This window comes from Rhodobacter maritimus, assembly GCF_058747975.1.
In genome coordinates, this window is sequence record NZ_CM179095.1 from 744,732 (window position 1) to 798,768 (window position 54,037).

Sequence of the window (54,037 nt, forward strand, 5' to 3'; positions counted from 1 at the left end):
GCTGGGTGCTGTAGCGTTCGTTGCGGATGCGCACCTCGGCGCGGGTGGCGCCAAGCGACATCGCCTCAAGCTGCTGGCCTTCCTTCGCAAGGCTTTCGGCCAGCACCTTCTGCACGCCCGGATGCACTTCGGGATCGGCGGTCCAGGCCCCGGACCAGCCCTCCGGATCGGCCTTGGGCGAGGGGCGCGGACGCACCGGCAGGGGCGCCTTTTCCACGCCCGAAGGGTAGGGCGATTTGTGCGGGTCCAGCGCAAGGCTGAACTGCACGCCCATCTCCGAGCCGTAAAGGTAATAGGCCGACACGCTCGCCATCGGGCTCAGGGCGTATTCCGCCCCGATATTGACCGAGGATTTGCGGTCCAGTTCGCCCGCGGCAACCTCGCGCACATATCCGTCCGAGGAATATTCGGCCTTCAGCGTCAGCTTGTCCGTGGCGCGCCAGGACAGGCCAAAGAACGGGGCCACCTCGCCGCGGAACCACTGGTTCGTGTTGGTCTTGCCGCCCTCGCCGTAATCCAGCGCGGGGCGGTCGGCGAAAGGCGTGCCGATGCCGCCCTTGCTGCCCAGCCGGCCCCAGCCAAGGCCCGCTGTCGCGCGCAGCGTCGGCGTGATACTCTTGGTGGCGACGATATATTCCGACGAATAGATCCCCGTCCCGATGAAGTCGCGCAGGCCGATGGCGACGGCGGGCTGCAACTGGCCTTCGTCAAGCAGCTGGTAGTGGATGTCGAAGGACCGATCGTAAAGCGCGGGCCCCGCCGAGAACAGCCCCGGTACGCGCGAATAGCGAAACGCCCCCGTCAGTCGGGGCGCGATCTGGAACACCAGCGTGGTACGCCGCCCTGCCGGAAAATCGAAGACCGAAACCCCAAGCGTGCCGTCGGGCGCAACTTCCGCACTGGGCAGGTCGATCAGCCCGGGCATGCCGAAACTGTTGCGGCTTTCGCCGACCAGAGGTTCGGCCATGCCCGCAGGGGCCGCCGTCACGGCCGCCACGGCCAAGACGCCGAGTTTCATTGCTTTTCCGCGTTTGCCCGCCACCCGAACCTCCAGCGCGTATTTTTTCCCTTTATACCCGCTTTGGCGTCAGGTGCGAGTGTCAATGCCCTCACCGGGCGATTTCCCGGCAAGGGTTTGCCATTCTGCATCAGAGCCGCCCAATCCGCGCCCCTTTCATCTTCGCATAAATATCCCCGCCGGAGGCTTCCGCCGCGTGCCGGATCCGACCGGCGGGGCAGGGCCGCTACATGCAGGCCTGATACAGCGCGCGGGTATTCTCCTGCGTCATCCTGACAGGGTTACCCGCGCAGGAGGGATCTTCCAGCGCCATATCGGTCAATTCGTCCAGCCGTTCGGTCTCGACCCCCATCGCGCTCAGGGTTTCGGGGATCGACAGCTCGGCCCGCAAGGACATGATCCGCGCACGGAAACCGTCGAACCCGCCGGCGATGCCAAGATACCCGGCCGCCGCGGCGATCCGATCCTCGATCTCGGCGCGGTTGAAGTCCAGCACCATCGGCATCACCACCGCGTTCGTCGTGCCGTGATGGGTGTTGTAGACCGCGCCGATCGGGTGCGACAGGGAGTGGATCGCCCCAAGCCCCTTCTGGAAGGCCACCGCGCCCATGGCCGCGGCCGACATCATGTGGGCCCGCGCCTCCAGGTCGGAGGGGTTGGCATAGGCCCTGGGAAGGTTCTCGAATACCAGCCGCATGCCCTCAAGCGCGATGCCCTGGCTCATCGGGTGATAATAGGGGCTGCTATAGGCCTCAAGGCAGTGGGCAAGCGCATCCATCCCGGTGCCGGCGGTGATGAAGGCGGGCATGCCCACCGTCAGTTCCGGGTCGCAGATCGTGACCGCGGGCATCAGTCGGGGATGGAAGATGATCTTCTTCTTGTGCGTGACGCTGTTGGTCAGAACGCCCGCCCGGCCGACCTCGGAACCGGTTCCCGCCGTGGTCGGCACGGCGATGATCGGGGCGATCTTCGCGGCATCGGCCCGCGTCCACCAGTCGCCGACATCTTCCAGGTCCCACACGCTCAGCTCCGGCGCCTGACCGGCCATCAGCGCGATCATCTTGCCCAGATCCAGCGCCGAGCCGCCGCCGAAGCAGATCACCCCGTCATGGCCGCCCGCGCGATAGACCGCAAGGCCTTCGGCCATGTTGCCCTCGTTCGGGTTCGGGTCGACCTGCGAGAAGACCGCACGCCCCAGCCCCGCCGCGTCAAGGCTGTCAAGCGCCGCGGCGGTGATCGGAAGCGCGGCAAGCGCCTTGTCGGTCACCAGAAGCGGCTTTTTCACCCCCGCGGCAAGGCAATGCTCGGGCAGTTCAGAAATCCGGCCCGCGCCGAATTTCACCAGCGTGGGATAGGACCAGTTTCCCTTCAGTTTCATTTCGTCACCTTCTTGAGATGGTAGGATTTCGGTCGAGTGACCGCATAAAAGCCCAGAACCGACAGCGAACCGCCCCGCCCGGTATCCTTGCACCCTGTCCAGCACAGCGCGGGGTCAAGGTAATCGCAACGGTTCATGAAGACGGTGCCCGTCTCGACCTGTGCGCCGATGCGCGCCGCGCGTTCGGCATCTGCGGTCCAGAGCGAGCAGGTCAGGCCGTAGGGGCTGTCATTCATCACTGCCACAGCCTCGTCATCGCCCGAGACCGGCATGATCCCGACCACGGGGCCAAAGCTTTCCTCGCGCATCACGCGCATCTCGTGGTTCACATCCACAAGGATCTGGGGCGCCAGATAGGCGCCGCCGTCATCGGCGGGAAACAGCGCCGGGTCGATCAGCGCGCGGGCGCCTTCGGCCACCGCCTCGGCGATCTGGTCGCGCACGGTCTGGGCAAAGCGGACATTGGCCATCGGGCCAAGCGTGGTGTCGGCCTCGAACGGGTTGCCGAGCCTGAGGGTCTTCACCCAGGTCACGGCCTTTTCGACGAAGGCGTCGTAAAGGCTGTGATGGACATAGATCCGCTCGATCCCGCAGCAGCACTGGCCCGCGTTATACATCGCGCCGTCCATCAGACTGTCGACCGCGGCATCCAGGTCGGCATCGTCCATGACATAGGCCGGGTCCTTGCCGCCCAGTTCCAGCCCCAGCCCGGTGAAGGTGCCTGCCGCCGCGCGCTCCATCGCGGCGCCCCCGGCGACCGAGCCGGTGAAGTTGATGAAGTTGAAGGCACGGTTGCGGATCAGATGCTCGGTCACGTCATGGCTGAGCACGACATTCTGGAACACGTCCTCGGGCACACCCGCGGCATGGAACGCCTCGGCCAGCCGCTCGCCCACCATAAGGGTCTGGCTGGCATGTTTCAGCATCACCGTGTTGCCCGCGATCAGTGCGGGCGCCAGCGTGTTGATCGTGGTCAGGTAGGGGTAGTTCCAGGGCGCCACGATGAAGACCACGCCGACCGGCTCGCGCATGATGCGCCGCTCGAACCGGTCCGAGGTTTCGGCCACAAGCGGGGCAAGCGCCTCGGCCGCGATCGAGGACATGTAGTCGGTGCGGTCGTTCACACCGCCGAACTCGCCGCCATAGCGCGTGGGGCGGCCCATCTGCCAGGCGAGTTCTTCAACCAGAAGATCCTTCATGTCGTTCAGCTTCCGGACGCCCGCCTTGACCAGCGCGATGCGTTCCTCAAGCGGGCGGGCCGCCCATTCGTGCTGTGCCGCGCGGGCGCGCGCCGCCGCAGCCTCGGCATCGACCGCGCTGAGCGACTGGCGCTCGGCATAGACGCGCCCGTCCACGGGCGAGATGCATTGGATGATCTTGCTCATCTGATCCTTCCTTCGGGCCGTCCGGGCCCACAAGAGACGCCCTCAGGCGCGTTCAAAGCCACGCGCGCGGTCCCAGTTGGTGACGACGCGGTTGGTTTCCGAAATTTCCCAGCTTGCGGCATGGTGATAATGCGCGATGACATCCTCGCCGAAGGCGTGCAAGAGCATCTCGCTGCGGCGCATGGCCTCTGCGGCCTCGCCAAGGGTGGCGGGGATCGCCGCGGCGCCTTCGGCGTGATAGATGTCGCCCTTGACCGGGGCGCCCAGCTCCAGCCCCTTCTCGATCCCGGCAAGGCCCGCGGCCAGAAGCGCCGCGCAAGCCATGTAGGGGTTCAGATCCGCGCCGCCGATCCGGCATTCGACACGCACGGCCTTGGTATCCTCGCCGCAGACGCGGAAACCGGCGGTGCGGTTGTCAAGGCTCCAGACCGCCTTGGTGGGGGCGAACATGCCCACGCAGAAACGCTTGTAGCTGTTCACATAGGGCGCAAGAAAGGCCGTGATTTCAGAGGCATGCGCAAGCTGCCCGGCAAGGAAGTGACGCATCACCGACGACATGCCATGGGGTTCGGCCGCGTCGTGGAACACGTTGCGGCCCTCGCGCCAGAGCGACTGGTGCACATGGCTCGACGATCCGGCGCGGCGGTGGTCGTATTTCGCCATGAAGGTGACGGATGCGCCGTGCTGCTGCGCGATTTCCTTCACGCCCTGCTTGATGATGCAATGCATGTCGGCGGTATCGAGGGCGTCGGAATATTTGGCGTTCACCTCTTCCTGCCCGGCATCGGCCTCGCCCTTGGAGCATTCGATCGGAATTCCCGCATCCCACAGGTCATTGCGGATCGCGCGCATGATCGGTTCATCCCGCGCAGTGCCGAAAAGCGAATAATCCACGTTGTATCGGGCGATGGGCGTGGGGTCCGGATAGCCATTATCGAACAATTCGGGGAAGCTTTCCTCGAACAGGTAGAATTCCAGCTCGGTCGCCATCATCGGCTCGAACCCCATCGCGCGGGCGCGTTCCACCTGCCGCTTGAGCACCGAGCGCGGGGCGTGCGGCACCAGTTCGTGGCTGTGGTGGTCGAGCACGTCGCACATCACCATCGCCGTGCCCTCAAGCCAGGGCAGGCGGCGCAGCGTGGCCAGGTCGGGCTTCATGACATAATCGCCATAGCCCGCCGCCCACGAGGTGGCGCGATAGCCCTCGACGGTGTTCATCTCCATGTCGGTGGCCAGAAGATAGTTGCAGCAATGCGTCTCTTCCCAGGCGCTGTCGATGAAGTGGCGGGCATGGAAGCGCTTGCCCTGCATGCGGCCCTGCATGTCGACGATACAGGCGATCACGGTGTCGATCTCGCCGGCTTTGACGCTGGACTTGAGCTGATCGAAGGTCAGGTTCGCGGGCATTTCGTGCTGTCCTTTGCAAGGGGATGCCCCCGCAACTGCCGGGATGCGGGGGAGGGGGCGTCATTCCGGCGCCGGGGGCGCGCGGCATCCGGTCCGCGCGCCCCCGGCCGTGTGGCCTCAGGTATAGCGATAGGGCCGGCCGGCCTTCACCATCGTTTCGTTATAGCGCTTGATGATGTCGACGACCTTGGCCTTGACCTCGGATTCCGCCGCGATCTCGTCCCAGAAGACCTTGGCGGCCTCTTCGACCTGCGCCCATTCGGCATCGGGGATCGTGGTCAGCTGCATGTCCGCGCCTTCGACGCGCAGCTTCGCCTCGCCCGCCCAATACCAGTGCTGGCGATAATAGTGCGACTGCTCGAAGCAGACCTTGAGCAGTTCCTGAAGATGCTGCGGCACCGCGTTCCAGCGTTCCATATTGGCGAAGAAATGGCCGATCCACGCGCCCGAGATGTTGTTGGTCAGGAAGTAGGGGGCCACTTTCGACCAGCCGACGGTGTAATCCTCGGTGATGCCCGACCAGGCGATGCCGTCAAGCTCGCCCGTCTGCATCGCAACCTCGACATCCTCCCACGGGACGGTCACGGGAACCACGCCGAACTGCGCAAGGAAGCGCCCGGCGGTGGGGAAGGTGAAGACGCGCTTGCCCTGAAGGTCGGCCAAGGTGTTGACGGGCTCTTTCATGGCGAAGTGGCACGGATCCCACGAACCGGCCGAGATGTGCTTCACCCCGACCTTGGCGTATTCCTCGTCCCAGATCTCGTTCAGGCCCCATTCGTGAAACAGCGCCGGCACGTCGAGCGAATAGCGCAGCGCCATCGGGAAATAGCCGCCGAACACCGTCACCTCGGTCGGCGAGGCCATCGAGTCGTCGTCCGACTGCACCGCGTCGATCGTGCCCGACTGCATGGCGCGGAACAGCTCGGATGTGGGCACAAGCTGGTCGGCATAAAACAGCTCGATCTCCATCTGGCCGTTGGCGATGGTGTTGAACGCGTCGATCGCGGGTTTGGCGACATGCTCGGCCAGGGCGGGGCCGGCATAGGTCTGCATGCGCCATTTGATCGTTTCCTGCGCGCGCGCCGGTGCGGCCAGCGTCGCGGCCCCGGCCGCAAGCGCGCCCGATGTCATGAACTTCCGTCTGGTGGTGGTCATCGGTATCTCTCCTTGTTGGTGGTCCGGTCCCCATTCGGGGTTATGATTGTCATCCAAGCACCGCTTGCGGCAGCCACAGCGCGATCTGCGGGAACATCATCACCAGGATCAGCGTCAGCACCATCACCCCGACGAAGGGAAAGACAGAGCGGTAGATGACCGGCAGCGTGAAATCGTCGGGCGCCATCGCGCGCATCAGGAACAGGTTGTAGCCGAAGGGTGGCGTGAGGTAGGCGATCTGGCAAGTGATCGTGTAAAGCACGCCATACCAGATCAGGTCGAAGCCAAGCGCCTTGGCCAGCCCCACATAGACCGGCGCTACGATGACCAGCATCGCGGTATCGTCGAGGAACATCCCCATCACAAGGAAGCTCAACTGCATCAGGATCAGCACCTGCCAGGGGCCAAGGCCAAGATCCTTGAGAAAGAAGTTCTCGATCGCGCGGCCCGCGCCCAGCCCGTCGAAGACCGCCCCGAAGGACAGCGCGGCGGTGATGATCAGCATGAACATCACCGTGATCGCCAGGGTGTTGCGCGTCGCGGTCTCGAAGACCTTGCGGGTGAAGCGGCGCTTGACGGCGGCCGCCAGAACCGCCGAGACCGCGCCGATCACCGAGGCCTCGGTCAGGCTGGCCCAGCCGTTGAGGAAGGGGATCATCATCGCGGCAAAGATGAAAAGCGGCAGCAATCCCGCGCGCAGCAGTCGCAGCTTTTCCGGCCAGCTTATCCCGGCGCGCTCCTCGGGGGGCATCGGCGGGGCAAGGTCGGGGTTCAGGCGGCAGCGGATCCAGATATAGGCTACGAAAAGCGTGGCCATCACCATGCCCGGCACAAGCCCCGCCAGCCACAGGTTCGATACCGGCTGGCGCGCGATCAGCGAAAACAGCACCATCACCACCGAGGGCGGGATCAGGATCCCGAGGCTAGATCCCGCCTGGATCACGCCCGAGATCATCAGCTTGTCATAGCCGCGCCGCACCAGCTCGGGCAGGGCGATCGTCGCGCCGATGGCCATGCCCGCAACCGAAAGCCCGTTCATCACCGAGATCAGCACCATGAGCATGATCGTCCCGATCGCAAGCCCGCCCGGCATCGGCCCGAACCAGACATGGAACATGCGATAGAGATCCTCGGCCAGGCGGCTCTCGCTCATGACATAGCCCATGAAGATGAACATCGGCAGGGTCAGAAGCGGGGTCCATTTCATCAGCTTCATGACGGCGGCAAACCCCATGTCCGACCCGCCCGGCCCCCAAAGCGCGATGGCCGCCACGACCGCGACAAAGCCGATCGCGCCGAACACCCGCTGCCCCGTGATCATCATCAGAAGCATCGTCGAGAACATCAGGATGGCGATGATTTCGTGCTCCATCAGATCTCTTCCCCGCGGATAACCGCAATGTCGCGGATCAGATGAACGGTGGCCTGCAACAGCATGAGCAGGAAGCTGAAGGTGATGATCACCTTGATCGGCCAGAGCGGCGGGCGCCATGCGGTGGGGTTCCGCTCTCCGGTTTGGAAGGCATAGACGGTGGAGTCGAAAGCGCCCCACAGCATCACCCCGATGTAGAACATCAGGCAGAAGACGGTGAAGACATCCCAGATCGCCTGGCCGCGCGTGTTCAGCCGCGAATAAAGCAGATCCATCCGCACGTTCGAGCCGAGCTGAAGCGAATAGGGCGCGCCCAGCATGTAATAGGCCACCAGCGTGAACTGCGCCATCTCAAGCGTCCAGAGCGCCGGCACACGCCCGATCTTCGTGATCGAGGACCACAGCATGATCCCCATGATGACGAACAGAAGATACATCGCTACGCGCCCGATTCGGTAATTCACCGCCTCGACCGCGCGGACATAGGTTCTCAGCCACTTCGGCATCACGCGGCCTCCATCCGGCTCAGGGCGCCATTCAGCACCGCGGCAAGGGTGTCGGCCATCGCGTCCTGTGCCTCGGGCGTGGCGATCAGGTCATTGCGCAGCTCCAGCATGACATTGGCCAGCCCCATGGGCGTGGCCTGAAGCGCAAGCGTGTGGGTCACGCCATCGGCGGCGGAATAGGGCTCGTTCAGGCGCACGTCGAGGGTCGTGCGTGCGACGGCCTCGTGCAAGACGGCGCGGGCCAGACCGGCATCGGCATCGTGGATCACGCCCAGCTCGACCGCGCGCGGCGCGCCGTGAAACACCGGGGTAAAGCTGTGAACGGTCACCAGAACGGGGTGCTGCCCGCGTGCCAGGCGCAGCGCGATCTCGGCGCGCAAGCGGGCATGAAAGGGCAGGTAGATCGCCTCGGTCCGGGCGGCGCGTTCGGCGGGCGAAAGGGCGCGGTTTCCTGGGATGTCGTGGATCTCGCTGCGCGCGGCCATGGCACCGGGGGCATGGGGCGGGCGATTGAGATCGTAGATCAGCCGCGACAGCCCCGCCGCGACCAGCGTCGCATCAAGCTTTTGCGACAGCGCCCGCGCCAGCCCGAGCGCGCCGGGATCCCAGGCGATATGCGCCCGCTGCTGCGCCGCATCAAGGCCAAGCGTCCCCCAGGGCGGGGGAAAGGCATTCGCGGCATGCTCGCACACGATCAGGAACGGCCCCCGTCCTGCGGGGCGCTCCACCGTCACGGCACTTTGCTGGATCGTCCGATCCGTCATGCTTCCCTGTCGATTCTTTGTTCTGATTGGCTTCAGCGTCCAACGGCACCCGGATTCTGTCAAGATCATTTCAAGAATCGTTTTTCTGTTACAAAATGTTCTTGGCGACTCGCTCAGCGCAGGCAGGATGACACCTTGGCAAATACCATCAGCACGATCGAAGAACGCCTGCGCGGCGCCATCGAGGGGATGACCCGCGCGGAACGGCAACTGGCGACACATCTGCTGCGCCACTATCCGGTGGCGGCGCTTGGCTCGGTGACGGCGCTTGCGCGGGCGGCCGACGTTTCCTCGCCCACGGTGGTGCGGCTGGTCCAGAAATTGGGCTTCAAGGGCTATCCCGATTTCCAGTCGGGCATCCGCGCAGAGGTGGAAGAACGGCTGATCTCTCCGCTGGCCAAGCACGACCGATGGGCAGGAGGCGTGCCCGATACCCATATCCTCAACCGCTTTGCCGATGCGGTGTTGGGCAATCTCCAGGCCACGCTTTCACAGATCGACCATGCCGAATTCGACGCCGCGGCGCAGCTGATGGCCGATCCCGCGCGCCGGGTCTTTGCGACGGGCGGACGGATCACCCACGCGATGGCGGATTATTTCGTGACCCATATGAAGGTCATCCGCCCCGATGTCAGCCTGATTTCGGAAATGTCGAACGCTTGGCCCCCGGCGATGATCGAGATGCGCCCGGGCGACGTGCTGCTGGCCTTCGACATCCGCCGCTACGAAAACAACGTGCTGCAACTGGTCGAGATGGCCTCGGAACAGGGCGCCGAGGTCATCCTGATCACCGATCCCTGGGTCAGTCCCGCCGCGGCCCATGCGCGCTACCGCTTCTCGGCCCAGATCGAGGTGCCCTCGGCCTGGGATTCGACCGTGGCGATCCAGGTGCTGATCGAAACCCTCATGGCCGCGGTGCAAAGCCTGACCTGGGAAGAGACCGCGCAAAGGATGAAACGCCTGGAAGAACTTTATGCGCGCGCGCGCTTTTTCCGCCGCACGAAATAGGGGGCTGTCCGCCCCCTCCGGGCCTGCGGCCCGTTCACCCCCGAGGATACTTCTGCTCTGAAGATGCGCATGTTTCTTCAGAGTCCAAATATCCCCGCCGGAGGCTTCCACACGCTGCCAGATGCGCCCTGGGCCGGGGGTCAGTCCCCGATGACCAGAAGATCGGCGGCGTTCAGGCCGAGCGTGACCTTTTCTCCGACCTTCGGCGGGCTGACATGCGAGATGTTGAACGTGTCGAAAGCCAGGCTTTGACCGCCCAGATCGGCCCGGATGCGGATGACGGACCCGAGGAAGTCGACCTCGGTGATGGTGCCTGCAAGGGATGTATCCCGCCCCGCGGCGCCGAGGGTGATCATCTCGGGGCGGGCGGCAAGGGTGATGCGTCCCGCGGGCAGGGGGCGGCCGAGCCGCGCCTCGCCGCCGGGCAGGCGGACATGGCCGGTCTTCGGGTCGAGAACGTCGGCCTCAAGCGTGTTCAGCGTGCCCACGAAGCCTGCGACGAAGCGGGTGGCGGGTTTGTTGTAGATGTCGAACGGGGTGCCGACCTGATCGGCGATACCCTGATGCATCACCACGACGCGGTCGGACATCGAAAGCGCCTCTTCCTGGTCGTGGGTGACGAAGATCGTGGTGATGCCGAGCTTGCGCTGGATCGCGCGGATCTCGTTGCGCAGGCTCAGGCGGATCTTGGCGTCGAGGGCCGAGAGAGGTTCGTCCAGCAGCAGGACCTGCGGGCTGGGGGCAAGCGCGCGGGCAAGGGCCACGCGCTGTTGCTGGCCGCCCGACAGCTGAAACGGATAGCGGCTGCCCAGATCGGCAAGGCCGATCAGGGACAGCATCTCGGCCACGCGTGCGTCGATCACGTTGCGGGGGGTGCCCTTCACCTTCAACCCGAAGCCCACATTCTGCGCCACGGTCAGGTTGGGAAACAGCGCGTAGGCCTGAAACACCATGCCGATGCTGCGCTGGTTGGGGCGCAGCCGCACCACGTCCTGCCCGTCGATGCCGATGCGGCCCGAGCTTGGCTGCTCGAACCCGGCCACCATCCGCAGCACCGTCGTCTTGCCGCAGCCGGAGGGGCCCAGAAGCGACACGAACTCCCCTTTTTCGACGTTGAGATTGAAATCTTTGACCACCTTGTTCGGGCCGAAGGACTTTTCCAGATGTTCGATCGTCAGGAAGGACATGTCAGCGTGCCGCCTTGGTATGTTTGGAGAACCGGGTGACCAGTTGGATCAGACCCATGCAGGCCCAGGTGATGATGAAGGCGATGACGGCAAGCGCGAAGGGCTCGTAGGCCTTGTTCGCGCCCATCAGTTGCAGATAGGGCCCGAAGGCGGGGCGGTTCAGCAGGGCCGCCATGGTGAACTCACCCATCACGATGGCGAAGGTGACGAAAGCGCCCGAGAGGACCGCGACCAGCACGTTGGGCATGATGACGCGCGCAAGGATGGTGATCCAGCCCGCGCCAAGCGATTGCGCGGCCTCGGTCAGGGTGGCCACGTCGATCGTGCGCAGCCCGGTATCGACGGCGCGATACATGTAGGGCAGCGACAGCGTGGCGTAGCCCAGCATCAGCAGAAGGTTGGTGCCGAAGGTCGAACCCGTCAGCGGCAGCCAGCTTGAGGTGTTGTAAAGCCGGATATAGCCGAACACGACCACGATGGCGGGGATCACCAGCGGCAGCAGGGTGATGAACTCGACATAGGGGCGCAGATGCGGCATGCGCAGCCGCACCCAGAAGGCCGTGGGCACCACCAGAAGCACGCCGAAGACGATGGTCAGAAGCGCCATGACGACCGAATAGCCGAAGGTCTGGCGGAATTGCGGATCGGCGATGACCTTGCGATAGGCGTCCAGCGAATAGACCCCGCGGCGCATCGAGAGCGAGAATTCCGCCATGCCGATCAGCGGCAGCACGAAATAGGTGATCCCGAGCAGGAGAATCAGGGCGGCAAGGAAGCGTTTCATTTCAGCCACCTCTCCGAGCGCATCCTGAGCACGATATAGATGACGTTGGCGATGCCCGTCACAAGGATCATGCCGAAGGCCATGGCATAGCCGAGGTTGGGATTGCCCAGCACGTCGCCCCGTATCTGCGCGAACAGCATGATCGGCACGATATTGAGCGACGATCCCGTCAGCGCGATCGCGGTGGCCACCGCCCCGAAGGCATTGGCGAAAAGCAGCGCGAACGTGCCAAGGATCGAGGGGAACAGGATCGGCAGCGCCACCATGCGCCAGTATTGCACCCCGGTCGCACCAAGGACGCTTGCGGCCTCGCGCCATTCGCGTTTCAGGCCGTCAAGCGCGGGGGTGATGATCAGGATCATCAGCGGGATCTGGAAGAACAGGTAGGTGATCGTCAGGCCCCAGAAGCTCAGGATGTTGAAGCCGAGCGCCCGCAGGTTGATGCCGAATTCCGTGCGCAGCCAGACCGTGATCAGGCCAAGCGGGCCGAGCGTCGCCAGAAAGGCGAAGGCCAGCGGCACGCCCGCAAAGTTCGAGGCCACGCCCGAGAATGTCAGAAGCGGGCTGCGGATCCAGCCCGGCAATCCGCCCAGGACCACCGCCGCCGCCATCAGGAACCCCACGAGGCAGCCCAGAAGCGCCGAGGCGAAGGAAATCTTGATCGAGATCCAGTAGGAGGACAGGATCGAGGGTGTGAACAGCCCGAAGATGTTGTCGAGGGTGAAGCTGCCGTCCTGGCTCTGGAAGGCGCCGATGACGATCTTCAGGGTGGGGGCGAACAGGAAAAGCCCGACGAAAAGTGCGAAGGGCAGGATGCCAAGCCACGTCAGCGGCAGGCGCCGCCCTGCGCGCGGCCGGGCTTCGGTCGGGGCTGTCATGGGGTCTTGTCCGTCCTGTCGGTGTTTATCGTTATGGGCCCGCCCCGGTGTTGCCGGGACGGGCGGTTCTGGACGTTCGCGTTACTGGACGTTGGCGCCCACGACGGCATCCCAGCCGCCGGTGACGGCGCTCTTGTTGGCGTCCTGTTCGTCCAGCGTCGGGAAGTAGGCGGCCTCGTAGTTCTCGGCCGGGGGCAGGGCGTCCATCAGATCCTGCGGGATCTTGCCGGCGGCGGCCATCGCGTTGAAGCGGGCAGGGTGGCAATAGCCCTTCAGCCAGAGGTTCTGGCCCTCGTCCGAATAGAGGTATTCCATCCACAGCTTGGCCGCGTTCGGATGCGGCGCATGGGCCGAGATGCCCTGCACATAGACGCCCGCCAGAACGCCCGACTTGGGCACGACCACGTCAACCGGCGGGTTGCCGGCCAGATCGTCGCGCCAGGTCAGGGCGTTATAGTCCCATGCCAGAACGATCGGCGTGGCGCCCTGCGCCAGCGTGCCCGCCTTGCCGATGACCGGGACGAAGTTGCCCGCCTTGTTCATCTCGGCGAAATAGGCAAGGCCCTTCTCGCCCGATTCCTGCCCGGCAGCGCCACCTGCGGCCATACCGGCGGCCAGAACCCCCAGGATGGCCTGGTTCGAGGCGCGCGGATCGCCCGCAAGCGCCACCTGACCGGCATATTCGGGCTTGAGAAGGTCGGCCCAGTCGGTGGGCGTGTTCTCGACCAGATCCTTGTTCACCATGAAGGACAGCACGCCGTAATAGTCGCCATACCAGAAGCCGTCGGCATCCTTGATGCTGTCAGGGATCTCGTCCCAGGTGGCGACCTTGTAGGGTTGCAGCAGCCCCTCGTCCTTGGCTTGCGGGCCGAAGGACAGGCCCACGTCGATGACATCGGGCGCCTGCGGGCCGGTATTGCCGATATTGGCGCGGATCGCCTCAAGCTCATCGGCCGAGCCCGCATCGGGGTTCAGCTCATTGACCGAGATTTCGGGATATTTCGCCTTGAAGCCTTCGATAACGCCGCCGTAGTTGCACCAGCTATGCGGCAGCGCGATGGTGGTTAGCATGCCTTCGGCCTTGGCGGCGGCTTCGAGTTCGGCCAGATCCTGCGCCTGCACCAGCGCGGTCGTGGCAAAAAGCGCGGCGGCGCCGGCAAGCCAGGTCATCGGTTTCATCATCATTCGGACAGTCTCCCCGTTACGGATGTCAGGGCCCGGAATGGGCACATGACGGCATTAGGCGCGTTCTGTGACAGTCTTGCGACGCGGCGCCCTTGGCCCCGAGAGATTTGCCGCGAATCGAACGACTTGCAACAAAACTGTTACGCGGACGTTACGCAAACTTGGGTTCTCTCGGCCGTTCCGGAGGTGCGGATTTAACATTTTTTGCTTCTATATCAATGTTCTAGGGTGAGTTTTCGCACCCCGGACGGGCGCCGCGGCGGCGCGCCCGATCCGGCGCCCGCCGCCCTTTTCCGGGGGCCGCGCATCGGGCAAAACGCTTCCCATCGGCGCGCGGGCAGGGTAGCGATAGGCAAAACAGGAGGTGCCCGTGAAACTGCTGCGCTATGGCCCCAAGGGGCAAGAGAAACCCGGCCTTCTGGATGCCGACGGCCATGTGCGGGATCTGTCGGCGCGGGTGCCCGACATCGCCGGGGCGGTGCTTGATCCCGGCATGCTGGAGCGGCTTTCCCATATCGCGCCCGAAAGCCTGCCTCTTGTGGAAGGGGTGCCGCAGCGGGATCTGCGGCTGGGGCCCTGCGTGGGCGGCGTCGGCAAGTTCATCGGAATCGGGCTGAACTATGCCGACCACGCCGCCGAGACTGGCATGCCGGTCCCGGCCGAGCCGGTGGTCTTCAACAAGTGGGTCTCGGCGATTTCGGGGCCCGATGATGATGTGGAGCTGCCGCGCGGCTCGGTCAAGACCGACTGGGAGGTGGAGCTGGGCGTCGTGATCGGCCGCGGTGGCAAGTATATCTCGCGCGAGGCGGCGCTCGATCATGTCGCGGGGTATTGCGTCGTCAACGACGTGTCCGAGCGCGAATTCCAGGCCGAGCGCGGCGGCACATGGGACAAGGGCAAGGGCTGCGACAGCTTCGGCCCGATCGGCCCCTGGCTGGTGACGAAGGACGAAGTGCCCAATCCGCAGGCCCTGGCGCTGTGGCTTTCGGTCGATGACGAGATGCGCCAGAACGGCAACACCGCGACCATGGTCTTCCCGGTCGACGAGATCGTGTCCTATCTCAGCCGCTTCATGTCCCTGCGGCCCGGCGACGTGATCGCCACGGGCACGCCGCCAGGCGTGGGAATGGGCATGAAACCGCCTGTATTCCTTCGTGAGGGGCAGGTCATCCGTCTTGGAATCGCGGGCCTGGGAAGCCAGACACAGACGGTTGTGCAGGGCTGATCCGCCGCGCTTGCGCGAATGGCTGGACAGGTCCGTGGTGGATCGGGATAGTGCACCACCTTGCCCGACTCGGAGTATGCAATGACGATCCTTTCCCGCCTTGCCGCCGCGGCCCTTGGCCTGACGCTGGCGCTGCCCGTCTCTGCGCAGGAGGTGACGCTGCGCCTGCACCAGTTCCTGCCCGAACAAAGCTTCGTTCCCGCGCAGATCCTGACGCCGTGGATCGCGCGCATCGAGGCGGAATCGGGCGGCCGGATCAGGATCGAGCATTACCCCTCTATGCAACTGGGCGGAAAGCCGTCGGATCTGGTGGATCAGGCGGTGGATGGCGTGGTCGACATCATCTGGACCCTGCCCGGATACACGCCCGGCCGCTTCCCGCGCACCGAGGTGTTCGAGCTTCCCTTCATGGTGCGCGATGCCGAGGCCGCCTCGCGCGCCTATTGGGAACTGGCCGAGGCCGAGATGATGGACACCGATTTTCGGGATCTTCACCTGCTGGGCACATGGGTGCATGGCCGCGGCGTGATCCATTCCGCGCGGCCGGTCGAAAAGCTTGAGGATATGGTCGGGCTGAAGCTGCGGGCGCCTTCGCGCGTGACGACGCGGCTTCTGGAGGCCCTGGGCGCCACGGCGGTGGGCATGCCGGTTCCGGCGGTTCCCGAACAGCTTTCCAAGGGGGTGATCGACGGGGCGCTCTTGCCGTGGGAGGTGTCGGCCTCGTTGCGGGTTGGTGAGCTGGTGAAGAACCACACCGAGTTTCCCGAGCGCGGGATCTATGTCGCAACCTTCATCCTTGCGATGAACAAGGACGCCTATGCGGCGCTTTCGCCCGACCTTCAGGCGGTGATCGACGCGGCATCGGGGGCCGGCTTCTCGGCCGAGGCGGGGCGGCTGCAACAGGGCGAGGATGTGCCCTCGCGCAAGACGGCCGAGGATCTGGGCAACGCCATTGTCGTGCTGTCGCCCGAAGAGGCCGCCCGCTGGGAAGCCGCCGCCGCGCCCGTGACCCAGGCCTGGATCGCCGAGATGGAGGCGCAGGGCATCGACGGCCAGGCGCTTTACGATGCCGCGCGCGCAGCGATCGAGAAGAATGAAACCCCCTGAGATCGGCCGGGCGCTGGACGGTCTGGCGCTTGGGCTGGCCCTGGCCGGCGGCGCGGTTCTCGTGCTGCTGGTGGGGCTGGTCTGCATCAGCGCGGCGGGCAATGCGGTGCTGAACATCGCCCGCGCGGACTGGCTTGCCGGGCTTGCGCCCGCCCTGTCGCAAAGGGTGATCGGCAGCGGGGTGGGGCCGCTCAAGGCCGGGTATGAGCTGATCGAGATCGGGCTGGCCGTTGCGGTCTTTGCCTTCCTGCCCTGGGCGGGGAGGCGCGGCGCCCATGCCGTCGTCGATATCGCCACGGCGCGGTTGCCCCTACGGGCGCGCCGTGCGCTGGACCGGATCTGGCTTGCGCTGCTTGCGCTGGTCCTTGCGCTGGTTGCATGGCGGATGGGCAGCGGCCTTCTGGGCAAGCTGCGGGCGGGGGATACCACCTTCCTTCTGGGGATTCCCTTGTGGTGGGCCTATGCGGCCTGCCTGCCCTCGGCCTGGGTTGCGGCGGCCTGCGCGGCCTGGGGCGCGCTGCGGGGCAGGGCGGAATGAGCGCGCTCGAGATCGGGTATCTGTCCTTTCCGGTCCTGCTTGGGCTGATCCTTGCGCGCGCGCCGATCGGGCTTGCGATGTTTGTGTGCGGCGCGGTCGGGCTGTGGCTGGTCAGCGGATCGCCGGTCATGCTTCTGGCGAAGCTGAAGAACGAGGCCTTCTCGACCTTCGCCAACCACTCGCTGTCGGTGGTGCCGCTGTTCCTGCTGATGGGGCATTTCGCAACGCAGGGCGGGATGAGCGCGGCGCTGTTCCGCGCCGCCGATGCGCTGATCGGGCACCGCAAGGGGGGGCTTGCGATGGCGGCAGTGGGGGCCTGTGCGGGGTTCGGGGCGATCTGCGGTTCGTCGCTGGCCACGGCCGCCACGATGGGCCGCGTGGCCCTGCCCGAGATGCGCCGCGCAGGCTATGAGGGGGGGCTGTCTACCGCGACGCTGGCGGCGGGCGGCACGCTTGGCATCCTGATCCCGCCCTCGGTGGTGCTGGTGATCTACGCCATCCTGACCGAGCAGAACATCGCCCGGCTGTTCCTTGCGGCGCTGGTGCCGGGGCTTCTGGCGGCGGGGGGCTACATGCTGGCCATCGCGCTTTATGTGCGCGCCCATCCCGGCGCGGCGGGCCTGCGCCCAAGGCCGGGCTGGGGCGAACGCTGGCGCGCGATCCGCGGGGTGTGGCAGGTGATCGTGGTGTTCGCGCTGGTCGTGGGCGGGATCTACGGGGGGATCTTCTCGCCGACCGAGGGGGCGGCGGTGGGGGCCGCGGCCACGGGGCTGATGGCCTGGGCCGGCGGGATGCGCGGCAAGGGGTTCCGCGCCGCGATCCTTGCCACGGCCGAGACCACGGGCATGATCTTCTTCATCCTGCTTGGCGCGGCCTTCTACAACGCCTTCCTGGCCTATGCGCGGGTACCGCAGGACCTGTCGGGGATGATCGCGGCCTCGGGGCTTGGCCCCATTGTCGTGCTGGCGCTGGTGCTGGCCTTCTATCTTGTTCTGGGCTGTTTCATGGACAGCCTGTCGATGATCCTTCTGACCGTTCCGGTCTTCTTCCCCGTGATCTCGGCGCTGGATTTCGGCATGTCGCCCGAGGATACGGCGATCTGGTTCGGGGTTCTGGTCCTGATCGTGGTCGAGGTCGGGCTGATAACGCCGCCGGTGGGCATGAACCTGTTCGTGATCAACGGGGTCGACCGCGAAACGCCGATCGGGGCGACCTGGCGCGCGGTTCTGTGGTTCGTGGCCTCGGATATCCTGCGGGTGGCGCTGCTGGTCGCCTTTCCGGGGATCGTGCTGTTTCTGCTTTAGCGGCGCAGCAGCAGCTCCCACGCGGCATAAAGGCTGGCGGCGCCAAAAAGGGCCGCCCAGCCGGGATTGCCCGTATAAAGCTCGACCCCCGCCCAAAGGCCGGGGGCGGCCACGACAAGCCAGCGGCGCCACCGTTGCGCAAAGAACGGATCGTCACGATCGAGAAGCTTCATCCCCATCCCCCCGGAACACGCCCCCACCCCCCGCAAGGATGCGTGCCTTTTGCTTCGACTTGTGCCACGATGGTGACGAGAGGAGAACCGAACCATGCCAGAAATCAACAAGGATTTCAAAGGTCAAACCGTCATTTGCACCTTCGAGATGACACCTGCCACCGCGACCGAGCTGATGGAGGCGTTGCAGGATGCCTATGAGAACTGCATCCGCCATCAGCCGGGCTTTCTGGGGGCAGGCCTGCACATGAACGACGCGCAGACCCGCATCGCCAACTACTCCAAATGGGAGAACCGCTCGGATTATCAGGCCATGTTGCGCACCCCCGAGATGCGCGAGCGCAACCGCCATATCGCCACGCTCTGCCGCGGGTTCGAGCCGGTGATGTATGAGGTGATGGGCGAATTCTGAGGCAAAGCGCTCCAGGCATGGGGCGTTTGCGCGAAGGGGCGTGCAATTCCCATGCATCCGTGCAATGCTGCGTTGCGGCATTCGCTGCGGGACGAGGATGGCATGGCGGGAAAGATCATATCGGTTGCACAGCAGAAGGGCGGTGCGGGCAAGACCACCATCGCGGCCAATCTTGCGGTGGCGCTGTCGCGCGCGGGCTATTCGGTCGCGCTTCTCGATACCGATCCGCAGGGCTCGCTCGGGCGCTGGTTCATGACCCGGCTTGAAGCGCGCGGCGCGGCGGGGTTCGAATTCTCGACCTCATCCGCATGGGGCGTGACCTACGAATGCGACAAGCTGAAAAAGCTGCATGATTTCGTGATCATAGACACACCGCCCAAGGTCGACAGCGACCTGCGCCCCGCGCTGCGCGAGGCGGATGTGATCCTGGTGCCGGTGGCGGCCTCGCATGTCGACCTGTGGGCGACCGAGGGGGTGCTGGACATGGCCCGGCGGCTTGGCAAGCGGCCGGTTGTCGTGCTTAACCGCACCAAGCCCCGGACGCGCCTTGGCGACGAAGTGAAACGCGCCGCGTCCGAGCTTGAGGCGCAACTGGCCGAATCGCAGCTGGCCCATCGCGTGGCCTATGCCGAGACGCTCGGGCTTGGCCTCGGCGTTCAAGAGGCCGCGCGGCGTGGCCCTGCGGCGGCCGAAATCCAGAGCCTCGTGGACGAAATCATCGCCATGGCATGAGGGCAGGGAACCTGACGGCATCCGCGGACGTTGGCCCCGCAGAACCGAAACAGGAGACCCGACCATGAACCGCCTGACCTTCCTTGTTCCCGTGCTTGCGCTTTTTGCCCTTGCCGCCTGCGAAACCATGCAAGGCGCCGGGCGCGACCTTGAAGCCGCAGGCGAGGCGATCAGCGACGAGGCCGCGGAAACGCAAGCCGAGATGTAAGCCGCGCCCGGTCAGTGGCGCCGGCGCTTCACGCCGCCGCGCTGCCCCGGACGCCCGGCGGTCGACCGCCCCTTGGCCTTCACGGCGGCCTCCGCGGCCTCTTCGACCGCCGCTTGGCGTGCCAGCGGATCGTCGGAAATCGCCAGGTCCACGGCTTCGAGGCGCTTGACCTCGTCGCGCAGCCGTGCGGCCTCTTCGAATTCGAGGTTTTCGGCCGCCTTGCGCATCGCGGCGCGCAACCCGTCCAGATGCGCCTCGAGATTGGCGCCATGCATTTTCCCGACCTTGGCGGTCACGCGCGACATGTCCGTGTCGCCCTGCCACAGGCCGGCCAGCACATCCTCGACATTCTTGCGGATCGTCTGAGGCGTGATGCCATGCGCCGTGTTGTAGGCGACCTGCTTCTCGCGCCGCCGGTTGGTTTCGCCAAGGGCGCGCTCCATGCTGCCGGTGATGCGGTCGGCATACATGATGACGCGGCCATCGGCATTGCGCGCGGCGCGGCCGATGGTCTGGATCAGCGAGGTTTCCGAGCGCAGGAACCCCTCTTTATCCGCGTCCAGAATGGCCACCAGCCCGCATTCGGGAATATCCAGCCCCTCGCGCAGCAGGTTGATGCCCACCAGTACGTCGAAGGCGCCAAGCCGCAGGTCGCGCAGGATCTCGATCCGTTCGATCGTGTCGATGTCGCTGTGCATGTATCGCACGCGGATGCCCTGTTCGTGCAGGTATTCGGTCAGATCCTCGGCCATGCGCTTGGTCAGCGTGGTGACCAGAACCCTCAGGCCGTTTGCCGCGACCTTGCGGATCTCGTCCAGAAGATCGTCCACCTGGGTCTCGACGGGGCGGATCTCGACCTCGGGGTCAAGAAGGCCGGTGGGGCGGATCACCTGTTCGGCGAAGACGCCGCCGGTCTGCTCCATCTCCCAGGCGGCGGGGGTGGCCGAGACAAAGACGGATTGCGGGCGCATCGCATCCCATTCCTCGAATTTCAAGGGTCGGTTGTCCATGCAGGAGGGCAGCCGGAAGCCGTGCTCGGCCAGCGTGAACTTGCGCCGGTAGTCGCCGCGATACATGCCGCCGATCTGCGGCACGGTGACGTGGGATTCGTCGGCGAAGACGATGGCAGTGTCGGGGATGAATTCGAACAGCGTGGGCGGCGGCTCGCCGGGGGCGCGGCCGGTCAGGTAGCGCGAATAATTCTCGATCCCGTTGCACACGCCGGTGGCCTCCAGCATCTCGAGGTCGAAATTGGTGCGCTGTTCCAGCCGCTGCGCTTCCAGAAGCTTGCCTTCGTCATTCAGTTGCCTGAGCCGTTGCGCCAGCTCCACCCGGATGCCCTTGGTCGCCTGTTGCAGCGTCGGGCGGGGGGTGACGTAGTGGCTGTTGGCATAGATGCGGATCTGCTCGAAACTGTCGGTCTTCTGGCCCGTCAGGGGATCGAATTCGGTAATCGCCTCCAGCTCTTCGCCGAAGAAGGAAAAGCGCCACGCGCGGTCTTCGAGGTGCGCGGGCCACAGGTCCACCGTATCGCCCTTGACCCGGAAGGCGCCGCGCTGGAAGGCGGCGTCCAGCCGCTTGTATTGCTGCGCCACCAGCTCTGACAGGAACTTGCGCTGTTCGTAAAGTCCCCCCACCGTCAGATCCTGCGTCATCGCCGAATAGGTCTCGACGCTGCCGATGCCGTAGATGCACGACACCGAGGCCACGATGATCACGTCATCGCGTTCCAGAAGCGCCCGCGTGGCCGAGTGGCGCATGCGGTCGATCTGTTCGTTGATCTGGGATTCCTTCTCGATATAGGTGTCCGAGCGCGGCACATAGGCCTCGGGCTGGTAATAGTCGTAATAGCTTACGAAATATTCCACCGCGTTGTCGGGGAAGAAGCCCTTGAATTCGCCGTATAATTGCGCGGCAAGCGTCTTGTTCGGGGCCAGGATGATCGCGGGGCGCTGCGTTTCCTCGATGACCTTGGCCATGGTGAAGGTCTTGCCCGTGCCGGTCGCGCCCAGCAGGACCTGGTTGCGCTCGCCGGTCATGACGCCCTCGGTCAGTTCGGCAATCGCGGTGGGCTGGTCGCCCGCGGGGGCGAAGTCGGTCCTCATCACGAAGCGGCGCCCGCCCTCAAGCTTGGGCCGCGTCAGGACTTCGGGGCGCGGCGTCGGGGCATTGGCATTGTTGTGGGGCATCGGTCCTCTCCGCAGAGCCCTAGATTTGATCCGTTTTCGTTCTCTTTCAAGGGGCTCGGGGCGGATGTGAACGAAAGGTTAAGATATGCTGAGAGTTTTATGTTTTATATCATGGCGCTGAGGGTTTTCCGGATTGCGACTGCCCAGGGTTGTTCCTAACTTGTTCCGGCAAGCAGCATAGCGGCTGCCGGCGGGCGCACCACCCCACCCCACGCTCCCCATGCCGGCCGGCAGCCCGGCTGCTGTTTGCAGGGCTGTTTCCTTTGAAGGGCTTGCGCTTTTGTGACGATCTTCTAATAAAAGGCGACCCATATGGAAGAGGTGAGCCATGCGCGCGCGTATCTACCAACCGGCCCGTAACGCGATGCAATCGGGGCAGGCAAAGACCAGGCTGTGGTATCTGGACTACATGCCCGCCGACGCGCGCGAGATCGACCCGCTGATGGGCTGGACCAGCTCGGGCGACACGCAGGCGCAGGTGCGGCTGAAATTCGACAGCCGCGAGGCCGCCGAGGCCTATGCACGCGAAATGGGCCTGGACTACACCGTGACCGAGCCGCACAAGCGCGCGCCCAATGTGCGCCCACGCGGCTATGGCGACAATTTCGCCTCTGACAGACGCAACGTCTGGACGCATTGAAATCGGTTCGGGATCGCGCCCGCGGCGCGCCAGGCAGGGCCAGCATGATCGTCATCGCGCGTGAGCATCCGGTTCAGGAAGATCTGTCGCTGCTGCATCGGCGTCATACCGAGGCGATGCATGCCGACACTCCGCCCGAATCGATCCACATGCTGCCCGCCGATGCGCTTGCGGCACCCGGTATCGCGTTCTTCGTGATGCGCGAGGATGGCCAGCCTCTTGGTATGGGGGCGATCAAGCGTATTGACGATGGCCATGCCGAGATCAAGTCCATGCATATCCTGCTTGAGGCGCGCGGGCGCGGTCTGGCCTGGACGATGGTGGAGCATCTTCTGACCGAGGCGCGCGCAGCAGGCTATGCGCGCATCAGTCTGGAAACGGGGGCGCAGCCGTCGTTTACCGCCGCGCGCGCTTTGTATCTGCGGGCAGGGTTCGAGGAATGTGGCCCGTTCGAGGGCTATGGCCCCGATCCCAACAGCGTTTTTATGACGCTTGTCCTTTGAAGCCCTTGCGCACGCGCCGGGTGTGCCGCAAAACAACGGCTACTGGCCCCGTAGCTCAACTGGATAGAGCAGCCGACTTCTAATCGGCAGGTTGAGGGTTCGATTCCTTCCGGGGTCGCCAGTTCCCCGCGCGGCGTGTCGCATCCCCCCTTTCGACGATCCGCCCATTGTATCGGTATCAATCCTCCCCCTTTCGCAACGCGGCTGTCTGGCTTTAGAACGGGCGGGTGCGCAGGTGCCAGGAGGCGGGAATGCGGGTCTTCATCAACGGGTTCGGCCGGATCGGACGTTCGGTTCTGCGGGCATGGGCGTTGCGGCCTGAATGCTGGCCGGGGCTTGAGGTCGCGGGCGTCAACGATGTGGCCGCGCCCGAGATGTGTGCCTATCTGTTCCAGTATGACAGTGTCTTCGGCCCCTTTCCCGGTCAGGTCGCGCTTGAGGGCGGGGCGCTGGTGGTGAACGGACGGCGCGTTCCCCTGACCCGCAGCGGCGATCTTTCGGATCTGGACCTTTCGGGCGTCGATCTGGTCATGGAATGCACCGGGCGTGCCAACGGGATGGCGGTCGCGCGGCGGGGCCTGGATGCCGGGGCGGGGCGGGTGCTGATCTCGGGCCCGTCCGCAGCGGCCGAGTTCACCGTCGTCCTTGGGGCGAACGAGGCGGGGCTTGGCGCGCAGCGGATCGTCTCGAACGCGTCCTGCACGACGAATGCGCTTGCGCCGCTTGCGCGCCTGATCCACGAGCGTTGGGGCATCGTCACCGGCTCGATGACCACGATCCATTGCTATACCGGCAGCCAGCCCACGGTGGATGCGCCGGCCGCGGAATATGCGCGCTCGCGTGCCGCGGCGCTGTCGATGGTGCCCACCACGACCAGCGCGCAGCGTCTGCTGGATCAGGTCTTGCCGCAGATCGCGGGGCGGATCGAGGGCTCGGCCGTGCGGGTGCCGACGGCCAGCGTCTCGGCCGTCGATCTTGCGGTGATGACCAAGCACCTGCCCGACGTGGCCGAGGTCAATGCCGCCTTCCGCATGGCGGGCGGCGTGATCGGCAGGACCGACATGCCCCTGGTCTCGACCGATCTGCGCGCGCGTCCCGAAAGCATCGTCATGGCCTGTCCGGAAACCCGGCTGACGCGGGGCGGCATGCTGCGCGTCTTTGGCTGGTATGACAATGAATGGGGCTTTTCGAACCGCATGCTCGATATCGCCTGCCGCATGGGCTGAGGCTTCGGGCAAAGAAAAACCCCGCCCGGGAAGGGGCGGGGTTCACAAGCGTTCCGGAGCGGCCGCGTTATTCGCGGTTGCCAAGGAATTGCAGCAGGAACATGAACATGTTCAGGAAGTCCAGATAGAGCTGAAGCGCGCCGAGGATGGCGGCCTTGCCAAGGAAGTCCTGATCCGTCTGGGCCAGTTGCAGGTAGGTGTTCTTGATGTTCTGCGTGTCATAGGCGGTCAGGCCCGCAAAGATCAGCACGCCGATCACCGAGATTGCAAAGGCCATCGCCGACGAGGCCAGGAAGATGTTCACGATCGAGGCGACGATCAGCCCGATCAGGCCCATCATCAGGAACGCGCCCATCGCCGAAAGGTCGCGCTTGGTGGTGTAGCCGTAAAGCGACAGCCCCGCGAAGGCGATGGCGGTCACAAGGAAGGTTTGCGCGATCGAGACGCCGGTATAGGCCGCGAAGATGAAGCTGATCGACAGGCCCATGAGCGCGGCATAGCCGAAGAAGACCAGCTGCGCGGTGGCGGCGGACATGCGGTGCAGCATCGCGCCGAAGGCGAAAACGACCGCGAGGGGGGCGAACATCACCACCCATTTCAGGCCCGAACCCCAAATTGCGGTCAGAAGCTGTTCGTTGTTGCCCACGAAGTAGGCCACGGCGCCCGTGACCAGCATGCCGATGGACATCAACCCATAGACTTTATTCATATGCGCGCGCAGGCCCTCGTCGATCTGCGCAGCGCGCGAACCGGCCTGAGCGGTGCGCATAGTGTTATAGTCAGCCATCGAACTCTCCAGTCTTGATCTCCCTCGCGGCGGCGTGCGCCACGTTACCGCAAGATATTGGATGACCGGGCGTGAATTTCAAGCGCTGTTACCTGCGGTTGCGATGACTTTTCCGCGGGCGTGGCGGGGTTTTTCGTCTTCAGCCGATGGTGACGACCACTTTCCCCGTCACGCGCCGGCTTCGCAGCAGTTCCAGCGCCTTCTCGGCATCGTCCAGTGGAAGCGTCGCGCCGATATGCGGACGCAGGCCGCCTTGCACATACCAGTCGAAAAGCCGGTGCATCGAGCCGGTCAGCACAGAGGGGTCAAGCGTGAGGTAACCGCCCCAGTAAAGGCCATGCACCTCCAGGTTCTTCACCAGAAGATGGTTGAGCGGAATCTCGGGCGTGCTGCCCGAGGCGAAGCCGATCACCAGGAACCGTCCGCCGGGCCGCAGGGCGCGCGCGGCGGCCGTGCCTGCGGCCCCCCCGACCGCATCGTAGACGACATCCGCGCCGCCAAGCGCGCGCAGCGCGCCACGCAGATCCTCCGTGTCGCTGTCCACCGTTTCGTCCGCGCCGGCCGCGCGCGCGATGCGCAGCTTGTCCGCGCCGCGGGCGCAGGCGATGACCTGCGCGCCCATCCGCTTGCCGATCTCGACCGCGGTCAGCCCCACGCCGCCCGCCGCGCCCAGAACCACCAGCGTCTCTTTGGGCCGCAGGCGCGCGCGATGCTCCAGTGCGACATGCGAGGTGCCATAGGCGATTTGGAAGGCGGCGGCATCGGCAAAGCTCATGGCATCGGGCAGGGGGGTTGCGCGCGCGGCGTCGAAATTGCCGACCTCGGCCAGGCCCCCCTGCCCGGAATACACCGCGACCCGCGCACCGGGGGCGAATTGCGTGACCTTCGCGCCCACCGCCTCGACCGTGCCGGCCAGTTCCAGCCCCAATGTGAAGGGCGCGCGCGGGGTGTCCTGATATTTGCCCTCGATCATCAGCAGATCCGCGAAGTTGAGCCCGCAGGCCGCGATCTTCACGCGCAGTTCGTGCGGGGCGGGCGGGGGTAGCTCGATCTCGGTCAGGCAGGGGGCCGCGCCGGGCGATGCGATGTGAAATGCGCGCATTCGGTTCACCTTGTTTTGTGGGCAGCGGGGGGGGCCGCGTTGCGAAAGTTCTAGCTTCCGTACCGTATTGACGCCAGAGTGGGTTTCGCACCGGGTAGGTGCACGGTGCGGAGACGGCCGCGCTCTTACCTTTGGGCAATTGCAGAGTGCATTGCATTTTACAAAACACGCTTAGGGCGATTCTTTCGAAAACATGCCCCAAGGACTGCTTTTAGGCAGGTGTCCGACGAAAAAAGCTGTGTTTTGCGGGGTTTGATGGCTTCCCGTCCTGTATTTTTAGACAGGTTACCCCCTTTTCGCGCAGCTTCCGCGCGTTTCGCGTGCTAGCTTCACCCCGACAACGTGTCTTGGGAGTAACGAATGAAACATCCTGTTGATGTCCATGTCGGCAAGCGTATCCGCCACCGCCGTTGGATGATTGGAATGACCCAGCAGCAGTTGGCCGACAAAGTCGGGATCAAATTCCAGCAGATTCAGAAATACGAGACCGGGATGAACCGGGTTTCGGCATCCCGGCTTTGGGACATTTCCGAGGCGCTCGAGGTTCAGATCTCGTTCTTCTTCGAGGGTCTGGCCCAGCAGGACATTGCGAAATCCGAGGTTGCCGGCGATATTCTGGCGGACAAGGAAGCGCTTGCGCTGGTTCGTTCCTACTATGCCATTCCCGAGGCGCAGCGCCGGCGCCTGTTCGAACTGGCAAAGGTGTTGTCCGACGCCGCTTGACTGACGGATTGACCGCGGGCTTGACCGTTGCGCGGGGGGCGGATACCGCTCTCCTTGCAACCCCGCGAGGACGAAATGACCCTTTCCCACATCCATGCCCTAAGCGCGGCCGAAATGGCCGAACTGCATGATGTTGCCGCAGCACTTGCCGATGTCGCCCGTATCGAGACGTTGCGCCATTTCCGTGCCGAGGGCCTTGAGGCCGAGAACAAGGAAAGCGCGCGCTTCGACCCCGTGACGGTGGCCGATCGTGCGGCCGAACAGGCGATGCGGGCGCTGCTGGCGGAACGCCGCCCGCAGGACGCAATCCTTGGCGAAGAGTTTGGCGCAGTCGCCGGGTCCAGCGGGCTAACCTGGGTGCTCGATCCGATCGACGGAACCCGCAGCTATCTGGCCGGCACGCCGACATGGGGGGTGCTGATCGCGCTTTCGGAGGCGGGGGGGCCGGTCTTGGGGATCATCGACCAGCCCTATATCGGCGAGCGGTTCACCGGCGGTCTGGGCCGGGCCGAGGTTTCCGGCCCGCTTGGACAAAAGACGCTGCGCACGCGCCCCGCCCGGCCCCTGTCCGAGGCTATCCTTTTTACGACATTTCCCGAAGTCGGCACCCCGGAAGAGGGCGCGGCTTTCGCGCGGCTGTCCCGTCAGGTCAAGCTGACGCGCTACGGAACCGATTGCTACGCCTATGCGCTGATCGCGGCCGGGCAGATCGACCTGGTGGTCGAGGCCGGCCTGCAACCCTATGACGTGCAGGCCCCCATCGCGGTGATCGAGGCCGCGGGCGGCAAGGTGACCGACTGGCAGGGCAATCCCGCGCATGACGGAGGGCGCCTTCTGGCGGCCGCCAACCCGGAAATCCACGCCGCCGCCCTGGCCGTTCTGAACGCCTGAGCGGGGCGCGAAGGCGGGCGGTCATTCCCCGCGCGGGAAACGCTGGTTTTCCTCCAGCACGTTCAGATCCATGTGGTTGCGCATGTAACGCTCGGACGCGCGTTGCAGGGGCTGGTAGTCCCACGGGAAATAGGCCCCGTTGCGCAGCGCCTCATAGACCACCCACCGCCGCGCCTGGCTTTCGCGCACCGCCGCGTCGAAACCGGCCAGATCCCATCGCGCGCGGGCCAGGCTGGTCATGTGAGCGAGCGTCCCGGCATGTGCGGGATCGGCCGCAAGGTTCGCCCGCTCGTCAGGGTCGTTTTCCAGATCGTGCAGCATCGGCGGGTCGGCCTCGCACAGGGTCAGCTTGAAGCGCCCGTCGCGCAGGCATACCAGCGGCGCGATCGAGCCCTCGGCGGCATATTCCATCGGCACCGGGCCGCGCCCGCCCCGGCCAGTCGCCAGGTCCGCCAGATCCTCGCCATCGGTCCAGCGCGCAAGCGAGGCGATATCCAGCCCCGCCAGCCCCGCCAGCGTGGGCACCACATCGAGCGTCGAGACCGGGGCGTCGATGCGCGCGGGCGTCCAGCCCGGTGCCGCGACCATCAGCGGAACCCGTGCCGAGCCCTCGAAGAAGTTCATCTTGAACCACAGCCCGCGTTCGCCCAGCATGTCGCCATGGTCCGAGACGAACAGGACGATCGTGTTGTCCTCCATCCGGCCGCGTTCCAGAACGTCAAGGATTTCCCCTATCTTTTCATCGACATAAGAGATGTTGGCGAAATACCCCCGGCGCGCTCGGCGGATATGGTCGGGGGTGATGTCGAAGGCGCGGAAATCGCAGGCCTCCATCAGGCGCCGCGAATGGGGGTCCATCTGCTCGAAGGGGATCGGCGGCAGGTCCGGGTCCAGCGCCGGGCAATCCTCATACAGATCCCAGAACCGGCGGCGCGCGACGTAGGGATCATGCGGATGGGTGAAGCTGACCGTCAGGCACCACGGCCGGTCATCAAGCCGGCGCGACAGGTCATGAAGCTTGCGCGTGGCGTGATAGGCAACCTCGTCATCATATTCCATCTGGTTGGTGATCTCGGCCACGCCCGCGCCGGTGACGGAACCGAGGTTGTGATACCACCAGTCGATGCGCTCTCCGGGTTTGGTGTAATCCGGCGTCCAGCCGAAATCGGCCGGGTAGATGTCGGTCGTCAGCCGCTCCTCGAAGCCGTGCAGCTGGTCGGGGCCGACGAAATGCATCTTGCCCGACAGCGCCGTGTGATAGCCCGCGCGGCGCAGGTGATGGGCATAGGTCGGGATGTCCGAGGCGAATTCGGCCGCGTTGTCATAGACCCGCGTGCGCGAGGGCAGCTGCCCCGACATGAACGAGGCACGCGCCGGCGCGCAAAGCGGGCTTGCAGTATAGGTATTGGCAAAGCGCACCGAACGCGCGGCCAGTGCCGCAAGGTTGGGCGCATGCAGGAAGGGGGCCGGACCGTCGGGGAACAGCGTGCCGTTGAACTGGTCCACCATCAGGATCAGGATATTGGGGCGGGTCATCGTCGGTCCGGTCCTTCGTTCGTTTCGGTATCGGATCAGAGGCCGAGCGCGGCCCTGACCGCGGCCTCTCCGGGCTGGCCGTCAAGGGTGGTGACCCCGTCAAGCCAGGGGGTCAGCACCTCGGGATGCGCCTGAAGCCAGTCGGCCGCGGCCTCGGCCGCGTCGGTGCCCCCGAGGATCGCGCCCATCAGCTCGTTCTCCATGTCGATGCCGAAGGTCATCTGCGTGAACAGCTTCGCCGCGTTCGGGCAGGCCGCGGGCCAGCCCTTGCGCGCCAGCGTATGGACCTGCGCCCCGCCGTAATCGGGGCCGAAATAGGCGTCGCCCCCGGAAAGATAGCTGATCGGGAATTCGGTGTTCATCGGATGCGGCGCCCAGGCGAGGAAGACGATGCCTTCGCCCGCGTCCTGCGCACGTTTCACCTGCGCAAGCATCGCCTGCTCGCCGGATTCGACGAGGCTCCAGTCCTTCAGGCCGAAATCGTCGGCGTCGATCATCTTCTGGATGTTGGCATTGGCCGGGGCGCCCGGCTCGATCCCGTAGATCTTGTGATCGAAGGCCTCGCCATGCGTGGCCAGATCGGCGAAATCCTTGACGCCTTGCGTGGCCATGTCCTCCAGAACGGCAAGCGTGAATTTTGCACCCGAAAGGTTCTGGTTAAGCACTTCGATCGCGTCGGCGGCGTTCAGATCGTCGATGAAATGCTGCTGCGCGGGCATCCAGTTGCCAAGGAAAACGTCGATATCGCCCGTCTTCATCGACTCATAGCCGATCGGCACCGACAGCGTCTTGACCTCGGGCGTGTAGCCAAGCGCCTGAGTGACGACGGTGGCGACGCCATCGGTGGCGGTGATGTCCGTCCAGCCCGGATCGGACAGCCGGATCACCTTGCAATCGGCCCCGTCCGCCCATGCCGCGCCAGTGGCGGCGGAAAGAAGTGCTGCGGTCAGAACCCCGCGTGAAAGGAGATTTCTGTTCATGTGCGTTCCCTGTCGGTTATATTGATGTCTTATGAAGAAGCCAGCGGAAGTGCTTTTGTAGTGGGGTTCTCTTCATGGAAAACATAAATAACATTTATACCTGATGCGCCGCGTCGATCTTGGATGGATCCGCATATTCGTAGAGGCGGCGCGGGCGGGCAGCCTGTCGGAGGCCGCCAAACGGCTGAACCTCACGCAGCCGGCGGTCAGTTACCAGATCCGTCGGGCCGAGGCCGAGCTGGGTGTGCCGTTGTTGCGCCGCCTGCATCGCGGTGTTGAACTTACCGAAGCCGGCCGGCAGTTGCACGAGATACTGTCGCAAAGCGTAACAAAGATCGATGCACTGGCCCGGACATTTCAGGGCGCGCAGGGGCCGCGGGTTCTGAAGCTATACACCGATTACGCCTTTTCAGGGTTGTGGCTTATCCCGCGCATCCACCGCTTCCGCGAGCTTCATCCCGATATCGACCTGCAGGTGATCGCTACCCAGCATACCGCGCTGCGTGACCTGAAGCCCGACGATACGGCCGTCGTCTTCGGGGCCGCGGATGATTGTGCGATGCCCTGCGATCTTCTGCTGGCGGAATGTGTGGTGCCGGTCTGCACCCCGGCCTTTGCCAAGGAGCAGGGCGGCGATCTTCTGGGCCGCGCGCCGCTGATTCATCTGGACAGTCCGCTGGCGCCTTCGCCCTGGTTCACCTGGAGCGAATATCTGCACCGGCGGGGGCTTGATCCGAACTGGCGCGATCAGCGCGCAAGCCTGCATTTCAACACCTACTCCCTTGTCATCGAGGCAGTTCTGGCCGGTCAGGGCGTGGCCCTTGGCTGGCGGGGGCTGGTCGACGGTTTCCTTGCCCGGAAAATCCTGATCGAGGCGGGGCCGCCCCTGTATAATCCCGCGCGCGGTTACCTTATCGTCCAGCCCGGTCCCCAGAATGCAGCTTCCAACCTTCTGCGCGGGTTCCTGTTGGCGGAAGCCGGGGTCGGACAGCACCAGCCCCCGGACCAGGGCCCATAACGCCGTACTTTGTGGCAGTAAAACATGATGGCGGGCTTTCCCGCCCCGGATGCGAAAGCCGCGCGGGGCGTTGTTTCCGGGCGTCGGGCATGATTTAATTTTCCGGAGGTGGCATGAAACAAAGTCCGGGTTCGCGAACGGCGGAATCGGGGTCCATGGAGTTCGCCAGATTCTTCGGGGTGTTCTTCGCGGCTTAGATATGTTTGCACGGCTGCTTGCGGGCGCTTGGCGCGGGGCGCGCAAGGCCGCTGTTACTCTGCTGATCGTTATTTTGCTGGCAAGCAATGTGGCCTCGATCACTGTCGAATCCTACTGGCAGCTTCTTTCCAACGGGCTCGAGGCGATGATCGGGCTTTCCACGGTTTCCAGCCTTGTTCAGTCCGACAAGGCCAATCTTGAAAAACGATTGCGCTCCGAGCAGGCCAGGACCGCGCGCCTGAACCGGGCCGTTGAGACGAAAAACACGGCGTTGCGCAAATCTTCCGCCGATCTGAAAAAAGCGGCAGTTACGCTGCGCAAGCAAGAGCAAACACTTGCCAGGCAGGCCATGCAGATTGCCAAGGCAGAAAGCCAGTCAAAGCGCATCGGGCAAATAGCGGGTCGTGTTTCGACACGCACGGCAAAGGCGGCGCTGCTGAATACGGAGAGCATCGTTGCCCAGGCGGTGCCCGCCGCGGGGGTGGCCGTCTTCGTGGCCGTTACCGCCCTCGATGTGCGCTTCAGCTGCGAGACGATGAAGGACATGCGCGAGCTTGAGCTGCTGGCGAACCCCGCGGCGCCGTCTTCGGGTGAGGAAACACGCATCTGCGGCATGAAGGTTCCGGGTAAAGAGGATTTGTGGTCTCGGGCGGCAGAGGTCTCCGACTGGGCCGGAGAGGCGACGGAGAGTGCGGTTGAATTTGTTCGCAGGTATCCTCGCCGTCCATCCCCTGAACTCCCTCGACCCACACGGCATAGGGGACGATACCCACGATACGCCGACGGTATTTACACCGAACAGCCCGTCAAGCACACCCTACGCCTTTTCACTGAAGCGGTCGTTCGGCGACAGTACGGCATCAGAAAAATGGACTTGTAGCCGACCTCGGGGTGCAGCATGCTGTGATATTTTGGCTTGGTAAACGTCGGGTTGTCGTCGTGGGAAGGAGTGGCGGATCGGAGGGTCTGCCATGGAAACACCGGACTTACCTGCCCTTCGCGCGCTGTGCCGCGCTTGAAACAAAGGCGGGATTGCCGGTCAGAAGCGCCCGCCCAAGCTGAAGCATGTGTGTGCGATCAGAGCTCGGCTTGAGTTGGCCGAGAACCATCGCGATCTTGCGCTCTTCAACTTGGCCACCGACAGAAAACCGAGCGGCTGCGGCTGACAGCGCTGTGGCCGCCGAGTGATCCGATCCCGCGCGCCGCACGTAGATCGTCTTAGGGTGCGCGACAGCCGCGCTCGACGCTGGCTGGGGCCGGTCTCGCCCCCGTCCGCCGCACGGATGGAGAAACATGATGCTGGACCGTTCCATTTCCGCCCCCAAATCTCCTGGCGCCGCCGCCGAGGAAACCTTGGTGTCCGAGCGTATCCGCATGCGTCTGACCGAAAGCGGGCAGCGATTTAACGCCAACGACAACATTTCCGGTGCCCTGCGCGAGGGCGAACTCGAGGCGCTGCGTCTGGAGGTGGCGGAGCGGATGCAAGGCGTGCTCAGCGCGCTGGTGATCGACACGGCATCGGATCACAACACTACCGAGACCGCCAAGCGCGTTGCGCGCATGTTCGTGGATGAGGTCTTCGGCGGACGCTATCGCCCCGCGCCCGAATTGACGACCTTTCCCAACGTCTCGCACTTGAATGAGCTGATGATCGTCGGGCCGATCTCCGTGCGCAGCGCCTGTTCGCACCATCTCTGCCCGATCATGGGGCGGGTCTGGATCGGTGTGCTGCCGAACGCCGAGTCTGAGCTGATCGGTCTGTCGAAATATGCGCGCCTGACAGATTGGATCATGTCGCGCCCGCAAATTCAGGAGGAAGCCGTCGTCATGCTGGCCGACGAGCTTGAGGCTCGTATCCGCCCCGACGGTCTGGCCGTAGTGATGGAGGCCGACCACTTCTGCATGCATTGGCGGGGTGTCAAGGATGACCAGTCCGTAATGACGAATTCGGTGATGCGCGGTGCGTTCCAGACGAATTCGGATCTGCGGCGCGAGTTCCTGAGCCTGCGCCGCACCGCGCGCGACTGACCTGACCGCCGCGACGGAGACTCCCATGCTGAACCACGCCCTGCTGTACCTGATTACCGCCGCCTGCTTTCTCGTGACCGACATTGTTGGCATCAGGTTGTTGATCCGGCCTGTGTTCGAACGCCATGTCGGGCACCTTCTTGCCGATCCCATGCGGCTGGCACCTGCGGCGGTGTTCTATCTGGCCTATGTCGCGGGGATGATGTGGTTCGTCTCGATCCCGGCGCTGAAGGCGGGGGCGCCGTTGCAGGCGCTGTTCGGGGGAATGGTGCTGGGGCTTCTGTGCTACGGCACCTATGAGATGACGAATTACGCCACGCTCAGGGACTGGTCAGTGCAGCAGGTGGTGATCGACGGGCTTTGGGGAATCGCGCTGACGGGCTTTGCGGCCTGGGTGGGGGTAGCGGCGCTCAGCGGCAAGTTGGCCTGACGCGAACCTCAGACCAGCCTCCGCAACAGGTGCAAGGACAGCGAATAGGGCAGGAGGCGAAGCAGCTTGATCGCCCAAGTGAAACGGAGGGGAAAGTGGATCTCGAAGCGGTGCCGGGCCAAGCCGCGCAGAACCGCCTCGGCCGCCTGCTCGGGGGTAACGATCGCGGGCATTGCAAAGCGGTTCTTCGCGGTTAGACGGGTAGCGACGAAGCCGGGACATACAAGCCGCACATCCACCCGCGGCGCCAATTCGACCGCAAGGCTTTCGGCCAGATTGTTGATTGCCGCCTTGGTTGCGGAGTAGGGTTGCCCACCCGGCAGGCCAATATACCCCGCCACCGAACCGAAAAGCACGAGCTGTCCGCCATCGCGTAGCAGAGGCGGACAGTGCCGCGCTACCTCAAGCGTGCCCAGCAGATTGACCCGAACCATCGCCTCGACCCGTTCGGGATCCAGGTCGGCCAAGCGGCCCGGTTCATAGAGCGCGGCGGTGCAGACGATCGCATCGAAGGGTGCCCCGCTGTGCAGCATGTTGCAGGTCGCCGCGAGCGCGCCTGGCTGAGCAAGATCGAACGGCACGATATTGGCCCCGCCACACGTGGCCGACAACTGCGTCAGTGCCGCCCCGGCCCGCGCCGACAGCACGAGCTGAGCCCCGCGCGCCGCCCAGGCACGCGCGAGTGCCGCGCCGATACCGGCACTCGCCCCGATGATCCAGACCCGCGGTGCGACCGGCCCCATCCTCAGATCCGGAAGATCGGCTGCAACAGACGGGGCAACATCGCATGAAAGCGCAAGGGCGCGTCGGTCGCGGCAAGACAGATGCAGGGCTCGCCGGGGCCGGCGATGGGTTGGTGGTCGATGTCGTCATGTGCCGTCTCGACATCGCCGCGCCGGAACGCGCCTTCGCAATCGGCAAAGCTTCCCTGCAACACCAGCGTCAGCTCGAGCCCACCATGGCCATGCTCGGGCACTGCCTTGCCCGGCGGAATATAGAGCAAGCGCAACGATCCGCTGCGATCGGCCGACAGGATCTGCTGGCGGATGCCGCCGCCCAACATGCGCCAGCGTGGTGGGCGGCCCTTCAGTTCGGCCATGACAGGGGCAGGAAACACTCCAGACGCGCGCGGCGCGGCCGGCGGTGGCGGCGTATCGAGCGCAGCCATCATGCGCGCCCGTGCGCCGCTGCTGATCGCGGCAGTCCCGGCGGCGTTCAGCAGTGCGCCCCCCATCATGTCACACGCCTCATGCCGGGCGCGGCAGTCGTCGCACAGTGACAGATGCGCGGCCACCACCACCGAAAAGGCATGGGGCAGGGTGCCGCGGCGATAATCGTCGAGGAGGTCGTCAGAGATATGATGCTTGATGTCTGTCATGGGGCAATGCTCCTCAGTTCGTGTCTGAGGCGTTCGAGGCCGAGGCGGATGCGGGATTTGATGGTGCCGAGCGGCTGGCCCGTCATCTCGCTGATGCGGCTGTGGGGGATATCGTCGAAATAGGCCGCGCGCAGGGCTTCGGCCTGTTCAGGGGCAAGGCGGGAGAGGGCTGAGGTAAGGTGGCCGGCTTCCTGTTGCAAGGCGAGGATCTGGTCGGCATCCGGGTCGAGGCTGGGCAGATCGGGCATCTCTTCGGGTTGCGAGAGCGGCTTGCGGCGCGCTAGGTCGATCCGGCGGTTGCGCGCGATGCCATAGATCCAACCGGCGGCATCGGCACGGTGAGGGTCGAACTGAGCAGCCTTGTGCCAAACCGCCAGCATGACATCCTGCACCACATCCTCGGCGCTGCCATCGCGCAGGCCGCCGCGCAGCAGCATTGCCTTGAGGCGCGGGGCAAAGTGGTCGAACAGACGCCCGAAAGCTTCGCGATCGCGCCGATCGCGCACCGCGATCAAGTCTCGGCTGAGGTTGGACAGCTCTTTCGTCACCGGAACCTCCACCGCGATCAGCTCCTTTGATACGCCCTCATGCCCCGGCAGGGTCGGGGGCATCACCGAGGTATGAGTTTTGCTGCTGAGGGGCGCAATAACGGTTTCCATCTTCACCTTACGCGCCACCGAGCACAATGGATCATTTTATGCCGAAAATCTGCGGCAAAGTGATCCGGGGGCGATCTTGCCGCGTAGTGACAAGGCAACAACAAAAGAAGCCCCATGCCTTTTGACCTGACACAATGCGCCCCGCAACGTATCGCGATCATCGGAGGCGGTATTTCTGGCCTTTCGGCGGCCTGGCTTCTTGCCAGGCATCACCTGGTGACCCTTTTTGAGGCCGAACCCCGGCTGGGCGGTCATGCGCGCACGGTCATGGCCGGGCGGCGCGGTGACCAGCCTGTCGATACAGGTTTCATCGTTTTCAACTATGCCAATTACCCGCATCTGACCGGACTGTTCCGCGATCTCGACGTGCCAGTAATCCGCAGCGACATGAGCTTTGGCGTTTCGCTGGACGGCGGGCGACTGGAATATGCACTGCGATCCGTCAATTCGCTTTTCGGTCAGCGCCAGAACCTGATGGATCCGCGCTTTTACGGGATGATCCGCGATATCGTGCGGTTCAACGCCGGGGCCGAGGCGGCGGTAGCGGCGGCACCGGACCTGACGATCGGGGCGCTGATCTCGCGGATGGGCCTCGGCGCGCGGTTCCGCGATGCCTATCTCTTTCCCTTCTGCGGCGCGATCTGGTCGACACCGGATCGCGGAATCTCGGACTTCCCGGCGCAGGCCCTGGTTGGGTTCATGCGCAATCACGGCTTGCTTTCGAAGGGGCAGCACCATCAGTGGTGGACCGTCGCAGGCGGGTCGGTATCCTATGTATCGCGGCTTGAAGCGGCGCTGCTGCGAGCGGGAGTGCGCATGCGCAAAGGCGCGCCGGTGCGGTCGGTTCGCCGCGATGGAGCAGGCGTGCAGATCCGCGCCGAGGGGGACTCCGAGGAAGAGTTCGATCATGTGATCCTTGCCACCCATCCCGATCAGTCCCTGCGGATGCTCGATGATGCCGATTCAGAGGAACGGACGGCGCTCTCGGCGATCCGCTTTCAGCCCAACCGCACGGTGCTGCATGCCGATCCGCGGGTCATGCCGCGCCGCAGGCGGTGCTGGAGTTCCTGGGTCAGCCGTGGCGATACCGGGTCTGGGGCCGTCGATGTCAGCTATTGGATGAACCGCCTGCAAAGCATCCCCGAGGATGATCCGCTCTTTATCAGTCTGAACCCGAGCCAGCCGATCGACGAGCGGCTGATCTATGACGAGGTTTCGTTCCGTCACCCGGTCTTCGATCTGCCGGCCCTTGCGGCACAGGAGCGCATCGCCATGATGCAGGGTGCGCGCAACACCTGGTTTGCCGGGGCCTGGTTGCGCAACGGATTTCACGAGGACGGCTTTGCAAGCGCCTGGCGCGTGGCGCGGCGTCTGCCGTTGACCCGGGTGCCCTCATGACGCTGGCAGAGCGTCTGGCGCGGGGCGAGGTTCTGGCGCTCGGCGCCAGGATTACCCATGCCCGCCGCGGCGCACTGCGCCACAGCTTTCGCAGTCGGGCCGATCACGTGCTGCTGGCCCCGGAAGCGGCGCGGCCACCACGGGGGATGTCGCTCGACCGCTTCAACCTGCTGGCACTGCACCGACGCGATCATGGTGGAAAGCGTGGAGCAGGACAGGGAGCCGACTGGGCCTGGGCCGCCTTCGCGCAGGCGGGCCTTGCGCGCGATCCCGGCCGCGTTCTGGCCCTGCTGACGCAGCCGCGCTTTCTGGGATACTGGTTCAATCCCGTCAGTTTCTGGATGCTGATCGAGGGTGACTCCCTCTGCGCGGTCATTGCCGAGGTCAACAACACCTTCGGCCAACGCCACAGCTATCTGCTGGCGCAACCCGAATTCGCCCCGATCACCCCCGCCACCCGGCTGAGCGCGCGTAAGGTGTTCCATGTTTCGCCATTTCAGGACGTGGCGGGCGAGTATCGTTTTCGCTTCGACCTACGGCCTGACAGCCTCTCGATCCTGATTTCGCAGATCGACGGTAATGCCGGTGTTGATACAGCCATGAGCGGTCCGCTTGTTGCGTTGACAACCCGTGCCATCCTTGGCAGCGCGCTGCGTCGGCCAGGCGGTGCCCTTCGGGTCATCGCCCAGATCTACTGGCATGCGCTGCGCCTGAAACTGAAGGGTGCCGCCTATCGCCCGCTTCCGCCCCCCCCACATGAGGAGATCAGTCGATGACCATCGCATCCCGCGCGCTTCAGACCCGTTTCTTCTCGGCCCTCGAAGGCATCGGTGAGGGGCGACTGATCGTCACCACCCCGGACGGGGCGCGGCTGAACTTCGGCGCGCAGGGGCCTGAGGCCGAGGTGCGTATCCGCGACTGGCGCCTTCTGCGGCGGCTCGCGATGCGCGGAGATGTCGGACTGGCAGAGGGCTGGATCTCGGGCGATTGGCACAGCGATACGCTGGAGGGGGCGCTGTCGATTGCGATGTGCAATCGGGCAGACCTCGCGCAATGGTCGGAACCCACGCGGCTGCAGACCTGGTGGATGCGGTTGATCGACCGGTTCTTGCGCGCCAACAGCTTGCGCGGGTCATCGCGCAACATCCGTGCGCATTACGATGTGGGCAACGAATTCTATCAGCTCTGGCTGGATCCTGGCATGACCTATTCATCGGCGATCTTCGCCGCAGATGATGATCTGGAAAAGGCACAGACACGCAAGAACGAACGCATCCTGTCGCGGCTTGCCCCCGGAGAGCGCCTGCTGGAGATCGGCTGCGGCTGGGGCGGATTCGCCGAAGCCGCGTCAGAGCGCGGACATCGTGTCACCGGCATCACGCTTTCACCTTCGCAGAAGGGCTATGCCGATGCTCGTCTGGACGGGCGCGCCGAGATCCGACTGCAGGATTATCGCGCGGTGACGGGCTGCTTTGACAATCTGGTGTCGATCGAGATGGTCGAGGCCGTTGGCGAACGCTACTGGCCGACCTATTTCGCCATCCTCAAGGCGCGGATGGCCGAGGGCGGGCGGGCAGTATTGCAGACGATCACGGTGCCGGATGCCGAATTCTCGGTTTATCGACGGCGATCGGATTTCATCCGCCAGCATGTCTTTCCCGGCGGCATGTTGCCCTGTTCGGCCAGCATCTCGTATGCCGCGGGGCAGGCCGGGCTGCGGGTGCAGGACAGCTATGCCTTCGGTCAGGATTACGCCCGCACCTGCCGGATCTGGGCGCAGCGGATGATGGAGGCGCGCGCGCGGATCCATCGCCTGGGCTATGGCGAGGCGTTCCTGCGTAGCTGGCAATTCTATCTCGAGGGCTGCGCTGCTGCTTTCGCTACCGGGCGTTGCGACGTGGTTCAGGTCACACTTCGTCACGACGGATCATGAGCGCGCACTCCGAAAGGGAGCCGGAACCGGCAACCTGCAAAGGGCGTTTTACGCTTGTTCAACGGAGAGTGAAAATGAATGACCGTATCATACGGCTGGCGATCCTGATTTTGGCGGTGGGCTTTGCGGCCTCGCCAATCATCTCGAACGGGTTTGGCGGATTTTACCGAGAGAGCTTTCCCGTGCAGGTGGACCGTTGGCCCGCACAACCGGTGGGCTGGGCATTCTCCATCTGGGGGCTGATCTATCTGGCCTTGATTGCGACCGCCGCGATGGCAGTGCTGCGGCCAGCCGCCACGCCGGGTTGGAGCCGTGCCGCGCTTCCGCTGGGGCTCAGCCTGTTCATCGGCATGTTCTGGATCGAGGCGGCGATGCGCGCACCGGTTCTGGCGACAGTGATGATCCTGCCGATGGCGGCGGGTGCTGTCATGGCGATGCGGAGGCTGGGACCGGCGTGGCGTGAGCATGCGGCGGTCGGGCTTTATGCGGGCTGGCTGACAGCGGCCTCGGGGGTGGCAGTGTCGGTGGTGCTGACGGGCCATGGCGTGCTGCCGCCCCGGATCGCGGCCATCGCGCTGATCGGGGTGGTCCTTTTGGTTGCGGTGGCCGTCGCGGCAAACCGTCCGGCGATCTGGACCTACCGTGCCGGGGTGATCTGGGCGCTCGTCGGAGTGATCGTGGCCAATCTCGCTGCGCGGGACTGGCTTATTGCGGGCATTTGTGCGGCGGGGGTCATGATGGTGATGGTGGCGCATCGCCTGGTCCCGCTCGATACGAAGCGGGGCTGAGATGAATGCCCCCGGTCTTGTTACGCGAAAGGCCCCGGGCAATGCCCGGGGCCCCATGTCTGCCGTGACGCCCGGATCAGTTGGCAGGCGGAAGAATGACCGTGTCGATCACATGAATCACACCATTCGACGCCTCGATGTCGGCCGCCGTGATCTTGGCGCCGTTGATCGTGGCACCGCCTTCAAGCGAGATGGTTACCGGTGCACCTTGCACGGTGGCGGCGGTCATGCCCTCGGTCAGGTCGGTCGATTTCACGGCGCCGGGGACCACGTGATAGGTGAGGATGCCGACCAGCTGGTCCTTGTTTTCCGGTTTGAGAAGGGTCTCAACCGTGCCTTCGGGAAGCGCCGCAAAGGCGGCATCGGTCGGTGCGAAGACGGTGAACGGACCCTCGCCTTTCAGCGTGTCGACCAGCCCGGCCGCCTGCACCGCAGCCACCAGCGTCGTGAAATCGCCCGCGGCAACTGCGGTGTCGACGATGTCGGCCTTGTTTCCGTCGGCAAAGGCAGTCCCGGCAAGCATCAGCGTGGCGGTGGTCGTCAGCATCATTTTACGCAGCATCTGGAAACTCCTTTTTGTGGTCTGTCAATTTGGCTCAGGAGGCATCGTCGTGCCGTCCTTGGAAGGGTTACGGGCCGGAGCGCGGCGCGGATCACCCCTAGCGTCGCCGTCCGGGCCTATCCGGGCCAGTCTCACGCAGACGTGACCCAAACGCGTATCAGAGCGGCGACGCAAAGCGGTCCGATGATCGATGCGAGCGCCGGAGGTTCCTGGCGGCCAACGGAGGGACGGCGATGAGGGCGCTGGTTCTTGGGGCGAGCGGCGGGATCGGCGAAGCACTGTCGCTAGAGCTGCGCGCGCGGGGCGCCGAGGCGTTCGGCCTGTCGCGGCGGCACGATGGGTTTGACCTGACCGATGAGGCCAGCGTCGCGCAAGCTGCCGCGCGCCTTGAGGGAGGGTTTGATCTGATCGTGAATGCAACCGGCGCCTTGCAGATCGGCACGGATCGCCCGGAAAAGACGCTCAACGCGATCACCGCGCAAGCGATGGCGGCGCAATTTGCGCTGAATGCCACCGGGGTTGCATTGGCGTTGCGCTACTTCACGCCTGTGCTGCGCTGCTCGGGGCGGGCGGTCTTTGCCTCGCTGTCGGCGCGGGTCGGCTCGATCGGGGACAACCGGCTGGGGGGGTGGATCAGCTATCGCGCCGCCAAGGCGGCGCAAAACCAGATCATCCGCACCGCCGCGATCGAGATTGCGCGCAAGCGCCCCGAGGCCATCGTCGTGGCGCTGCATCCCGGCACTGTCGAGACCAGCCTGAGCGCCCCATACACCGCCAATCACCCAACGATTTTACCGCAGCACGCGGCACGGGCGCTGCTGGCGGTCATCGACCGTCTGACCCCTACCGAGACCGGCACCTTCTGGGACTGGAAGGGCCAACGGGTGGAGTGGTGAAGGCGCGGCGGAAATCGGACTTACCCGCCAAGATCTGCGCGATCTGCAAGCGCCCGTTCACCTGGCGGCGCAAATGGGCGCGGGACTGGGATCAGGTGCGCTATTGCTCGGAGCGATGTCGCGGAGCGCGCGGGGCTGCGGGCAAATCGCGCCCCGAACACGGGGCATAGGGCGGCGCGGCGTCAAGCGCGGCCAGATGTGCGGCCGCAGCGGTGCGCAGGGCCGATCGCTCGGCCTCGGGCTTGGCGTTCCACGCGCGCACCGGCAGCGACATGCGTGGATTACGGTCCCATCGGTCGGCATGGCGGGCGATGAAGTCCCAGTAGAGTGCATTCCACGGACAGGTCCGCGGTCCGGTCCGGGCCTTGGGGTCATAGGCGCAGCCTTGGCAGTAATCCGACATCCGGTTGATGTAATTGGCGCTGGCGGCATAGGGCTTGGTCGCCAGAAACCCGCCATCGGCACGCTGGGACATGCCCAGCGTATTGGGCAGCTCGACCCATTCATAGGCATCGACATAGACCCCGAGATACCAGCGATGCACCGCCGCCGGGTCCACACCGATCAGCAGCGCATAGGTGCCGGTCACCATCAGGCGCTGGATGTGATGGGCATAGCCGGTCTGGATCGTCTGGCCGATCACCTGCGCCAGACAGCGCATTTCGGTCCGTCCGGTCCAATAGAAGGCCGGCAGCGGGCGTTCCGCGCCAAGCGCGTTCTCGTCCACATATCCCGGCATCTTCAGCCAATAGACGCCGCGCACATATTCGCGCCAGCCGATGATCTGCCGGATGAAGCCTTCGACCGCAGCCAGTGGCGCGCGGCCGGCACGCCATTCGGCCTCGGCGCGGCGGCACAGGTCGAGCGGGTCGAGCAGCCCGAGGTTCAGATAGGGCGACAGGATCGAGTGATACATCCAAGGCCGATCCGCCAGCATCGCATCTTGATTGCGGCCAAACTCCGGCAAGGCCTCGCGCAGGAAGCGGTCGCGGGCGGCTGCTGCACCCTCGCGCCTGACCTGCCAACAAAACGGATCGAGCTGGCCGAAGCTGTCGGGGAACGCACGCGCCACCAGCGCCAGCACTTCGGCGGTGATTGCATCGCGCGCGCCCTGCGGCGGGGCGGGCAGGAACAAACTGTCCTGCGCCGGGGCGCGGTTCTCGGCGTCGAAGTTCCAGCGCCCGCCGGCGGGCTGATCGCCCTCCATCAGAAAGCCCGTCTGCCGCCGCATCAGGCGATAGAACGGCTCCATCACCAAGGTTTTGCGCCCCGCCGCCCAGCGGGCAAAGGCCTCGCGGCTGCACAGGAAGCGGTGATCTTCGCGGATCGTCACGGGTAGACCGAGCCGCTGCCTCCAGCCCTGCATCTCCTGCCACAGTCGCCATTCGCCCGGCGCCGTCACGATGATCTCATCGGGGGCGTGGCGGGCGATCGCATCTTCGACGGCCGCCGCGAGGTCGGGCAGGCCATCGTCCAGCCGGCGGTAGTCCACGCGCCAGCCGTCCGCGCGCAACTCTTGCGCGAAATGGCGCATCGCCGCAAAGACGAGCGCCAGTTTCTGCTTGTGATGATCGACATAGCGCGCCTCGGCCAGAACCTCGGCCATCAGCACGATGTCGCGCCCGGGATCGGCGCCGTCCAGCGCGGAGATGCCGGGCGAAAGCTGATCGCCCAATATCAGGATCAGGTTTCTGGTCACGAGCCGGGCAGAAGGGGGGCGAAAGCTCCGGTGATCGCGCCCGACTGCGGATTGGTCAGCGCCCCCCAGGTGCCGACCACCTGCCCCTCGCCATCCAGAAGCACCTTGTTGAAGTTCCAGCCGGGGGTGAAGCCCCGGGTTTCCGCGAGCCAGCGATAAAACGGATGCGCCTGTGGCCCCTTGACCGGCAGGATGTCGGTCATCGGCAGGGTGATGCCGAATTGCAAGGTGCAGAATTCCTTGACCTGTCTTGCGTCGTCGTATTCCTGCGCGAAGCTGTCGGAGGGCACCGCCAGAACTACAAGCCCGCGCGGCCCATGGGTTTCGTGCAGTGCCTGAAGATCCGCCAATTGTCCGCTGAAGCCGCACAGAGAGGCAGTGTTGACCACCAGCACTGGCCGGCCCCGCCAGTCGGCGGTGTCCAGTGTTCCGCCGTCGATTGAGGGGAAGCTGAAAGCGGGTGCGAGTTCGGCAGCGCGCGCGCGCGTCTGCGTCAGGCTCAGCAGACCAGCCGCGGCACTTAGCGAAAATTGACGTCTATTCATTGGTGCCCCCATTTTTTGACACTACGCGTGTTCGAGTGGATCGGATGACTCGCGGCGGAAAATTTGCGCGCATTCGGCGCGATCTCGGGCCAAGGCCTCGAAACGATGCGATCCTGCCCCAATGAAGTGGTCCGTCGTTATGCTAAGGAAAACGGAGGATCAGAATAGGAACGAAACGGCACAAACCCGGAGAAATTTTCACGAAACTGCGGCAGGTTGAGATGCTTGTCGGTCAAGAGATCAGGCGGATTGATACGATCCGCGAAGTGCCTATCATCGTGCAGTCCTACGACTGCTGGCGCAAGCAGTATGGCGGGATGGGAACCGACTGTTTGGGGGAACTCAAACGGCCGCAGAAGGGGCGCGAGCGCCCCAGGAATGCCGTCTCGGACTTGATGCCGGACAAGCTGATCCTGACGAAGGCAGCAAAGGGAAACTTCTATGCTCCGCTCGGCGCCGGCCCTTGGGCGGGACTTCTCTTTCGATACTCAACAGATGGGATGACTTGGTGACTCAATTGTGAGGTCTTGCTACTCTTGACGAGAACGGCGCACAATTTTGGTAGCTCAATGAGGCTTTGTGATTTCGTTCTCGGCATCTCGACTGTGGCATTCGTCTGCGCTCCCATCATGGGCCGGGCCGATGTGGCCGCCCCCTACTGGGTGCGCGACGCTCAGGTATCGCCGGACGGGAATACCATCGCCTTTACCTATCGCGGGCAGATATGGATCGTTCCGAGTGACGGCCGCGACGCCATCCCCCTGACCGAGCGCCAGTTCCGCAGCACGGCGCCGGTTTGGTCCCCCGACAGCCGCCGGATCGCCTTCGCCTCGGACCGCTTCAATATCTCCGATGTCTTCGTGATGCCCGTCGACGGTGGCGAGATCACGCGGTTGACCCATCACTCGGGCCTCGAGGCGCCGCTGGCCTTCTCTGCGGACGGCGATGAGGTGTTGTTCAGTGCCGCGCGGCTCGGCATGGTCGAGGCAGACTACCTAGACGGGCTCGGTCAGCCGATCGGCGTGCTGATGAAGGTGCCCGTGACCGGCGGGAGGGAAAGGATCATGCTGCCCCTGCCGATGCCCCAAGCCGACCTGAGCCCGGACGGTCGTAAATTGGCCTATGTCGATCGCAAAACGGTCGAGAACTTCTGGCGCAAGGGCGAGATCTCGGACAGCACTCCGGATATCTGGCTTTATGATTTCGAGAGCGGCAACCACGAGAAGCTGACAAGCTATCGCGGCGTCGACCGAAGCCCAGCCTTCGCACCGGATGGGCAGAGCCTTTACTGGACCACCGAGATGCCACAAGCGGGGGTCGAGGATATTGACGCCAAGCCGCAAACCTTCAACGTCTGGCGCATGCCGCTGGATGGCGGGCCGCCGGAACAAGTGACGACGCACGACACCCTGCCGGTGCGCTTCGCATCGGTCGCGGATGACGGCACGCTGGTCTACACTTGGGACACGCAGCTCTGGCGGCTGGATCCCGGCGCGCAAGAGCCGGTGCAGGTGCCGGTCAATATCCGTCAGGGCACGCTCTATACCGGCGAGGTCTTCAGCGATCTTGCGGGCCAGGTTTCCTAGGCAGTCGTGTCGCCCGACAGAGCCGAGATCGCGTTGGTCGCGCGCGGGGAGGTGTTCGTCGCCTCACCCGAAACAGGCGAGGTCCGCCGCATCACCGACACGCCGCAGGCGGAACATTCCGTGAGCTACGCCCCGGATGGCAGGCGGCTGCTCTATGCCGCCGAGCGCGACGGTGACTGGGATATCTACGAGACCGAACTGGGTGCCGACGACAAGGGCTTCATGACGGCGGTGACGTTGTCGGAACGGCGCGTGATAGACACGCAAAGCGACGCCCTGCAACCGGCCTATGCACCCGATGGTCGGCGCATTGCCTACCGGGACGACCGCAACGCGATCCGTATCTTCGACCTCGACACCGGGAGGAGCACCGAGATCCTCCCCGATAGTGCGAGCTACTTTTACAACGTCGATCAGTTCGATTTCGAATGGGCGCCGGACGGCCGCCACATCCTGACCACGACCGGCTTCATCTCGACCAATACCGAGATCGAGATGATCGAGACGATGGGCGCTCACCGCCGCCAAAACCTGAGTGACAGCGGTTTCGGTGACGACAAGGCTGGGTTCAGCCCGGATGGCAGCGTAGTCTTCTGGGCGAGCGACCGGTTTTCCCAGAGGAACCTGTCCTCCGAAGGCGCGATGGTCGACATCATGGCGACCTGGCTCACGGCGGACGGATATCTCGCCCGCGACCTGGGGGAGACGGCGACATCCGACGAGGCGGCAGTCCTGGATTTTGACGGCGTGCCATATCGCACCTCCCGCGTCACGGGCTCTCCTGTCCTGCCGGTTCTGATACGGATGACCGCCGATAACAGTGGGCTGCTGCTGGTCATTTTCCAGCCGGGCTCCGGCATGGTCGAGGCCGAACTGATCGACCTTGCCACGGGCAGGGCCAGACAGGTCTTTGCCAAGCCCGCAACCGGCATCGAACAGATCATCGCAGACAGGGAAGCCTCTACCGTCTACCTCGTCAAGGCCGGTGCCATCGAGACCGTTCAGGTTGCCAGCGGGGCTACATCCTCCGCGCCGTTTTCATTGAAGGCCGGCTTCGATCCGGTCGCCGAGATGCGCTACATCTTCGAGCACCATTGGCGTTTCGTGCAGTCGAAATTCTACGATCCGAACCTGCATGGCGTCGACTGGGCCGCGATGCGGGACGCCTATGCAAGATATCTGCCGCACATCACCCACTGGGAAGATTTCGTCACCCTGATGAACGAATTCCAGGGTGAGTTGAACGCTTCTCACATGACGGCGCGCTTCGTTCAGGAGAACCCGGGCTGGGACAGCACGGCGGAGATCGGGATCTACTATGATACGGCCCATGAAGGCGCGGGGGTGAAGGTCACCGCCGCGCTGCCGGGCGGTCCCGCGGCTCTGGCGGGCGATCCGCTCGACACGGGTGCCGTGATCCTTGCGGTTGACGGTGTGGAGATCGACCCGGGTCGTGACATCTACCCGCTTCTCAACCGCCAGGCCGGACGCAAGCTGCGCCTCACCGTTGCTCCGGCGGATGGTAGCGCCGTCCGTGAAGTCACCCTGCGCGCGGCCGCTCCCGGCAGTGACGGTGAGCTGGCTTACCTTGCCTGGGTCGAGCAGCGACGTGCCATGGTGCTAAAGCTGTCTAGCGGGCGGCTCGGCTATACCCATGTTCGCCACATGATGGACGATTCATACCGGCAGGTCTATTCCGACCTGATGGGGCGCGACCGTGACCGGGAAGGCGCCATCATCGACACACGTTTCAATCTGGGCGGCAACCTTCATGACCAGCTGAGCGCCTTCCTTACCGGCACCCGCCATTCGGGGCTGGTGACCCGGAATCGCGTGGACCTTGGGCCAACCCCATATCTCCGCTGGGCCAAGCCGAGCGCGCTTCTGATGAACAGCTGGAATTACTCGGACGCCTCGGTCTTCCCCTACTACTACATCCGTGAGGGTATCGGTCCTGCGGTCGGCGACCGCGTGCCGGGCACCGGGACGGCGGTGCTGCGCCCCGACCAGCTTGACACGCGGGTCGTCCTCGGGGTGCCGCAGCTGGGCTTCCGGACGATCGAGGGAGATTTCTTCGAGAACCGTGAGGTTGTCCCGGACGAGGTTGTCCATACGCCGCCGGATGCGATGCTGCGCGGTAGCGATCCCCAGCTCGAGGCGGCGGTGGCTGCGCTGTTGCGGGAACTGGGCGAATGACCCCCCAATTGACGGAGGACATGACGATGATGGCACGATCAATGCGCGAACTTGCTCTTGGCCTGATGGTGGCGCTTGCGGGGCCGGTCGCAGCCCAGAACACCAGCAGCGTCGAAGTGCGTTTCGCGCCAGGGAAGACGGGTGCGACCTATAAGGGCGAGATTACCGGTTACGCAGCGGTGGACTATTATCTTCAAGCCGGTGCCGGTCAGACCATGCAGGTCATGCTGAACACGTCCAACCTGTCGAACTACTTCAACGTCTGGGCTCCGGGAGCGGATGCCGCGATGTTTGTTGGCGCAAGCTCCGGTGACCATTTCTCCGGGCAACTGCCTGTGAGCGGGCGCTATCGCATCCAGGTGTTCCTGATGCGCAATGCCGCCCGCCGCGAGGAATCAGCGCGCTACAGTCTCGAGATCTCGATCACCGATGGCGCAGCCGTGCCCGCTGACGAATTCGCAGACGGCCTTTCAGGAGGTCCGGACTGGTACGTCGTCGGTGATCTACCTCCGCAGGACAGCCTGAACGTGCGGTCCGGGCCGGGGACCGGATACGATGTCGTAGGAACCGTGTCCAACGGCGCCGAGTTGCGCAACCTCGGATGCCGGCGTGCCGACAGCTCGCGCTGGTGCCAAATCGAAAATGCTGCAGGCAGCCTGCGCGGATGGGTAAATGGACGATACCTGCGTGAAGGCGCTGTCCCCGCCACTCCCGGCGGCGCTGCCGGGGCTCCGCCGGAAGTGGTGCGTCGGGATAGCGGAGAGTTCGAGATCCGTTTCGACACCGGCTGTACCCTTCTGTTTGCGCCTGTGGGCAGCTTGATCACCGCCGGGTCCAGTTGCACAGCAGAGCAATCCATCCGCGCAAGCAAGGCGGTCGATGCCTATCGCCGCGATCAGGGCTTGTGACCGTTCCGCGCCTGGGATTCTGCTGTAGCTGTCGGTGGCACGCGTGCGCCTGACCAAAGGCCCCTGACGGTCGAAGATCTCCTCGCCAGGACTGTTCATCGTGCTGGTTGCATGGGTCATGATCTTCGAAGCGAAGGCGTTCCACCCGAGCCCGCAGCCGCGACCAGAGCTGCTGCCCAGCAGTCTGGTCTGGCCGGTGCTTCCTGCCGGGATCCTGCTGGCCGCCGTCGTCACATGGCTTGTCGGATGGCGGCGGATCAGGTTCAGGCACCCGCGCGGGCGCAATCTCCCGCTGCTTTGGTTTCCGGTCATCGCGCTTCTCTAGGGAGCGTGGCTTCTGAAAAAGGGCAGGAACGCGCCCGCTTTTGTGTGGACGGTATCTTTGAATGCGCGGTCTCCGTCCCTTGGAAGAAGGAAAAGTAGACAAGGCCGAAGCGATTGCATTTCAGCCTTTGCCGTCTCGTGTGACCGACAACTGATCTCGGTCTTGCCGCCCTTCTCCACATTTGGCCGGATATTCTAGGAATGGGGACGCGGTACTGACGACGACAATAACCTGCTTGACGTTCTGAGGTGGGTGAGACCGGCGCGGGAGCATTCTGCGGGGCATTGCTGGACGCTTGCATCCATCAAACCCATGGCCCGGATCGTCGTCGATCTGCGTGGAAAGGATGGCTGGGGCGGTAGGATTCGAACCTACGGTGCGCGGTACCAAAAACCGGTGCCTTACCACTTGGCTACGCCCCAACGTGGGGGGGTGTTTAGCCAAGCTGCGGTGGCGCCGCAAGAGGAAAAAGCGGCAAATGCGATTGCCGGTGATCTGCGCGCAGGATATGGCGGGGGGCATGGAACGATGCGATGTGCTGGTGCTTGGGGCCGGGGCTGCCGGTTTGTTCGCGGGGGCCGAGGCGGCGCGTCGCGGACGGCGTGTCATGGTGCTGGATCATGCCGCCGCGCCGGGAGAAAAGATCCGGATTTCGGGCGGCGGGCGGTGCAACTTCACCAACCGCGACCTGACCCGGCAGAACGCGCGCGACAGGTTCCTGTCGGAAAATCCGCGCTTCGCGCTTTCCGCATTGTCGCGCTTCACGCCAGAGGATTTCATCGCGCGGGTGGACCGCGCGCGGATCGCCTGGCACGAAAAGACGCTTGGCCAGTTGTTCTGCGATGGCAAGGCCACGCAGATCATCACGATGCTGACCGACGATCTGCGCGCGGCCGGTGGCGTGCTGCGCCTGTCGACCGGGATCGAAGAGGTCGCGCGCGCGGGGCAGGGTTTTGTCACCCGCACCAGCGCCGGGCCGATCGCCTCGGAGGCGGTGATCGTGGCCGCGGGGGGCAAGTCGATCCCGAAGATGGGGGCCTCGGGCCTTGGCTATCGCATCGCAGAGGATTTCGGGCTGCGCGTGACCGGGACGCGCCCGGCCCTTGTGCCGCTGACCTTCGCGGCGCAGGACCTGGCCCTGACCGCGCCCTTGGCGGGCGTCAGCACGCCTGCGCGGGTGCGCCATGGCCGCACCGCGTTCGACGAGGCGCTGCTGTTCACGCATCGCGGCCTGTCGGGGCCCGCGATCCTGCAAATCTCGTCCTATTGGCGCGAGGGCGACGCGATCACGATCGACCTGATGGCGGGGCGCGACATCGGGGCCGAGCTTGCCGCGATGCGGGCCGGGGGCGGGCGGCTTGCGCTGCACAACGCGCTTGCGCGGCTGATGCCGGACCGGCTTGCCGCCTTCGTGGTGGCGCAGGCGGGGCTTTCGGGGCGGCTGGCCGATCAGGGGAACCGGGCGCTTGGGCGGCTGGCCGAACAGGTGCATGGCTGGCAGATCCGCCCCGTCGGGTCCGAGGGCTACCGCACGGCCGAGGTCACGCTTGGTGGCGTGGCCACCGACGGGCTGGACGCGCGGACCATGCAGGCCCGCGCCCATCCGGGCCTGTTCTTCGTGGGCGAGGTGGTGGACGTGACCGGCTGGCTGGGGGGCTACAACTTCCAGTGGGCATGGTCGTCGGGTTGGGCCGCGGGGCAGGTGGCCTGAACGGCCGGCCGCCCCATTCACAGCCGGATCGGATCGGCCTTGGCAAGGGCGTCGAACGCCATGAGCGAGGCCACAAGGGCCGGCATCTGCGCCAGCGGGATCATGTTCGGCCCGTCCGAGGGCGCGATATCGGGCGCCTCATGGGTTTCGATGAACACGCCCGCGATGCCCAGGCTGACGGCGGCGCGCGCCATGACCGGGGCGAATTCGCGCTGCCCGCCCGATGCCCCGCCAAGCCCGCCGGGCTGCTGCACCGAATGGGTGGCGTCCATGATCACCGGATAGCCGGTGCGCGCCATCGTGGGCAGGGCGCGCATATCCGCGACAAGGGTGTTGTAGCCGAACGAGGTGCCCCGCTCGGTCAGCAGGATGCGCTGGTTGCCCGTGGCCTCGACCTTGGCGAGGACATTCGGCATGTCCCATGGGGCAAGGAACTGGCCCTTCTTGATGTTCACCACCGCGCCGGTTTCGCCCGCGGCCAGTAGAAGATCGGTCTGGCGGCACAGGAAGGCGGGGATCTGGATCACATCGGCCACCGTCCCGGCAAGGCGCGCCTGCTCGATGTCGTGAATATCGGTCAGGACGGGGCAGCCGATGCGGGCGCGCACCGTCTCAAGCACCTTCAGCCCGGCCTCGATCCCCATCCCGCGCTTGCCCGAAAGCGAGGTGCGGTTGGCCTTGTCATAGCTGGCCTTGAAGATGAACTGCGCCCCGGCATCGGCGCAGGCCGCGGCCATCGCCTCGGCGATCATCAGGGCGTGCCCCTCGCTTTCCAGCTGGCAGGGGCCCGCGATCACGGTCAGCGGGCGGTCGTTGCCGACGGTCAGCCCGCCGATCTGCACATCCTTCATCGGCTTCTCCGGTCCTCAGCTCGACACCTGCTCGCGCAGGATCGAGACGGTCAATGAAAGCATCAGGTAAATACCCGAAAAGATCAGGAAGGCCAGTAGCGTGCTTTCAAAAGCGCGTGGATAGGTCGGCTCGTCCGGGGCCACGGGGCGCACGCCCATCTCGAGGTAGCGGACCTGCTTGTTGGCCTCGATCCGCGCGTTCTCAAGCTGTTGCACGGACGAAGACAGCATCAGTTGCCGGGTTTCAAGGTCGGCCTCGGCGATCCGCAACTGCCCCGTCACCGCCGCAAGCGAGGCATTCGCCCCGTTGGCCTGGGTCAATGAGGCGCGCAGGTCGGCCACCATGCTTTCCATCCGCGCGATATCGCCGCGCACGCCCTCGACGCGTGCCGCGTTCGGGCGGGCATTGTCGAGAAGCTGTTGCAGTTGCAGGCGTTTTTCCTGCAACTGGGTCTCAAGCGCGGACACCTGGCTCATCACCACGTTGGATTCGGTGATCGGGTCCAGGATCCCAAGCTGTTCCTGAAGTTCAAGCACGCGGTTCTGCGCGTTGAGCACGTTCTGCTCGGCCTCGGCATAGCTTTCGCGCGCGCCCTTCATCTGGTCTTCGCGCAGCCGGTGGGTGAGCTGGTCGACCTGCTCTTCGGCATAGCCGATCAGGGCTTCGGAGAAGCTGCGCGACACGTCGGGATCGGCGGCGATCACCTCCATCTTCACCAGGCCTTCGGAGGGGTCATAGCCGATCTTGACGTTGCGGTTGTAAAGCTTGAAGGCCTTTTCGTTGCTGGCGTTTTCGGGAAGCCGCTGCAACGGGTCGATGAAATCCTGCGAGAAATGCGCCTTGAAGCCGTGATCCCCGTCCAGCCGCAGCATCGCATCGCGCGATTGCAGATAGCTTTGCACGGTGATCGAATCCTGGCTGGTCGCAAGCTGCGTGCCCGAGAAAAGCCCGCCAAGGCCGCCCGCGCCGCCCATGCTGTCGGCCTTCTGGATCACGAATTCGGTCTTGGTGGCGTAAAGCGGCGTGGCGATGACATAGTAATACCATCCCGCAAGGAAGGTCGGCAGGAACACGAAGAAGGCCAGCCGCGCGAACAGCATGGCAAGCTTTTGCCGCCGGCGCCGCGCGATGTCGCGTTGCAGGCGCATGATCTCGCGCGCGCGGGTGTCTTCGTCCAGAAGGCTGGGGCCGGGCAGGCCGGTGCCACTGCGGGGTGCTGCGGGCAACTGGACGCGCTTGCCTTCGGCCTCGGCCGCTTCGGCGGCGCGGGCCTGCGCCACGGCCCCGGTTTCCGATTGCACGACCTTGAGCACCTGGTTGCGGTCGAACGGGTCGATGCCCTTGCGGCGCAGAAGGCGCACCGCCTCATAATCCGATGAGGCCTCGATCCCGTGTTTCTGCGCCACCCGGCGGGCCAGGCGCAACTGCCGCCCGGTCAGCCCCTCGGCGCGGATGCGGGTGATCTCTTCGGCGATGTCGGTGGTGTCGGGCGCGGGGTCGGATGTGCCGCGCGCGGTCTCGAAGCGGCCGGGGCCGAACCCGTCATCCTGCGGCTCGAACAGCTGCCCGACCTCGCCCATGGGATCGGCCGGGGCGGCGGCAGGCGCCTCGGGCAGGCCGGGCTTGGTGCGGAACTTCCTAACCTTTGGTCTGGTAGTCATAAAGACGCTTCGCTTCTTCCAGGGTGTCGAACATATATAGATGACCGTCGTGTAGAACGGCAGCCGAACGGCAGAATTTCTCAAGCGTCGCGGGCTGGTGCGACACCACGACCACGGTCGCGTCGCGCAGCCGGTCGCGCAGGATCGTGCCGGCCTTGCGGTTGAACTCGACATCGGTGCTGTTGGGCATCCCCTCGTCGATCAGGTAGATGTCGAATTCCAGCGCCAGCATCAGCGAGAAGGTGAACCGCGCGCGCATGCCCGAACTGTAAGTGCCCACCGGCATGTCGAAATATTCGCCAAGCCCGCAAAGCCAGCGGCAGAACGCCTCGAGGTAATCGGGATCAAGCCCGTAGAGCCGCGCGATGTAGCGCGCATTCTCGCGCGCGGTGTGCTTGGTGACGACGCCGCCCATGAATCCCAGCGGAAAGGACACCCGGCAGGTCTTGCGGATTTCCCCCTCGTCGGGTTTTTCCAGCCCGGCCATCATGTTGATGATCGTGGTCTTGCCGGTGCCGTTCGGGGCAAGGATGCCAAGCGAATTTCCCAGCTCTACCCGAAAGGAGGCGCGGTCAAGGATCACCTTGCGCTGCTGGCCCGTCCAGAAGGACTTGCTGACATTGTCGAATTCGAGCATTCGCCCCGCCGTCTCTGCCTCGGTCCGGTTTGCGCAGTCTGGGCCGGACAGGTTAACAAGACCCACCGCGGTGCCGGTTTTGGCGCCATTATGTCCGATGTGGCGGGGTTTGCACACAGCAAACATGTGCGGCATCGGCGCAAGGAAACGGAACAGCGATGCCGGAACCGGCCCTGAGCGAAACGATCCGAGCGTGCCGGCTGTGTGCCGCGCGCTTTGCCGCGACCGCGACGGCGCATGAACCGCGCCCGGTGGTGTGGTTCCGGCCCGGCGCGCGGCTTCTGGTGGCCGGGCAGGCGCCCGGCGCGCGGGTGCATGCCTCGGGG

General features: G+C 64.8%; 56 protein-coding genes, 2 tRNA genes and 2 pseudogenes (2 of these 60 only partly in view). 32 read left to right on the forward strand and 28 right to left on the reverse strand.

The genetic code is table 11. From position 1 onward, the window contains the following. From AC4PTO_RS03735 to AC4PTO_RS03770, 8 genes are all read right to left on the reverse strand, one after another. Window positions 1-1,018 carry the 5' portion of a YjbH domain-containing protein gene (locus tag AC4PTO_RS03735; protein WP_492732016.1) on the reverse strand. The gene continues 1,076 nt to the left of window position 1, outside the view, so only the first 1,018 of its 2,094 coding nucleotides appear in the window; its start codon is at window positions 1,016-1,018; its stop codon lies beyond the left edge, outside the window. 226 nt (window positions 1,019-1,244) lie between these two features. After that, window positions 1,245-2,396: an iron-containing alcohol dehydrogenase gene (locus tag AC4PTO_RS03740; RefSeq protein WP_492732018.1), complete on the reverse strand. Its 1,152-nt coding sequence runs from the start codon at window positions 2,394-2,396 to the stop codon at window positions 1,245-1,247. Next, complete coding sequence (locus tag AC4PTO_RS03745) at window positions 2,393-3,781, reverse strand: aldehyde dehydrogenase family protein (RefSeq protein ID WP_492732020.1); 1,389 nt, start codon at window positions 3,779-3,781, stop codon at window positions 2,393-2,395. Before AC4PTO_RS03745 ends, AC4PTO_RS03740 begins: the two co-directional genes overlap by 4 nt. Before the next feature lie 42 nt (window positions 3,782-3,823). Next, window positions 3,824-5,188 (reverse strand): glutamine synthetase family protein, encoded by a 1,365-nt coding sequence (locus AC4PTO_RS03750; protein ID WP_492732022.1) that lies wholly within the window; start codon window positions 5,186-5,188, stop codon window positions 3,824-3,826. Window positions 5,189-5,305: 117 nt separating this feature from the next. Then, window positions 5,306-6,343, reverse strand: coding sequence for a TRAP transporter substrate-binding protein (locus tag AC4PTO_RS03755; protein ID WP_492732023.1), 1,038 nt, complete (start codon window positions 6,341-6,343; stop codon window positions 5,306-5,308). Window positions 6,344-6,392: 49 nt separating this feature from the next. Then, window positions 6,393-7,715, reverse strand: coding sequence for a TRAP transporter large permease (locus AC4PTO_RS03760; protein WP_492732025.1), 1,323 nt, complete (start codon window positions 7,713-7,715; stop codon window positions 6,393-6,395). After that, on the reverse strand, window positions 7,715-8,221 hold the full coding sequence (locus AC4PTO_RS03765; RefSeq protein ID WP_492732027.1) for a TRAP transporter small permease subunit: 507 nt from the start codon (window positions 8,219-8,221) through the stop codon (window positions 7,715-7,717). Before AC4PTO_RS03765 ends, AC4PTO_RS03760 begins: the two co-directional genes overlap by 1 nt. Then, window positions 8,221-8,985, reverse strand: coding sequence for an N-formylglutamate amidohydrolase (locus AC4PTO_RS03770; RefSeq protein ID WP_492732029.1), 765 nt, complete (start codon window positions 8,983-8,985; stop codon window positions 8,221-8,223). The genes AC4PTO_RS03765 and AC4PTO_RS03770 overlap by 1 nt, the downstream gene beginning before the upstream one ends. Window positions 8,986-9,174: 189 nt before the next feature. Between AC4PTO_RS03770 and AC4PTO_RS03775 the strand changes: the two genes are divergently transcribed. Further along, window positions 9,175-9,993 (forward strand): MurR/RpiR family transcriptional regulator, encoded by an 819-nt coding sequence (locus AC4PTO_RS03775; RefSeq protein ID WP_492733522.1) that lies wholly within the window; start codon window positions 9,175-9,177, stop codon window positions 9,991-9,993. Window positions 9,994-10,133: 140 nt separating this feature from the next. On the opposite strand, the gene AC4PTO_RS03780 is transcribed toward AC4PTO_RS03775, so the two are convergent. The 4 genes from AC4PTO_RS03780 to AC4PTO_RS03795 all read right to left on the reverse strand — a co-directional run bounded on the left by AC4PTO_RS03780 (window position 10,134) and on the right by AC4PTO_RS03795 (window position 14,021). Beyond that, complete coding sequence (locus tag AC4PTO_RS03780) at window positions 10,134-11,180, reverse strand: ABC transporter ATP-binding protein (protein WP_492732032.1); 1,047 nt, start codon at window positions 11,178-11,180, stop codon at window positions 10,134-10,136. A 1-nt stretch (window position 11,181) separates the two neighbouring features. Then, window positions 11,182-11,964 (reverse strand): ABC transporter permease, encoded by a 783-nt coding sequence (locus AC4PTO_RS03785; protein WP_492732034.1) that lies wholly within the window; start codon window positions 11,962-11,964, stop codon window positions 11,182-11,184. After that, window positions 11,961-12,842, reverse strand: a complete 882-nt coding sequence (locus tag AC4PTO_RS03790) for an ABC transporter permease (protein ID WP_492732036.1) — start codon at window positions 12,840-12,842, stop codon at window positions 11,961-11,963. The genes AC4PTO_RS03785 and AC4PTO_RS03790 overlap by 4 nt, the downstream gene beginning before the upstream one ends. Before the next feature lie 81 nt (window positions 12,843-12,923). Further along, window positions 12,924-14,021 (reverse strand): ABC transporter substrate-binding protein, encoded by a 1,098-nt coding sequence (locus AC4PTO_RS03795; protein WP_492733524.1) that lies wholly within the window; start codon window positions 14,019-14,021, stop codon window positions 12,924-12,926. A 376-nt stretch (window positions 14,022-14,397) separates the two neighbouring features. Here AC4PTO_RS03795 and AC4PTO_RS03800 point away from each other — a divergent pair, with 376 nt between their 5' ends. The 4 genes from AC4PTO_RS03800 (at window position 14,398) to AC4PTO_RS03815 (ending at window position 18,201) form a co-directional block, all read left to right on the forward strand. Next, window positions 14,398-15,252, forward strand: a complete 855-nt coding sequence (locus AC4PTO_RS03800) for a fumarylacetoacetate hydrolase family protein (RefSeq protein ID WP_492732038.1) — start codon at window positions 14,398-14,400, stop codon at window positions 15,250-15,252. Window positions 15,253-15,333: 81 nt separating this feature from the next. Beyond that, the gene (locus tag AC4PTO_RS03805) at window positions 15,334-16,359 is read left to right on the forward strand and encodes a TRAP transporter substrate-binding protein (RefSeq protein ID WP_492732039.1); all 1,026 of its coding nucleotides are present in this window, start codon (window positions 15,334-15,336) and stop codon (window positions 16,357-16,359) included. Further along, window positions 16,346-16,897: a TRAP transporter small permease gene (locus AC4PTO_RS03810; protein WP_492732041.1), complete on the forward strand. Its 552-nt coding sequence runs from the start codon at window positions 16,346-16,348 to the stop codon at window positions 16,895-16,897. Before AC4PTO_RS03805 ends, AC4PTO_RS03810 begins: the two co-directional genes overlap by 14 nt. Beyond that, the gene (locus tag AC4PTO_RS03815) at window positions 16,894-18,201 is read left to right on the forward strand and encodes a TRAP transporter large permease (RefSeq protein WP_492732043.1); all 1,308 of its coding nucleotides are present in this window, start codon (window positions 16,894-16,896) and stop codon (window positions 18,199-18,201) included. The genes AC4PTO_RS03810 and AC4PTO_RS03815 overlap by 4 nt, the downstream gene beginning before the upstream one ends. On the opposite strand, the gene AC4PTO_RS03820 is transcribed toward AC4PTO_RS03815, so the two are convergent. Continuing rightward, window positions 18,198-18,374 carry a hypothetical protein gene (locus AC4PTO_RS03820; RefSeq protein WP_492732045.1) on the reverse strand — a complete coding sequence of 59 codons (177 nt, stop codon included), beginning with the start codon at window positions 18,372-18,374 and terminating at the stop codon, window positions 18,198-18,200. The genes AC4PTO_RS03815 and AC4PTO_RS03820 overlap by 4 nt on opposite strands. Before the next feature lie 94 nt (window positions 18,375-18,468). Here AC4PTO_RS03820 and AC4PTO_RS03825 point away from each other — a divergent pair, with 94 nt between their 5' ends. From AC4PTO_RS03825 to AC4PTO_RS03835, 3 genes are all read left to right on the forward strand, one after another. Then, window positions 18,469-18,786, forward strand: a complete 318-nt coding sequence (locus AC4PTO_RS03825; RefSeq protein WP_492732047.1) for an antibiotic biosynthesis monooxygenase family protein — start codon at window positions 18,469-18,471, stop codon at window positions 18,784-18,786. A 102-nt stretch (window positions 18,787-18,888) separates the two neighbouring features. Next, window positions 18,889-19,518 (forward strand): ParA family partition ATPase, encoded by a 630-nt coding sequence (parA, locus tag AC4PTO_RS03830; protein ID WP_492732049.1) that lies wholly within the window; start codon window positions 18,889-18,891, stop codon window positions 19,516-19,518. A gap of 64 nt (window positions 19,519-19,582) precedes the next feature. Next, entirely contained in the window at window positions 19,583-19,726 is a 144-nt protein-coding gene (locus AC4PTO_RS03835) for an entericidin A/B family lipoprotein (protein WP_492732050.1), read from the forward strand. A gap of 11 nt (window positions 19,727-19,737) precedes the next feature. Here AC4PTO_RS03835 and uvrB read toward each other — a convergent pair whose 3' ends face one another. Next, window positions 19,738-21,915 carry an excinuclease ABC subunit UvrB gene (gene uvrB / locus AC4PTO_RS03840; protein WP_492732051.1) on the reverse strand — a complete coding sequence of 726 codons (2,178 nt, stop codon included), beginning with the start codon at window positions 21,913-21,915 and terminating at the stop codon, window positions 19,738-19,740. A gap of 328 nt (window positions 21,916-22,243) precedes the next feature. Between uvrB and AC4PTO_RS03845 the strand changes: the two genes are divergently transcribed. The 4 genes from AC4PTO_RS03845 (at window position 22,244) to AC4PTO_RS03860 (ending at window position 24,284) form a co-directional block, all read left to right on the forward strand. Beyond that, the gene (locus tag AC4PTO_RS03845; protein ID WP_492732053.1) at window positions 22,244-22,555 is read left to right on the forward strand and encodes an ETC complex I subunit; all 312 of its coding nucleotides are present in this window, start codon (window positions 22,244-22,246) and stop codon (window positions 22,553-22,555) included. A gap of 44 nt (window positions 22,556-22,599) precedes the next feature. Next, complete coding sequence (locus AC4PTO_RS03850) at window positions 22,600-23,058, forward strand: GNAT family N-acetyltransferase (protein WP_492732056.1); 459 nt, start codon at window positions 22,600-22,602, stop codon at window positions 23,056-23,058. 44 nt (window positions 23,059-23,102) lie between these two features. Continuing rightward, window positions 23,103-23,179: transfer RNA gene (locus tag AC4PTO_RS03855), tRNA-Arg, on the forward strand. 130 nt (window positions 23,180-23,309) lie between these two features. Continuing rightward, the gene (locus tag AC4PTO_RS03860; RefSeq protein WP_492732058.1) at window positions 23,310-24,284 is read left to right on the forward strand and encodes a type I glyceraldehyde-3-phosphate dehydrogenase; all 975 of its coding nucleotides are present in this window, start codon (window positions 23,310-23,312) and stop codon (window positions 24,282-24,284) included. Between the two features lie 67 nt (window positions 24,285-24,351). Here AC4PTO_RS03860 and AC4PTO_RS03865 read toward each other — a convergent pair whose 3' ends face one another. Next, on the reverse strand, window positions 24,352-25,071 hold the full coding sequence (locus AC4PTO_RS03865; protein ID WP_492732060.1) for a Bax inhibitor-1/YccA family protein: 720 nt from the start codon (window positions 25,069-25,071) through the stop codon (window positions 24,352-24,354). A gap of 139 nt (window positions 25,072-25,210) precedes the next feature. Then, window positions 25,211-26,173, reverse strand: coding sequence for an NADPH:quinone oxidoreductase family protein (locus AC4PTO_RS03870; protein ID WP_492732062.1), 963 nt, complete (start codon window positions 26,171-26,173; stop codon window positions 25,211-25,213). Window positions 26,174-26,533: 360 nt separating this feature from the next. On the opposite strand from AC4PTO_RS03870, the gene AC4PTO_RS03875 reads away from it, so the two are divergent. Together AC4PTO_RS03875 and hisN are read left to right on the forward strand one after the other, a co-directional pair. After that, on the forward strand, window positions 26,534-26,896 hold the full coding sequence (locus tag AC4PTO_RS03875; RefSeq protein WP_492732064.1) for a helix-turn-helix domain-containing protein: 363 nt from the start codon (window positions 26,534-26,536) through the stop codon (window positions 26,894-26,896). Window positions 26,897-26,971: 75 nt separating this feature from the next. Further along, a complete protein-coding gene (gene hisN, locus AC4PTO_RS03880) occupies window positions 26,972-27,787 on the forward strand; it encodes a histidinol-phosphatase (protein ID WP_492732066.1) in 816 nt (271 codons plus the stop codon). 21 nt (window positions 27,788-27,808) lie between these two features. Here hisN and betC read toward each other — a convergent pair whose 3' ends face one another. Further along, window positions 27,809-29,323 carry a choline-sulfatase gene (gene betC / locus AC4PTO_RS03885; RefSeq protein WP_492732068.1) on the reverse strand — a complete coding sequence of 505 codons (1,515 nt, stop codon included), beginning with the start codon at window positions 29,321-29,323 and terminating at the stop codon, window positions 27,809-27,811. 35 nt (window positions 29,324-29,358) lie between these two features. Further along, entirely contained in the window at window positions 29,359-30,303 is a 945-nt protein-coding gene (gene choX, locus AC4PTO_RS03890; RefSeq protein WP_492732070.1) for a choline ABC transporter substrate-binding protein, read from the reverse strand. Between the two features lie 103 nt (window positions 30,304-30,406). On the opposite strand from choX, the gene AC4PTO_RS03895 reads away from it, so the two are divergent. The 5 genes and pseudogenes from AC4PTO_RS03895 (at window position 30,407) to AC4PTO_RS03915 (ending at window position 33,977) form a co-directional block, all read left to right on the forward strand. After that, window positions 30,407-31,321: a LysR family transcriptional regulator gene (locus tag AC4PTO_RS03895; protein WP_492732072.1), complete on the forward strand. Its 915-nt coding sequence runs from the start codon at window positions 30,407-30,409 to the stop codon at window positions 31,319-31,321. A 199-nt stretch (window positions 31,322-31,520) separates the two neighbouring features. Further along, window positions 31,521-32,399, forward strand: coding sequence for a hypothetical protein (locus AC4PTO_RS03900; RefSeq protein WP_492732073.1), 879 nt, complete (start codon window positions 31,521-31,523; stop codon window positions 32,397-32,399). 151 nt (window positions 32,400-32,550) lie between these two features. Further along, window positions 32,551-32,679 (forward strand): annotated as a pseudogene (locus AC4PTO_RS03905) (integrase); the annotation flags it as partial. A gap of 133 nt (window positions 32,680-32,812) precedes the next feature. Beyond that, window positions 32,813-33,547, forward strand: coding sequence for a GTP cyclohydrolase I (folE, locus tag AC4PTO_RS03910; RefSeq protein WP_492732074.1), 735 nt, complete (start codon window positions 32,813-32,815; stop codon window positions 33,545-33,547). A gap of 25 nt (window positions 33,548-33,572) precedes the next feature. Further along, complete coding sequence (locus AC4PTO_RS03915) at window positions 33,573-33,977, forward strand: DUF2177 family protein (protein WP_492732076.1); 405 nt, start codon at window positions 33,573-33,575, stop codon at window positions 33,975-33,977. An 8-nt stretch (window positions 33,978-33,985) separates the two neighbouring features. Here AC4PTO_RS03915 and AC4PTO_RS03920 read toward each other — a convergent pair whose 3' ends face one another. The 3 genes from AC4PTO_RS03920 to AC4PTO_RS03930 are packed head-to-tail and all read right to left on the reverse strand — an operon-like array spanning window position 33,986 to window position 36,014. Next, entirely contained in the window at window positions 33,986-34,720 is a 735-nt protein-coding gene (locus AC4PTO_RS03920) for an SDR family NAD(P)-dependent oxidoreductase (RefSeq protein WP_492732078.1), read from the reverse strand. 2 nt (window positions 34,721-34,722) lie between these two features. Further along, complete coding sequence (locus AC4PTO_RS03925; RefSeq protein WP_492732080.1) at window positions 34,723-35,355, reverse strand: ChrR family anti-sigma-E factor; 633 nt, start codon at window positions 35,353-35,355, stop codon at window positions 34,723-34,725. After that, window positions 35,352-36,014, reverse strand: coding sequence for a sigma-70 family RNA polymerase sigma factor (locus AC4PTO_RS03930; RefSeq protein ID WP_492732082.1), 663 nt, complete (start codon window positions 36,012-36,014; stop codon window positions 35,352-35,354). Before AC4PTO_RS03930 ends, AC4PTO_RS03925 begins: the two co-directional genes overlap by 4 nt. A gap of 114 nt (window positions 36,015-36,128) precedes the next feature. Here AC4PTO_RS03930 and AC4PTO_RS03935 point away from each other — a divergent pair, with 114 nt between their 5' ends. From AC4PTO_RS03935 to AC4PTO_RS03950, 4 genes are all read left to right on the forward strand, one after another. Continuing rightward, entirely contained in the window at window positions 36,129-37,412 is a 1,284-nt protein-coding gene (locus AC4PTO_RS03935) for an NAD(P)/FAD-dependent oxidoreductase (RefSeq protein WP_492732084.1), read from the forward strand. Then, window positions 37,409-38,188, forward strand: a complete 780-nt coding sequence (locus tag AC4PTO_RS03940; protein WP_492732086.1) for a DUF1365 domain-containing protein — start codon at window positions 37,409-37,411, stop codon at window positions 38,186-38,188. Before AC4PTO_RS03935 ends, AC4PTO_RS03940 begins: the two co-directional genes overlap by 4 nt. Next, on the forward strand, window positions 38,185-39,345 hold the full coding sequence (locus tag AC4PTO_RS03945; protein ID WP_492732088.1) for a class I SAM-dependent methyltransferase: 1,161 nt from the start codon (window positions 38,185-38,187) through the stop codon (window positions 39,343-39,345). Before AC4PTO_RS03940 ends, AC4PTO_RS03945 begins: the two co-directional genes overlap by 4 nt. Before the next feature lie 74 nt (window positions 39,346-39,419). Then, window positions 39,420-40,133, forward strand: coding sequence for a TspO-related membrane protein (locus AC4PTO_RS03950; protein WP_492732090.1), 714 nt, complete (start codon window positions 39,420-39,422; stop codon window positions 40,131-40,133). Between the two features lie 76 nt (window positions 40,134-40,209). Here the strand turns inward: AC4PTO_RS03950 and AC4PTO_RS03955 are convergent, their stop codons facing one another. After that, entirely contained in the window at window positions 40,210-40,695 is a 486-nt protein-coding gene (locus tag AC4PTO_RS03955) for a fasciclin domain-containing protein (RefSeq protein ID WP_492732092.1), read from the reverse strand. 233 nt (window positions 40,696-40,928) lie between these two features. Between AC4PTO_RS03955 and AC4PTO_RS03960 the strand changes: the two genes are divergently transcribed. Beyond that, window positions 40,929-41,591, forward strand: coding sequence for an SDR family NAD(P)-dependent oxidoreductase (locus tag AC4PTO_RS03960; protein ID WP_492732094.1), 663 nt, complete (start codon window positions 40,929-40,931; stop codon window positions 41,589-41,591). Further along, complete coding sequence (locus AC4PTO_RS03965; protein WP_492732096.1) at window positions 41,588-41,761, forward strand: DUF2256 domain-containing protein; 174 nt, start codon at window positions 41,588-41,590, stop codon at window positions 41,759-41,761. Before AC4PTO_RS03960 ends, AC4PTO_RS03965 begins: the two co-directional genes overlap by 4 nt. Here the strand turns inward: AC4PTO_RS03965 and AC4PTO_RS03970 are convergent. Both AC4PTO_RS03970 and AC4PTO_RS03975 read right to left on the reverse strand, forming a co-directional pair. Further along, window positions 41,692-43,290 carry a cryptochrome/photolyase family protein gene (locus tag AC4PTO_RS03970; protein ID WP_492732098.1) on the reverse strand — a complete coding sequence of 533 codons (1,599 nt, stop codon included), beginning with the start codon at window positions 43,288-43,290 and terminating at the stop codon, window positions 41,692-41,694. The genes AC4PTO_RS03965 and AC4PTO_RS03970 overlap by 70 nt on opposite strands. Continuing rightward, complete coding sequence (locus tag AC4PTO_RS03975; protein WP_492732100.1) at window positions 43,287-43,835, reverse strand: glutathione peroxidase; 549 nt, start codon at window positions 43,833-43,835, stop codon at window positions 43,287-43,289. The genes AC4PTO_RS03970 and AC4PTO_RS03975 overlap by 4 nt, the downstream gene beginning before the upstream one ends. A 164-nt stretch (window positions 43,836-43,999) precedes the next feature. On the opposite strand from AC4PTO_RS03975, the pseudogene AC4PTO_RS03980 reads away from it, so the two are divergent. From AC4PTO_RS03980 to AC4PTO_RS04000, 5 genes and pseudogenes are all read left to right on the forward strand, one after another. Next, window positions 44,000-44,284 (forward strand): annotated as a pseudogene (locus AC4PTO_RS03980) (IS3 family transposase); the annotation flags it as partial. Window positions 44,285-44,404: 120 nt separating this feature from the next. Then, a complete protein-coding gene (locus tag AC4PTO_RS03985) occupies window positions 44,405-45,421 on the forward strand; it encodes a hypothetical protein (RefSeq protein WP_492732102.1) in 1,017 nt (338 codons plus the stop codon). A gap of 6 nt (window positions 45,422-45,427) precedes the next feature. Continuing rightward, window positions 45,428-47,617 (forward strand): S41 family peptidase, encoded by a 2,190-nt coding sequence (locus tag AC4PTO_RS03990; RefSeq protein WP_492732105.1) that lies wholly within the window; start codon window positions 45,428-45,430, stop codon window positions 47,615-47,617. A gap of 20 nt (window positions 47,618-47,637) precedes the next feature. Beyond that, entirely contained in the window at window positions 47,638-48,525 is an 888-nt protein-coding gene (locus tag AC4PTO_RS03995; RefSeq protein WP_492732107.1) for an SH3 domain-containing protein, read from the forward strand. A 100-nt stretch (window positions 48,526-48,625) separates the two neighbouring features. Next, complete coding sequence (locus AC4PTO_RS04000) at window positions 48,626-48,850, forward strand: hypothetical protein (protein ID WP_492732108.1); 225 nt, start codon at window positions 48,626-48,628, stop codon at window positions 48,848-48,850. A 347-nt stretch (window positions 48,851-49,197) separates the two neighbouring features. Here the strand turns inward: AC4PTO_RS04000 and AC4PTO_RS04005 are convergent. Then, a tRNA-Gln gene (locus AC4PTO_RS04005) sits at window positions 49,198-49,272 on the reverse strand. A 98-nt stretch (window positions 49,273-49,370) separates the two neighbouring features. Between AC4PTO_RS04005 and AC4PTO_RS04010 the strand changes: the two genes are divergently transcribed. Then, complete coding sequence (locus AC4PTO_RS04010; protein ID WP_492733526.1) at window positions 49,371-50,561, forward strand: BaiN/RdsA family NAD(P)/FAD-dependent oxidoreductase; 1,191 nt, start codon at window positions 49,371-49,373, stop codon at window positions 50,559-50,561. A 17-nt stretch (window positions 50,562-50,578) separates the two neighbouring features. Here AC4PTO_RS04010 and kdsA read toward each other — a convergent pair whose 3' ends face one another. From kdsA to AC4PTO_RS04025, 3 genes are read right to left on the reverse strand one after another with little or no spacing between them, the layout of a single operon-like run. Beyond that, window positions 50,579-51,412, reverse strand: a complete 834-nt coding sequence (gene kdsA, locus AC4PTO_RS04015; protein WP_492732112.1) for a 3-deoxy-8-phosphooctulonate synthase — start codon at window positions 51,410-51,412, stop codon at window positions 50,579-50,581. Window positions 51,413-51,427: 15 nt separating this feature from the next. Further along, entirely contained in the window at window positions 51,428-53,074 is a 1,647-nt protein-coding gene (locus AC4PTO_RS04020; RefSeq protein WP_492732116.1) for a KpsE/RkpR family capsule polysaccharide export protein, read from the reverse strand. Then, entirely contained in the window at window positions 53,052-53,711 is a 660-nt protein-coding gene (locus AC4PTO_RS04025; protein WP_492732120.1) for an ABC transporter ATP-binding protein, read from the reverse strand. Before AC4PTO_RS04025 ends, AC4PTO_RS04020 begins: the two co-directional genes overlap by 23 nt. A 158-nt stretch (window positions 53,712-53,869) precedes the next feature. Between AC4PTO_RS04025 and AC4PTO_RS04030 the strand changes: the two genes are divergently transcribed. Then, a protein-coding gene (locus tag AC4PTO_RS04030; RefSeq protein ID WP_492732122.1) for a uracil-DNA glycosylase family protein crosses the window boundary here: on the forward strand, window positions 53,870-54,037 show its beginning. 420 nt of this gene lie beyond the right edge of the window; 168 of the gene's 588 nt are visible here — the first part of the coding sequence; the start codon lies at window positions 53,870-53,872; the stop codon falls past the right edge of the window.

Excerpts from the sequence above, each read along its gene's own strand:
- AC4PTO_RS03740 (WP_492732018.1), bottom strand. The coding sequence starts at position 2,396 with ATGAAACTGAAGGGAAACTGGTCCTATCCCACGCTGGTGAAATTCGGC.
- AC4PTO_RS03745 (WP_492732020.1), bottom strand. The coding sequence starts at position 3,781 with ATGAGCAAGATCATCCAATGCATCTCGCCCGTGGACGGGCGCGTCTAT.
- AC4PTO_RS03750 (WP_492732022.1), bottom strand. The coding sequence starts at position 5,188 with ATGCCCGCGAACCTGACCTTCGATCAGCTCAAGTCCAGCGTCAAAGCC.
- AC4PTO_RS03755 (WP_492732023.1), bottom strand. The coding sequence starts at position 6,343 with ATGACCACCACCAGACGGAAGTTCATGACATCGGGCGCGCTTGCGGCC.
- AC4PTO_RS03760 (WP_492732025.1), bottom strand. The coding sequence starts at position 7,715 with ATGGAGCACGAAATCATCGCCATCCTGATGTTCTCGACGATGCTTCTG.
- AC4PTO_RS03765 (WP_492732027.1), bottom strand. The coding sequence starts at position 8,221 with ATGCCGAAGTGGCTGAGAACCTATGTCCGCGCGGTCGAGGCGGTGAAT.
- AC4PTO_RS03770 (WP_492732029.1), bottom strand. The coding sequence starts at position 8,985 with ATGACGGATCGGACGATCCAGCAAAGTGCCGTGACGGTGGAGCGCCCC.
- AC4PTO_RS03775 (WP_492733522.1), top strand. The coding sequence starts at position 9,175 with ATGACCCGCGCGGAACGGCAACTGGCGACACATCTGCTGCGCCACTAT.
- AC4PTO_RS03780 (WP_492732032.1), bottom strand. The coding sequence starts at position 11,180 with ATGTCCTTCCTGACGATCGAACATCTGGAAAAGTCCTTCGGCCCGAAC.
- AC4PTO_RS03785 (WP_492732034.1), bottom strand. The coding sequence starts at position 11,964 with ATGAAACGCTTCCTTGCCGCCCTGATTCTCCTGCTCGGGATCACCTAT.
- AC4PTO_RS03790 (WP_492732036.1), bottom strand. The coding sequence starts at position 12,842 with ATGACAGCCCCGACCGAAGCCCGGCCGCGCGCAGGGCGGCGCCTGCCG.
- AC4PTO_RS03795 (WP_492733524.1), bottom strand. The coding sequence starts at position 14,021 with ATGAAACCGATGACCTGGCTTGCCGGCGCCGCCGCGCTTTTTGCCACG.
- AC4PTO_RS03805 (WP_492732039.1), top strand. The coding sequence starts at position 15,334 with ATGACGATCCTTTCCCGCCTTGCCGCCGCGGCCCTTGGCCTGACGCTG.
- AC4PTO_RS03810 (WP_492732041.1), top strand. The coding sequence starts at position 16,346 with ATGAAACCCCCTGAGATCGGCCGGGCGCTGGACGGTCTGGCGCTTGGG.
- AC4PTO_RS03815 (WP_492732043.1), top strand. The coding sequence starts at position 16,894 with ATGAGCGCGCTCGAGATCGGGTATCTGTCCTTTCCGGTCCTGCTTGGG.
- AC4PTO_RS03820 (WP_492732045.1), bottom strand. The coding sequence starts at position 18,374 with ATGAAGCTTCTCGATCGTGACGATCCGTTCTTTGCGCAACGGTGGCGC.
- AC4PTO_RS03825 (WP_492732047.1), top strand. The coding sequence starts at position 18,469 with ATGCCAGAAATCAACAAGGATTTCAAAGGTCAAACCGTCATTTGCACC.
- parA (WP_492732049.1), top strand. The coding sequence starts at position 18,889 with ATGGCGGGAAAGATCATATCGGTTGCACAGCAGAAGGGCGGTGCGGGC.
- AC4PTO_RS03835 (WP_492732050.1), top strand. The coding sequence starts at position 19,583 with ATGAACCGCCTGACCTTCCTTGTTCCCGTGCTTGCGCTTTTTGCCCTT.
- uvrB (WP_492732051.1), bottom strand. The coding sequence starts at position 21,915 with ATGCCCCACAACAATGCCAATGCCCCGACGCCGCGCCCCGAAGTCCTG.
- AC4PTO_RS03845 (WP_492732053.1), top strand. The coding sequence starts at position 22,244 with ATGCGCGCGCGTATCTACCAACCGGCCCGTAACGCGATGCAATCGGGG.
- AC4PTO_RS03850 (WP_492732056.1), top strand. The coding sequence starts at position 22,600 with ATGATCGTCATCGCGCGTGAGCATCCGGTTCAGGAAGATCTGTCGCTG.
- AC4PTO_RS03860 (WP_492732058.1), top strand. The coding sequence starts at position 23,310 with ATGCGGGTCTTCATCAACGGGTTCGGCCGGATCGGACGTTCGGTTCTG.
- AC4PTO_RS03865 (WP_492732060.1), bottom strand. The coding sequence starts at position 25,071 with ATGGCTGACTATAACACTATGCGCACCGCTCAGGCCGGTTCGCGCGCT.
- AC4PTO_RS03870 (WP_492732062.1), bottom strand. The coding sequence starts at position 26,173 with ATGCGCGCATTTCACATCGCATCGCCCGGCGCGGCCCCCTGCCTGACC.
- AC4PTO_RS03875 (WP_492732064.1), top strand. The coding sequence starts at position 26,534 with ATGAAACATCCTGTTGATGTCCATGTCGGCAAGCGTATCCGCCACCGC.
- hisN (WP_492732066.1), top strand. The coding sequence starts at position 26,972 with ATGACCCTTTCCCACATCCATGCCCTAAGCGCGGCCGAAATGGCCGAA.
- betC (WP_492732068.1), bottom strand. The coding sequence starts at position 29,323 with ATGACCCGCCCCAATATCCTGATCCTGATGGTGGACCAGTTCAACGGC.
- choX (WP_492732070.1), bottom strand. The coding sequence starts at position 30,303 with ATGAACAGAAATCTCCTTTCACGCGGGGTTCTGACCGCAGCACTTCTT.
- AC4PTO_RS03895 (WP_492732072.1), top strand. The coding sequence starts at position 30,407 with ATGCGCCGCGTCGATCTTGGATGGATCCGCATATTCGTAGAGGCGGCG.
- AC4PTO_RS03900 (WP_492732073.1), top strand. The coding sequence starts at position 31,521 with ATGTTTGCACGGCTGCTTGCGGGCGCTTGGCGCGGGGCGCGCAAGGCC.
- folE (WP_492732074.1), top strand. The coding sequence starts at position 32,813 with ATGATGCTGGACCGTTCCATTTCCGCCCCCAAATCTCCTGGCGCCGCC.
- AC4PTO_RS03915 (WP_492732076.1), top strand. The coding sequence starts at position 33,573 with ATGCTGAACCACGCCCTGCTGTACCTGATTACCGCCGCCTGCTTTCTC.
- AC4PTO_RS03920 (WP_492732078.1), bottom strand. The coding sequence starts at position 34,720 with ATGGGGCCGGTCGCACCGCGGGTCTGGATCATCGGGGCGAGTGCCGGT.
- AC4PTO_RS03925 (WP_492732080.1), bottom strand. The coding sequence starts at position 35,355 with ATGACAGACATCAAGCATCATATCTCTGACGACCTCCTCGACGATTAT.
- AC4PTO_RS03930 (WP_492732082.1), bottom strand. The coding sequence starts at position 36,014 with ATGGAAACCGTTATTGCGCCCCTCAGCAGCAAAACTCATACCTCGGTG.
- AC4PTO_RS03935 (WP_492732084.1), top strand. The coding sequence starts at position 36,129 with ATGCCTTTTGACCTGACACAATGCGCCCCGCAACGTATCGCGATCATC.
- AC4PTO_RS03940 (WP_492732086.1), top strand. The coding sequence starts at position 37,409 with ATGACGCTGGCAGAGCGTCTGGCGCGGGGCGAGGTTCTGGCGCTCGGC.
- AC4PTO_RS03945 (WP_492732088.1), top strand. The coding sequence starts at position 38,185 with ATGACCATCGCATCCCGCGCGCTTCAGACCCGTTTCTTCTCGGCCCTC.
- AC4PTO_RS03950 (WP_492732090.1), top strand. The coding sequence starts at position 39,420 with ATGAATGACCGTATCATACGGCTGGCGATCCTGATTTTGGCGGTGGGC.
- AC4PTO_RS03955 (WP_492732092.1), bottom strand. The coding sequence starts at position 40,695 with ATGCTGCGTAAAATGATGCTGACGACCACCGCCACGCTGATGCTTGCC.
- AC4PTO_RS03960 (WP_492732094.1), top strand. The coding sequence starts at position 40,929 with ATGAGGGCGCTGGTTCTTGGGGCGAGCGGCGGGATCGGCGAAGCACTG.
- AC4PTO_RS03975 (WP_492732100.1), bottom strand. The coding sequence starts at position 43,835 with ATGAATAGACGTCAATTTTCGCTAAGTGCCGCGGCTGGTCTGCTGAGC.
- AC4PTO_RS03985 (WP_492732102.1), top strand. The coding sequence starts at position 44,405 with ATGAGGCTTTGTGATTTCGTTCTCGGCATCTCGACTGTGGCATTCGTC.
- AC4PTO_RS03995 (WP_492732107.1), top strand. The coding sequence starts at position 47,638 with ATGACGATGATGGCACGATCAATGCGCGAACTTGCTCTTGGCCTGATG.
- AC4PTO_RS04010 (WP_492733526.1), top strand. The coding sequence starts at position 49,371 with ATGGAACGATGCGATGTGCTGGTGCTTGGGGCCGGGGCTGCCGGTTTG.
- kdsA (WP_492732112.1), bottom strand. The coding sequence starts at position 51,412 with ATGAAGGATGTGCAGATCGGCGGGCTGACCGTCGGCAACGACCGCCCG.
- AC4PTO_RS04020 (WP_492732116.1), bottom strand. The coding sequence starts at position 53,074 with ATGACTACCAGACCAAAGGTTAGGAAGTTCCGCACCAAGCCCGGCCTG.
- AC4PTO_RS04025 (WP_492732120.1), bottom strand. The coding sequence starts at position 53,711 with ATGCTCGAATTCGACAATGTCAGCAAGTCCTTCTGGACGGGCCAGCAG.